Origin of the sequence: Methylobacterium platani (assembly GCF_001653715.1) — a bacterium.
GTDB lineage: Bacteria > Pseudomonadota > Alphaproteobacteria > Rhizobiales > Beijerinckiaceae > Methylobacterium > Methylobacterium platani.
In genome coordinates, this window is sequence record NZ_LWHQ01000083.1 from 1 (window position 1) to 54,775 (window position 54,775).

Here is a 54,775-nt window from a genome sequence, read left to right on the forward strand (position 1 = left end):
TCGCCTCCATCACCGAGTAAGCGTTCCGGCGCTTCCACGAGCGGACAGGTGACGGGGCGGGCCTCGTGCCCGCCCCATCCCGTCGCGAGGTAGACATCACATGAACGGCCAGAACATCCGCATTCGCCTCAAGGCGTTCGATCATCGCATCCTGGATTCGTCGACCCGCGAGATCGTCTCGACGGCGAAGCGGACCGGGGCCCAGGTGCGCGGGCCGATCCCGCTGCCCACCCGGATCGAGCGCTTCACCGTCAACCGCTCGCCCCACATCGACAAGAAGTCGCGCGAGCAGTTCGAGATGCGCACCCATAAGCGCGTGCTCGACATCGTCGATCCGACGCCCCAGACCGTGGACGCGCTGATGAAGCTCGACCTCGCCGCCGGCGTCGACGTGGAGATCAAGCTCTGAGGACCCGCGGGTTCTTGGAGCTTCACTAGGCCGCGCGGGGGAGAACCATGCGCTCAGGAGTCATTGCACAGAAGGTCGGCATGACCCGCGTCTTCACGGACGCCGGCGAGCATGTTCCGGTCACGGTGCTCAAGGTCGATCAGTGCCAGGTGGTTGCCCACCGCACGGTCGAGAAGAACGGCTACGTCGCGCTCCAGGTGGGCGTCGGCAAGGCCAAGGTCAAGAACGTCACGAAGGCCCAGCGCGGGCACTTCGCGGTCGCGAAGGTCGAGCCGAAGCGCAAGCTGGCCGAGTTCCGCGTCACCGAGGACGCGATCATCCCGGTCGGTGCCGAGATCACCGCGGACCACTTCCTGGCCGGTCAGTTCGTCGACGTGACGGGCACGACCACCGGTAAGGGCTTCGCCGGCGGCATGAAGCGCTGGAACTTCGGCGGCCTGCGCGCCACACACGGCGTGTCGATCTCGCACCGCTCGATCGGTTCGACCGGCGGCCGTCAGGATCCGGGCAAGACCTTCAAGAACAAGAAGATGCCGGGTCACCTCGGTGTCGAGCGGGTCACGACCCAGAACCTGCGCGTCGTGCGCACCGATGTCGAGCGCGGCCTGATCCTGGTCGAGGGCTCGGTCCCGGGCGTCGACGGCGGCTGGATCTTCGTCCGCGACGCCGTGAAGCGCAAGCTGCCGGCCGACGTGCCGATGCCGGGCAAGTTCCGCGAGCAGGCTACGGCCACGTCGGACACCTCTGCCGAGGCTCAGGTCGACGCTCCCGCGGCTCCGGCCACCGAGGAGAATGCGTGATGAAGTTCGAGATCACCACGCTCGACGGCGCCGAGGCCGGCTCGGTCGAGCTCGACGAGGCCATCTTCGGTCTCGAGCCCCGCGCCGACCTGCTGCAGCGCTGCGTCCGCTGGCAGCTCGCCAAGCGTCAGGCTGGTACGCACCAGACCAAGCAGCGCGGCGAGATCGCCCGCACGACCAAGAAGCTGTACAAGCAGAAGGGCACCGGCAACGCTCGCCACGGCGCGGCCTCCGCTCCGCAATTCCGCGGCGGCGCCCGGGCCCACGGTCCGGTCACCCGCTCGCACGCCCACGACCTGCCCAAGAAGGTCCGGGCCCTGGCGCTCCGCCACGCTCTCTCGGCCAAGGTCAAGAGCGCCGAGCTGATCGTCATGGATGACGCCCGCCTCGACGAGGGCAAGACCAAGGCGCTCAAGGAGCGCTTCGGCAAGCTGTCGCTCTCGAACGCCCTGATCATCGGCGGCGCCGAGCTTGACCAGAACTTCGCCCGGGCGGCCCGCAACCTGCCCCAGATCGACGTGCTGCCGGTGCAGGGCATCAACGTCTACGACATCCTGCGCCGCGAGAAGCTCGTGCTGACGCGCGCCGCCATCGATGCGCTGGAGGCGCGTTTCAAATGAGCGCTGATCCGCGCCACTACGACGTGATCGTCTCCCCGGTCATCACCGAGAAGGCGACGAACCTTTCGGAGCTCAACAAGGTTGTGTTCCGGGTGGCCCCGAAGGCGACCAAGCCGCAGATCAAGGAAGCGGTGGAGAAGCTGTTCGAGGTCAAGGTGAAGAGCGTCAACACGCTCACCACCAAGGGCAAGAGCAAGATTTTCCGCGGTCAGCGCGGCCAGCGTTCGGACGTGAAGAAGGCGATCGTCACCCTCGAAGAGGGCCAGACCATCGACGTCACGACCGGGCTCTGAGGGGAACGGCGTAAGGGAACAAGCCAATGGCTTTGAAGACATTCAAGCCGGTCACGCCGAGCCTTCGCCAGCTCGTGATCGTGGACCGTTCGGAGCTCTACAAGGGCAAGCCGGTCAAGTCGCTCACGGTGGGCAAGTCGTCCACCGGCGGCCGCAACAACCTCGGCCGCATCACGGTGCGGTTCCGCGGCGGCGGCCACAAGCGGACTTTGCGCAACATCGACTTCAAGCGGCGTGAGCACGCCGGCAAGGTCGGCACCGTCGAGCGGATCGAGTACGATCCGAACCGCACGGCGTTCATCGCCCTAGTGTCGTACGAGGGTGGGGCGCAGAGCTACATCCTGGCGCCGCAGCGCGTGAAGGCCGGCGACAAGGTGGTGTCGGGCGAGCAGGTCGACATCAAGCCGGGCAACGCCATGCCGCTCGGCAACATGCCGGTCGGCACGATCGTGCACAACGTCGAGCTGAAGATCGGCAAGGGCGGGGCGATCGCCCGGTCCGCGGGCAACTACGCCCAGATCGTCGGCCGCGACCAGGGCTACGTCACGCTGCGCCTCAACTCGGGCGAGCAGCGCCTGGTGCACGGCCAGTGCTACGCCACGGTGGGCGCGGTCTCGAACCCCGACCACATGAACATCTCGCTCGGCAAGGCGGGCCGCAACCGCTGGCTCGGCAAGCGCCCGCACAACCGCGGCGTCGCGATGAACCCGATCGACCACCCGCACGGCGGCGGCGAGGGTCGCACCTCGGGCGGTCGTCATCCGGTCACGCCGTGGGGTATCCCCACGAAGGGCAAGAAGACCCGCTCGAACAAGCGCACCGACACGTTCATCGTGTCGAGCCGCCACAACCGCAAGAAGTAAGGGCTTCGTCCCATGGCACGTTCAATCTGGAAGGGGCCGTTCATCGACGGCTACCTCCTCAAGAAGGCGGACGCCGCGCGCGGCGCGAGCCGTAACGAGGTGATCAAGATCTGGAGCCGTCGCTCCACGATCCTTCCGCATTTCGTTGGTCTGACCTTCGGGGTCTACAACGGGCAGAAGCACATCCCGGTCTACGTCTCCGAGGAGATGGTGGGGCACAAGTTCGGCGAGTTCTCGCCGACCCGCACCTTCCACGGTCACGCGGCCGACAAGAAGGCGAAGAGGCGCTAAGATGGGCAAGGCAGCAGCACCCCGCGCGCTCCCCGAGAACGAGGCCAAGGCCGTGGCGCGCATGCTGCGCGTCAGCCCGCAGAAGCTGAACCTCGTGGCTCAGCTCATCCGCGGCAAGAAGGTCTCGACCGCGCTCGCCGACCTGCAGTTCTCGCGCAAGCGGATCGCGGTCGACGTGCGCAAGTGCCTCGAGAGCGCGATCGCCAACGCCGAGAACAACCACGACCTGGACGTGGACGATCTCGTCGTGAAGGAGGCCTATGTCGGCAAGGCGCTCGTCCTGAAGCGCTTCCACGCCCGCGCCCGCGGCCGTGGCGCCCGCATCCTGAAGCCGTTCGCGAACCTCACCATCGTGGTGCGCGAAGTCCCGGCCGAAGCCGCCTGAGGAGGGATCGATGGGTCAGAAAGTCAATCCGATCGGTCTGCGTCTCGGCATCAACCGGACCTGGGACTCGCGCTGGTACGCCAACAAGGGCGAGTACGCTCGCCTGATGCACGAGGACGTCGCGATCCGCAAAGCGCTGCTCAAGCAGCTCAAGCAGGCCGCGGTCTCCAAGATCGTCATCGAGCGTCCGCACAAGAAGTGCCGCGTCACCATCCACTCGGGTCGTCCGGGCGTGGTGATCGGCAAGAAGGGCGCCGACATCGAGAAGCTGCGCAAGCTCGTCAACTCGATGACCAAGGCCGACGTGACGATCAACATCGTCGAGGTGCGCAAGCCCGAGATCGACGCCACCCTGGTGGCCGACTCGATCGCCCAGCAGCTCGAGCGCCGCGTCGCCTTCCGTCGTGCCATGAAGCGCGCCGTGCAGTCGGCGATGCGTCTCGGCGCCGAGGGCATCCGCATCAACTGCTCCGGTCGCCTCGGCGGCGCCGAGATCGCCCGGCTCGAGTGGTACCGCGAGGGCCGCGTGCCCCTGCACACCCTGCGCGCCGACGTCGATTACGGCACGGCCACGGCGTTCACCACCTACGGCACCTGCGGCATCAAGGTGTGGGTGTTCAAGGGCGAGATCCTCGAGCACGACCCGATGGCCCAGGACAAGCGCGCGCACGAGGAGGGCGGCCGTTCCGGCGGACGTCGTGACCGCGAGCGCGGCGAGCGCGGCGGACGGGACGCGGCCTAAGGGCCGCGCTTCCCCCGCCCTTCAGTTTTGAGAGGCTGCCATGCTGCAACCCAAGAAGACGAAGTTCCGCAAGCAGTTCAAGGGCCGCATCCACGGCGCCGCGAAGGGCGGGACCGATCTGAACTTCGGCTCCTACGGCCTCAAGGCCATGGAGCCGGAGCGGATCACCGCGCGTCAGATCGAGGCGGCCCGCCGCGCGATCACCCGCGAGATGAAGCGTCAGGGCCGGGTCTGGATCCGGATCTTCCCCGACGTCCCCGTGACCGCGAAGCCGACCGAAGTCCGCATGGGCTCCGGTAAGGGCGCGCCCGAGTACTGGGCCGCCCGCGTGCATCCGGGCCGCATCATGTTCGAGATCGACGGCGTGGCCGAGGACATCGCCCGCGAGGCTTTGCGCCTGGGTGCCGCCAAGCTGCCGGTCCGCACGCGCTTCATCCAGCGCATCGCCGACTGAGGAGAATATTCGAGATGAAGTCGAGCCAGAGGCTGTCTGACCTGAGCGCGCTGTCGCCGGATCAGCTCGGCGAAGAGCTCCTGAACCTGAAGAAGGAGCAGTTCAACCTGCGCTTCCAGCGGGCCACGGGTCAGCTCGAGAACGTCGCCCGGGTGCGCGAAGTGCGCCGCGACATCGCCCGCGTCCGCACCCTGCAGCGCCAGAAGACGCTGCAGGCGGCGCAGGGCTAAGGGAGTTCAAGGACCATGCCGAAGCGCGTGCTGCAGGGCGTCGTCGTCAGCGACAAGCAGGACAAGACCGTCGTCGTGAAGGTGGAGCGTCGCTTCACCCACCCGGTGATGAAGAAGACCATCCGCCGGTCGAAGAACTACCACGCCCACGACGAGAACAACGTCGCCAAGGTCGGCCAGACGGTGTTCATCGAGGAGTCGCGGCCCTATTCCAAGCTCAAGACCTGGAAGCTGGTCGAGGGTGAGGCCGTCGCGACCGCCGAGGCGTGAGGGGGCGCCGAAAGGCGCTCCCCCCGTCTTGTCAACGAGGCCGAACCGCGATATAGCGCCGGCCTCCACCGAAACATGAAGGGCGCCACGCGCCTCTCATCGCGTTCGTTGACCGCGCCAGAGCGAGCGATCGCCCTGCTGCGCGGTCTTTTAATGGACGGGGACGCGAGATCCCCATCAGGCTGCCGTCCGCCGGGCAATCCTGCCCTGCGGAGACCTGTCTGAAACAAGGAAAGGGCGTTAGGCCGTGATCCAGATGCAGACGAATCTGGACGTCGCCGACAATTCCGGCGCACGTCGCGTGATGTGCATCAAGGTGCTCGGCGGTTCCAAGCGCAAGTACGCCGGCGTCGGCGACATCATCGTGGTGTCGGTGAAGGAGGCGATTCCGCGGGGCCGCGTGAAGAAGGGCGACGTCATGAAGGCGGTCGTCGTGCGCACTGCCAAGGACGTCCGCCGGGCCGACGGTTCGGTGATCCGCTTCGACCGCAACGCGGCGGTGCTGATCAACAACCAGAAGGAGCCGGTCGGAACCCGTATCTTCGGGCCCGTCCCGCGCGAGCTGCGCGCTCGCAACCACATGAAGATCATCTCGCTGGCGCCGGAGGTGCTGTAATGGCTGCGAAGGTGAAGAAGGGCGACAAGGTCGTCGTTCTGACCGGGCGCGACAAGGGTCGCACCGGCGAGGTCATCCAGGTGATGCCGAAGGAAGATCGGGCCCTGGTGCGGGGGATCAACTTGGTGAAGCGCCACACGCGCCAGACCCAGACCTCCGAGGGCGGGATCATCTCCAAGGAGGCGGCGATCCACCTGTCGAACCTGGCGGTCGCCGACCCGAAGGACGGCAAGCCCACCCGGGTCGGTTTTCGCATTCTGGAAGACGGGCGCAAGGTTCGCTTCGCGAAGCGCTCGGGAGATCTGATCGATGGCTGAGGCGCTGAAGGACGGGTACACCCCGCGGCTCAAGAAGCACTACGAGGAAGTGGTGCGTCCGAAGCTGATCGAGGAGTTCGGCTACACGAACCCGATGCAGGTGCCGACGATCGAGAAGATCGTCGTCAACATGGGCGTCGGCGAGTCGACCCAGGACTCCAAGAAGGCGACCGTGGCGGCCGAGGATCTCGGCCTGATCGTCGGTCAGAAGCCGGTGATCACCCGGGCCCGCAAGGCGATCGCGACCTTCAAGGTCCGCGAGAACATGCCGATCGGCTGCAAGGTCACGCTGCGCAAGCAGCGGATGTACGAGTTCATGGATCGCCTGATCACCATCGCGCTGCCGCGCGTGCGTGACTTCCGCGGCCTGAACCCGAAGTCGTTCGACGGGCGCGGCAACTACGCCCTCGGGATCAAGGAGCACCTGGTGTTCCCCGAGATCAACTACGACAAGGCCCAGAACACCTGGGGCATGGACATCGTCGTGGCGACCACCGCCAAGACCGATGCCGAGGCCCGGGCGCTCCTGAAGCACTTCAACTTCCCGTTCCGGCAGTGAGGGCTGACCGCCCCCATACGCGGACACCGGAGAGCTTAAGCAATGGCTAAGACGAGCAAGATCGAGAAGAACAAGCAGCGGCGGGAGCTCGTGAAGCGCTTCGCGCCGAAGCGGGAAGCGCTGCTGGCGACCGCGAACGACGAGTCGCTGTCGATGGAGGAGCGCTTCGAGGCGCGCCTCAAGCTGGCGGAGCTGCCCCGCAACTCCAGCGCGACCCGCATCCGCAACCGCTGCGAGATGACCGGCCGTCCCCGGGCTTACTACCGCAAGCTCGGCATCTCCCGCGTCGCGCTCCGCGACCTGGGATCCCGGGGTCTGATCCCGGGCCTGGTCAAGTCCAGCTGGTAAGGGGAGGGCGCCACAGATGATCAACGATCCCGTGGGCGATATGCTCACCCGCATCCGCAACGGCCAGCAGCGTCGTCGCAACGTCGTGCAGACCCCCGGCTCCAAGCTGCGGGCCCGCGTCCTCGACGTGCTGAAGTCCGAGGGCTACATCCGCGACTACGCCACGACCGATTACGGCAACGGGCGGACCGAGTTCGCGATCGAGCTCAAGTACTTCGACGGCCAGCCGGTGATCCGCTCGATCGAGCGCGTCTCCAAGCCGGGCCGCCGCGTCTACTCGTCGGTCGATACCCTGCCGCGCGTCGCCGACGGCCTGGGCATCACCATCGTCTCCACCCCTCAGGGCGTCATGGCCGACCACGAGGCGCGCGAGCGCAACGTCGGCGGCGAGGTGCTCTGCAAGGTCTTCTGACCTGCAGACCCTGACAGCCGCATAGGAGAGACGAGCATGTCCCGCGTAGGCAAGAAGCCCGTGACCGTCCCGGCCGGCGTGACCGCCACCGTCGACGGCCAGAACGTGAAGATCAAGGGCCAGAAGGGCGAGCTGCAGTTCCGGGTGCCCGACCAGGTGTCGGTCGCACACGAGAACGGCGCCATCTCGGTCCAGCCCCGGTCCCAGAGCAAGGAGGCCCGCGCGATGTGGGGCCTCTCCCGCGCCCAGGTCTCGAACCTGGTCGAGGGGGTGACCAAGGGCTACGAGAAGAAGCTGGAGATCAACGGCGTCGGTTACCGCGCCGCGGTCGCCGGCAAGGTTCTCAAGCTGTCGCTCGGCTACAGCCACGACATCGAGTACGCGATCCCGGAGGGGATCACGATCGCCACGCCCCGGCCGGTCGAGATCATCGTCACCGGGATCGACAAGCAGCGCGTCGGCCAGGTCGCGGCGGAGATCCGCGATTATCGCGGCCCCGAGCCCTACAAGGGCAAGGGTGTCAAGTACGCCGGCGAGTTCATCTTCCGCAAGGAAGGCAAGAAGAAGTAAGGACCGCCGATGTCTCGCAAAATCGAACTGCTCGATCGGCGCCGCGCGCGCGTCCGGCGGGCGATCCGCAAGGCGGCCAACGGCCGTCCGCGGCTCTCGGTGTTCCGCTCCTCCAAGCAGATCTACGTCCAGGTCATCGACGACGCGACCGGCCGCACGCTGGCCGCCGCCTCGAGCCTCGACAAGGACCTGCGCGCCCGCCTCAAGACCGGTGCCGACAAGGCCGCCGCGACCGAGGTCGGCAAGCTGGTGGCGGAGCGGGCCAAGGCGGCCGGCGTGAGCCAGGTCATCTTCGACCGCTCGGGCTACCTCTATCACGGCCGGGTCAAGGCCCTGGCCGACGCGGCCCGCGAGGGCGGCCTGGACTTCTGATCCATCGGCAGGGGAGGGCGCCCGCGCGGCGCCGCCCCGCCGGGATCGCGACGATGTCCCATGGGCTGAGGGGGCCGCGAGGCTCCCTCGTCCATTCCGGCGGATCGAACACCAGCGAGCGGGACCGCCGCCCGCGTCAGTCGAACGGACACACAACATGGCACGTGAGCGTGAAGGTCGTCGCCGCGACGACCGCGAGGAGCGCGACAGCGAGTTCGTGGACAAGCTCGTCCACATCAACCGCGTCGCCAAGGTGGTGAAGGGCGGCCGTCGCTTCGGCTTCGCGGCCCTCGTCGTCGTCGGCGACCAGAAGGGTCGCGTCGGTTTCGGTCACGGCAAGGCCCGTGAGGTTCCCGAGGCCATCCGCAAGGCGACGGAAGCCGCCAAGCGCGGTCTCGTCCGCGTCGCGCTCCGCGAGGGCCGCACGCTGCACCACGACGTGCAGGGCCGTCACGGCGCCGGCAAGGTCATCCTGCGCGCCGCGCCTGCCGGTACCGGCATCATCGCCGGCGGCCCGATGCGCGCCGTCTTCGAGACCCTGGGCATGCAGGACGTCGTGGCGAAGTCGCTCGGCTCCTCGAACCCCTACAACCTCGTGCGCGCCACCTTCGACGCGCTCAAGAACGAGGATTCGCCCCGTTCGGTCGCGGCCCGGCGCGGTCTCAAGGTCTCGGCCCTGCAGGCCCGCCGTCGCGACGCCGACTCGGCCGCCTCGGCCGATTCCGCCGACGCAGCGTAAGGGAGGCACGAGATGGCTGAGAAGACCGTCCGCGTGCAGCAGATCGGCTCGCCGATCCGCCGCGAGGCCAGCCAGCGTCAGACGCTGATCGGCCTGAAGCTGAACAAGATGCACCGCATCGCCACGCTCGAGGACACCCCGTCTGTCCGCGGCATGATCGCGAAGGTGCATCACCTCGTGCGTGTTCTCGACGACGCGGCGTGAGGAGGGCACGATGAAGCTCAACGAAATCCGTGACAACGAAGGCGCAACCAAGAAGCGGATGCGCGTCGGCCGTGGTATCGGCTCCGGCAAGGGCAAGACCGGTGGCCGCGGCGTGAAGGGCCAGAAGGCGCGCTCCGGTGTCGCCATCAAGGGCTTCGAGGGCGGCCAGATGCCGCTCCATCGCCGCCTGCCGAAGCGCGGGTTCAACAACCCGGGCGCGATCCACCTCAACGAGGTGAATATCGGGCGCATCCAGCAGGCGGTCGATGCCGGCCGGCTCGATGCCGCGGCTCCGGTGACCCTCGAGGCGCTGATCGCCGCCGGCGTGGTCTCCAAGGCCCGCGACGGCGTCAAGATCCTCGGCGTCGGCGAGCTCACCGCCAAGCTGACCTTCGAGGTCTCCCGCGCGTCCAAGTCGGCCGTCGAGGCGATCGAGAAGGCCGGCGGCTCTGTGACCCAGTCGCTCGCGACCGCCGACGAGGCTGTTGCGTCGGCCTGAGGCACACTTTAAGTCACCGATCATCGGCGGCGGCCCGTGCGACCAGCGCGAGGCCGCCGCTCGTGTTTTGGGGGACGCTCGCGCGTCCCTGACCGCTACGCCGCGGATCCCGACCCCGAGGACACTCACCCATGGCCTCTGCAGCCGAGCAGCTCGCCTCCAACCTCAACTTCGGCGCCATCGCCAAGGCCGAAGAGCTCAAGAAGCGGATCTGGTTCACCCTGGGTGCCCTGATCGTGTACCGGCTCGGGACATACATCCCGCTGCCCGGCATCGATCCCGACGCCCTGCGCCAGAGCTTCGCGAACGCGCAGGGAGGCGTGCTCGGCCTGTTCAACATGTTCTCCGGCGGTGCCGTCGAGCGCATGGCGATCTTCGCCCTCAACATCATGCCGTACATCTCGGCGTCGATCATCGTGCAGCTGCTCACCTCGGTGGTGCCGTCGCTCGAGGCGCTGAAGAAGGAGGGCGAGTCGGGCCGCAAGGTCCTCAACCAGTACACCCGCTACCTCACGGTGGTGCTGGCGATCTTCCAGGCCTGGGGCATCGCCGTCGGCCTGCAGAGCTCCGGCGGCATCGTGCAGGATCCGGGGCCGTTCTTCCTGGTCTCGACCGTCATCACGCTCACCGGCGGCACGCTGTTCCTGATGTGGATCGGCGAGCAGATCACCTCGCGCGGCATCGGCAACGGCTCCTCGCTCATCATCTTCGCGGGCATCGTCGCGCACCTGCCGCAGGCGATCGCCGGCACCCTCGAGCTCGGCCGCCAGGGCGCGCTCTCGACCGTGGTGATCCTCGGCGTCGTGGTGATGGCGGCGGCGGTGGTCTACTTCATCGTGTTCATGGAGCGCGCCCAGCGCCGCCTCCTGATCAACTACCCCAAGCGCCAAGTCGGCAACCGGATGTACGAGGGCCAGACCTCGTTCCTGCCGCTCAAGCTCAACACCTCGGGCGTGATCCCGCCGATCTTCGCCTCGTCGCTGCTGCTGCTGCCGGCCACCGCCGCCAGCTTCCAGACCGATCCGAACGGTACCGGCATCATCGCCACCATGGCGACCTATCTCGGTCACGGCCGGCCGCTCTACATGCTGCTCTACGCAGCGCTGATCATCTTCTTCGCCTTCTTCTACACCGCGGTGGTATTCAACCCGCAGGAGACGGCGGACAACCTGAAGAAGCATGGCGGCTTCATCCCGGGCATCCGGCCGGGCGAGCGCACCGCCGAGTTCATCGACAAGGTGCTGTCGCGGATCACGGTGATCGGCGCGGCCTACCTGACGGTGATCTGCCTCATCCCGGAGATCCTGGTCTCCTACGCCTCGCTGCCGTTCTACTTCGGCGGCACCTCCCTCCTCATCGTGGTCTCGGTGACCATGGATACGGTGGCGCAGGTCCACGGCCACCTGCTGGCGCACCAGTACGAGGGCCTGGTGAAGAAGGCGAAGCTGCGCGGCGCCCGCCGGCGCTGAACCGCGCGGGCCGGACCGGATGCAACCGGTCCGGCCCCGACCCTTGCGCCGGGGCTCGGGCTTGGCGCATGGTCGGATTTCGGCCGTCGGGGTCCCAGGCTAGAACAAGCAGAGAGGCCGCGCCCCGGGAGGAAGGATCCCGTGTGGAGGCGGCGGAGGGGAGAGACAGGTTATGCGGATCATTCTGCTCGGCCCGCCCGGCGCCGGGAAAGGCACGCAGTCGGCGCGGATCGTCGAGCGGTTCGGAATCCCGCAGCTCTCGACCGGCGACATGCTGCGCGCCGCCGTCGCCGCCGGCACCCCGGTCGGCCTCAAGGCCAAGGCCCTGATGGAGAGCGGCGCGCTGGTGTCCGACGACATCGTGATCGGGATCGTCGCCGACCGGATCGAGGAGGCGGATGCCCGCACCGGCTTCATCCTCGACGGGTTCCCGCGCACGGTGGCCCAGGCGGTCGCCCTCGAGACCATGCTGGCCGAGAAGGGGCTGCGCCTCGACGCGGTGGTCGAGTTCAAGGTCGACGAGGACGCCCTGGTCGGCCGCATCGCCAAGCGCGCCGCCGAGACCGAGGCCCGCGGCGAGCCGGTGCGCAAGGACGACACGCCGGAGGTCTTCAAGACCCGGCTCGAGGCCTACCGCAAGCAGACCGCGCCGCTCTCGGCCCATTACGCCGGCACCGGCCTCCTGCGGCAGGTCGACGGCATGGCGCCGATCGACGAGGTGACCAAGCAGCTCGAGGGGGTCCTCGCCCCCTACCAGGCCGTGTCGGTCTGAGCCTCGCGCTCGGTTGACAAGCGGACGCGCCCGCGCTAGTGGGCGCTCCTTCGTTCAGACCTGGACGGCCCGGCGTGCTTCTTGCGAAGCCGCTCCGGGCCGATTTGCCGTCGGGACGGCGCGCAGGGGCCGGGCTCCACCGGACGCGCGTGACACCGTGAAGAACATCCGTCCGGGCTCGTCCGAGCCGCGGACGCGATTGGAGATCAGGAACACCATGGCCCGTATCGCCGGCGTCAACATCCCGACCAACAAGCGCGTCGTCATCGCGCTGCAGTACATCCACGGCATCGGCGCCAAGAAGGCCGAGGAGATCACCGAGAAGGTCGGCATCGCCGCCGAGCGTCGCGTGAACCAGCTCACCGACGCCGAGGTGCTGCAGATCCGCGAGACGATCGACCGCGACTACATCGTCGAGGGCGACCTGCGCCGCGAAGTCTCGATGAACATCAAGCGGCTGATGGATCTCGGCTGCTACCGCGGCCTGCGTCACCGCCGCAACCTGCCGGTCCGCGGCCAGCGCACCCACACCAACGCCCGCACCCGCAAGGGCAAGGCGAAGCCGATCGCCGGCAAGAAGAAGTAAGCCGCGATCAGTCACGTGTTCGGCGGGGCCGGCCTCCCGGTTCCGCCCGATACCGGCGGCGCGCGAGCGCCGTTACCGCACACAGTGAGACACGTCCCGAGCGCCTGGCACCACGGGCGCGCCTGAAGGATCGAAAGACAGTATGGCCAAGGAAGCAACCCGCGTCCGTCGTCGCGAACGCAAGAACATCGTGTCGGGCGTCGCCCACGTGAACGCCTCGTTCAACAACACGATGATCACCATCACGGACGCCCAGGGCAACACGATCTCGTGGTCGTCCGCCGGCGCCATGGGCTTCAAGGGCTCCCGCAAGTCGACCCCCTATGCCGCGCAGGTCGCGGCCGAGGATGCCGGCCGCAAGGCCGCCGAGCACGGCATGCGCACCCTCGAGGTCGAGGTCTCGGGCCCCGGTTCGGGCCGCGAGTCCGCCCTGCGGGCGCTCCAGGCGGCGGGCTTCACGGTGACGTCGATCCGCGACGTGACCCCGATCCCGCATAACGGCTGCCGCCCGCGCAAGCGCCGCCGCGTCTGATCGTCACTCGTCCCGGGGGGCTCCTCGGAGCTCCCCGGCCGACGGCCCGCGAAGAGGATTGCGTGTCGACATCCCGCACAGCCGAGATCGCCCGGCCCGGCGTCCTGCCCTGGACGCTGGGCGATCGCGTTGTCGTCGCCCTCAATGACGGCTTCCTCGCGGCGTCGCTCGGGCTGGTGCAGGGCATTCCGGTCGACGAGGCGGCTTGCCTGCAGCGCGACGGCTTCCGCAGCGCCGAGACGCCGCGGATCACCGTCAACGCCTTCCTGATCCTCGGCGGCCGGGCGCCGGTCCTCGTCGATGCCGGCATGGGATCGGGCGGGCCCGCGACCCTCGGGCATCTGCCGTCGGCGCTTCGCGCCTGCGGGCTGGCGCCGGAGGATATCGGCACCGTTCTGGTCACCCACCTGCATTCCGACCATATCGGCGGTCTCGTGGGTCCGGACGGCGCCGCATCGTTTCCGAACGCCGAGGTGGTGATCCCGGAGGCCGAGGCGGCCTACTGGCTCGCCGACGGCGCCGAGGCGCGGGCGCCGGACGCCGCGAAGGCGGGGTTCCGCCGGGCCGTCGCGCTCGCGGCGACCTACGGCGACCGGCTCCGCCGGGCCGGCGCGGGCGAGGTCCTGCCGGGCATCGAGGCGGTCCCGGCGCCCGGGCACACCCCGGGCCACACCGCCTACCGGGTCCAGTCGGGCGACCGCTCGCTGCTGATCTGGGGCGACGTGGTGCACCTGCCGGCGATCCAGTTCGCCCGGCCCGAGGTCGGGCTGACCTTCGACGTCGACGGCGCGGTGGCGGCCGCCACCCGCAAGCGCATCCTCGACCGGGCCGCCGCCGAGCGCAGCCTGGTCGCCGGGATGCATCTCGATTTTCCGGCCCTCGGCTACGTCCGGCGCGATGGCGCCGGCTTCGCCTGGGTCCCGGAGCAGTGGAGCGTGGCGTCCTGACCGCCCCTGCTTCGACCGTGTGAGAGATCAGGACGGCGGTGTCTCCCGGGCGCGGGAGGGACCGCGAGGGGAGGGTCCTTCGGGGCCGCCCCGGTGTAAGTTGGCGAGAGGTGCGAACGTGGTCATTCAGAAGAACTGGCAAGAGCTGATCAAGCCGAACAAGCTCGAGGTCACCCCCGGGCACGACCCGAAGCGGATCGCCACCGTGGTGGCCGAGCCGCTCGAGCGCGGCTTCGGCACCACCCTCGGCAACGCCCTGCGCCGGGTGCTCCTCTCGTCGCTCCAGGGCGCGGCCGTCACCTCGGTCCACATCGACGGCGTGCTGCACGAGTTCTCGTCGATCCCGGGCGTGCGCGAGGACGTCACCGACATCGTCCTCAACATCAAGACGATCGCGATCCGCTCGTCGAGCGACACGCCCAAGCGCATGACCCTGCGCAAGACCGGCCCGGGCCTCGTCACCGCCGGCGACATCGCCACGATCGGCGACGTGCAGATCCTCAACCCCGACCTCGTGCTCTGCACCCTCGACGATGGCGCCGAGATCCGCATGGAGTTCACGGTGTCGGCCGGCAAGGGCTACGTCCCGGCCGAGCGCAACCGGCCCGAGGACGCGCCGATCGGCCTGATCCCGGTCGACGCGCTGTTCTCGCCGGTCACCAAGGTGTCCTACCGCATCGAGAACACCCGCGAGGGCCAGGATCTCGACAAGGACAAGCTGACCATGACGGTCGAGACCAACGGCGCGGTCTCGCCCGAGGATGCGCTGGCCTACGCCGCCCGCATCATCCAGGACCAGCTCCAGATCTTCGTCAACTTCGAGGAGCCCCGCAAAGAAGAGGCCGCGCCTCTCGCGCCGCAGCTGCCCTTCAACCCGGCGCTGCTCAAGAAGGTCGACGAGCTCGAGCTGTCGGTCCGCTCGGCCAACTGCCTCAAGAACGACAACATCGTCTATATCGGCGACCTCATCCAGAAGACCGAAGCCGAGATGCTGCGCACGCCGAACTTCGGCCGCAAGTCTCTCAACGAGATCAAGGAAGTGCTGGCGGCGATGGGCCTGCACCTCGGCATGGACGTGCCCGGCTGGCCGCCGGAGAACATCGAGGACCTGGCCAAGCGCTTCGAAGAGCACTACTGAGCCGGTCTCGCGGCGCGGGACTCCCCCGCGCCGCCACTCCGGATGCGCCCGCGACGGGGGGCGCATCCGGAGTGGCGGTTCTCCGCCCTCGCACCACAAAGGACGGCCGACCCGTGGCACGGCGGCCGAGAACCAAAGGAGAGAGCCATGCGTCACGGTTTCCGGGGTCGCCGTTTCAACCGCACCGTCGAGCATCGCAAGGCGATGTTCTCGAACATGTCGGCCGCGCTGATCAAGCACGAGCAGATCATCACCACCCTGCCGAAGGCGAAGGACCTGCGTCCGGTCGTCGAGAAGCTGATCACGCTGGGCAAGCGCGGCGACCTGCACGCCCGCCGCCAGGCGATCGCGGCCCTGCGCGGCGACGAGGTGATGGTCAAGAAGCTGTTCGACGTGCTTGGGCCCCGCTACGCCGGCCGCCCGGGCGGCTATTGCCGCATCATGAAGGCCGGCTTCCGCTACGGCGACAACGCTGCGATGGCGGTGATCGAGTTCGTCGACCGCGACGTCGACGCCCGCGGCAAGGATTCCGGCCCGGTCCAGGTGTCGGACGAGACCCCCGCCGAGTAATCGGCGTCCCGGTTTCGACGATCGCGAAGGCGGCCCGCGAGGGCCGCCTTTCTTTTTGCGCCGGAACCGCGCGGGCCGGCTCTGCGATCTCCCGACGGCATCCGCCGCACGCCAGTGGAGACGCGATCCTCATGACCAAGACGACCATCCCGGCCCTCGCCGCCCTGTTCCTCGCCGGCAGCAGCGCCGGCGCCCTCGCCGACAAGGTCGGGGCCGACTGGATGCCGATCGGCCAGGTGATCCAGAAGGTCGAGGCTGCCGGCTACACCCAAATCTCCGAGATCGAGGCCGATGACGGGCACTGGGAAGGCGAGGGGCTGAAGGACGGCAAGCCGATGAAGTTCAAGGCCGATCCGCGGACCGGGGCCATCCTGTCGGAGAAGGCCGGCAAGTAGCGGGCGCCAAAGCCAGGACCGGCCAGGAGAGGCCGGGGGGATCCGGCGGCAAAACGCTGGATTCCCGCGGGCGGGTGGCGCAAAGGTGACGCGCCTTCCGTCCACCAGCGAACCTCCCATGACTGCCATTCCTGCGCTTGCCGACCTCCAGGCCCGTTACGCCGCCCTGCAGGGTCGCGGCCTCAAGCTCGACATGACCCGGGGCAAGCCGGCGCCCGAGCAGCTCGACCTGTCCGAGGGCCTGTTCACCCTTCCGGGCAACCGCGACCACCGCACCGAGAGCGGCGAGGATGCCCGCAACTACGGCGGCATCCAGGGCCTGGCCGAGGTGCGGGCGCTGTTCGCCCCCGTGCTGGGGGCGTCGCCGGAACGGATCGCGATCGGCAACAATTCGAGCCTCGCGCTCATGCACGACTGCATCGCTTACGCGCTGCTGAAGGGCGTGCCCGGCGGTGCCCGGCCGTGGGCGAAGGAGGAGGAGATCCGCTTCCTCTGCCCGGTGCCGGGCTACGACCGTCACTTCGCCCTGTGCGAGACCTACGGCATCGGGATGATCCCGGTGCCGATGACCGTCGACGGCCCGGACATGGACGTGGTCGAGCGCGAGGTCCGCGATCCCCGGGTGAAGGGGATGTGGGCGGTGCCGCAATATTCCAACCCCGGCGGCGAGACCTATTCCGACGCCACCGTCGAGCGCTTGGCCCGGATGGAGACCGGGGCGCCGGACTTCCGGCTGTTCTGGGACAACGCCTACGCGCTGCACCACCTGACCGAGCGCCGGCCCACACTGCGCAACGTCCTGGAGGCCTACGCCGGGGCCGGTCACCCGGACCGGGCGATCGTCTTCGCCTCGACCTCGAAGGTGACGCTGGCCGGCGCCGGCCTGGCGATGCTGGCCTCGTCGGAGGCGAACATCCGCTGGTACCTCGCCCAGGCCGGCAAGCGCAGCATCGGGCCGGACAAGCTCAACCAGCTGCGCCACGTCCGCTTCCTGCGCGACCGGGGCGGGCTCGACGCGCTGATGGACGGCCACCGCCGCCTCCTGGCGCCGAAGTTCCAGGCGGTGATCGACACGCTGTCCCGCCACCTCGGCGGCACCGGGGTGGCGCGCTGGAGCGACCCGGAGGGCGGCTACTTCATCCTGCTCGAAGTGCCCGAGGGCTGCGCCACCCGCGTGGTCAAGCTCGCGGCGGCCTGCGGCCTCGCGCTGACGCCGGCCGGCGCGACCCACCCCTACGGCCGCGACCCGCAGGACCGCTTGCTGCGCCTCGCCCCGTCCTATCCGAGCGTCGCCGAGGTCGAGGCGGCGGCCGAGGTGGTGGCGACCTGCGTGCTGCTGGCGGCGGCGGAGAGCCGCGAGGCCGGCGGGAGCGGGCAGGTGGCCGCCTGACGGCCCAGGGAGAGCCGGCTGCAGCCTTCGCCGGCTGGCACAGCGCCTTGTGCCGCCTTCGCGCTGACGGACGATCCCGGGGCCGCGCAGCGGCATCCGGGGTCCCGTTCGTCGCCGATGCGTCAGGAGAACGGGGCGGGCGCTTCGGCGGCGCCCGTCGCCTCATCGACGGTGGACGGTCGCCCGGTAGTCGCGCGGGCTCAGGCCATAGGCCTGCCGGAACGCACGGCTGAGGAGCGGGCCGCTGCCGAAGCCGTAGGCCTCCGCGATCGCGCCGATGGACCGCCGCTCGAGCGGGTCGTCGAGCGTCGACCGGATCGCCGCGAGGCGCAGACGCATGTGTGCCCGCGCAACCCCGCCCTCCGGCTCGAACAGGCGATAGAGCTGCGTGCGCGACAGGCCGAGGGCCTTCGCCATCGCGTCGATCCGGAGCGGCGTGGAGAGGTGGCCGCGAAGGAACCGCTTCGCGGTCCTGAGGCGGGCGGCATCGAGCGGTCGGGTCGCGCAGGCCGCCGTCGCCAGGCTCGGACGCGCGCAGGCCGCGACCATGTGGAGCGTCGCCTGCGCGATATGGGCCGCGTCCACCGTCGCGATCGCGTGGCTGGTCGCGGCCAGGCTCCGGATATGGTCGGCCAGGAGGCGGCCGGCGCCGCCGTGCAGGATCAGCCCGTGGAGCGCCTCCTCGTCGGGCAGCACGGATGCGACCGAGGCACGCGGCAGCGCCAGGATCAGCGAGCCGGTCTCCGGGACCCGGCTGCGGCGATAGGGCTGCGACAGGTCGTTGAGGGTGACCGCGCCGGCCGGAACCTCCGCGACGCCGCGGTCGGTCTCGACGCTGTAGGCGTGCTGGCTCAGATGCAGGACGAAGCCGTCCTGGCCGTCGCGCCGGATCTGGGATCGGGACCGGGCGGGGCCCTGGGCGGCGGCGTTCATGACCCGCAGCGCCATCGCGCCGACCAGCGTGGTCTCGATGCTGCCCGAGAACCCGACCGGGTCGGCGTCGAGGGAATGGGCGGAGAACAGGCTGCGCCAGGCCTCGAAACGGTCGCGCTCGGGCAGGCCATCCGTCGTGAAGAGGGAACGGGGGACGGCGCCCGCGGCAGAATCTGTCGGGAGCAAGTCTGGCACGGTCAAGTCCGCGGATTGCGATCCTGGGCTATGTTAGCGCCTGACGCGCCCCTGGCCAGCGCCATTCGCGACACGATCGTCGATCGCGCCTCGCCCGGGCGCGATCGCCTCGTCGGTCATCCGGCCGGGCCGCGCGCCCTCCCGCTCACGGCATCGCCGCCCCGGCCGGCGCCGGTGCCGCCGGCTCCGCCGGGACGTGCGACGCTGCCGGACGCCGCCGCGAGAACAGCAGGATCAGCACCGGCAGGATGATGAGGATCAGGACCGGCGCGAGGCTCATGCCGCCGACCACCACCAGGGCGAGGGGCTTCTGCACCTGCGAGCCGACGCCCTGCGAGAAGGCGGCCGGGAGCAGGCCGACGCCGGCGACGACGCAGGTCATCACCACCGGGCGCATCTGGGTATAGCAGGTCTTCAGCATCGCCTCGGCCCGCGCCTCGCCGCGGGCGATGAGCGCGTTGTAGTGGGTGAGCACGATGATGCCGTCCATCACGGCGATGCCGAGAAGGGCGATGAAGCCGATCGCCGCCGAGACCGAGAACGGCGTCTCGGTGACGGCGAGGGCCACGATGCCGCCGGCCACCGCCATCGGGATCACGCTGAGCGCCAGCAGCGTGTCGACGAGCGAGCCGAAATTGACGAAGAGCAGCACCGCGATCAGCAGGATCGCCAGCGGCACGGTGACCGACAGGCGGGCGAGCGCGCCCTGCATGTTGTTGAACTCGCCGACGAGCTCGAGCCGGTAGTCCGGCGGCAGCTTGACCTCCTGGGCGACGCGCTCTCGGGCCTCGATGATGGTGCTGCCGAGGTCGCGGTCGCGCACGCTGAACTTCACCGGCAGGTAGCGCTCCTGGCCCTCGCGGTAGATGTAGGCCGGGCCCGACACCACCTCGACGTCGGCGACGGCGCTCAACGGGATCTGGACCATCGCGCCGTTCTGGGTCTGGCCGGCGATGCGCAGCTCGCGGATGGCCCGGACGCTCTGGCGGTACTGCGAGGCGAGGCGCACGATGATCGGGTAGTGGCGCTCGCTGCCGGTGTCGTAGAGCTCGCCCGCCGCGTCGCCGCCGATCGCGGTGCGCACGGTGGTGTTGATGTCGCCCGGCGTCAGGCCGTAGCGGGCGGCCCGCACCCGGTCGACGTTGATCTGCACCGTCGGCTGGCCGAGCGAGGTGAAGACGCCGAGATCGGTGACGCCGGGCACGCGCTTCAGCACCGCCTCGACTTGGCGCGCCACGTCGGTGAGGGTCTGCAGGTCGGGCCCGAACACCTTGAACGAGTTCTCGCCCTTGATGCCGGAGACGGCCTCCGCGACGTTGTCCTGCAGGTACTGCGACAGGTTGAACTCGACGCCGGGGAACTCGGTGCGCAGCCGCTCCAGCAGCGCCCCGGTCATCGCGTCCTTCGTCATCCCCTCGCGCCACTGCTCGGCGGGCTTCAGGGGGGCGAAGAACTCGCCGTTGAAGAAGCCGGCGGCGTCGGTGCCGTCGTCGGGCCGTCCGTGCTGCGAGACCACCCGCTCGACCTCCGGCACCGCGGCGATCACCCGGCGGATGCGGTTGACGTAGGTGTTGCCTTCTTCCAGCGAGATCGTCGCCGGCATGGTGGCGCGGATCCAGAGGTTGCCCTCCTCGAGCTTGGGCAGGAACTCGAGGCCGAGGTTGCGCCCTTCCACCGCCACGCCGAGAACGATCAGGCCGGCGAGACCGAGCGTCAGGGTGCGGTGGGCGAGCGCCGCCCGGATCACCGGCCGGTAGGCCCGGTCGAGGGCGCGGACGAGCAGCGTCTCGACCTCGTGGATGTGGTCGGGCAGCAGGTAGGCCGAGAGGACCGGCGTGACCGTGAAGGTGGCGATGAGGCCGCCTGCCAGCGCGTAGGCGTAGGTCTGGGCCATCGGCCCGAAGATGTTGCCCTCGACGCCCGACAGCGTGAACAGCGGCAGGAAGCCGGTGACGATGATGATGGCGGCAAAGACGATCGAGCGGCTGACGTCCGAGGAGGCCAGCGAGATCAGCCCGAGCTTCCTCGGCATCCCCCTGGCGCCGGCGAGCCCCTGCGGCAGCGCCGGGCCGTGGCCCGAGAGCCGGCGGAAGATCGCCTCGACCATGATGACGGTGCCGTCGACGATCAGGCCGAAATCGAGCGCGCCGACCGAGAGCAGGTTGGCGGATTCACCGCGCGCCACCAGGATGATGACGGCGAAGAACAACGCGAAGGGAATCGTCGCCACGACGATGATCGCGCTGCGCAGGTTGCCGAGAAACAGCCACTGCACCACCAGGATCAGCAGGATCCCGACCATCATGTTGTGCAGGACGGTGTGGGTGGTGACGGCGATGAGGTCGGCGCGGTCGTAGATGCGCTCGATCCTGACGCCCGGCGGCAGGATGCCGGAGGCCTCGATCCGGGCGACCTCGGCCTTCACCGCCTCGATCGACGGGGTCGAGCGCTCGCCCCGGCGCATCAGCACGATGCCCTGGACGATGTCGTCGTCCTCGTTCATCCCGGCGATGCCGAGGCGCGGCTGGTGGCCGATGGTGATGGTGGCGACGTCCTTCACCAGGACCGGGGCGCCGCCCGACTGCGACAGGACCGTCTCGCCGATGTCGTCGACCGAGCGGATCAGGCCGACGCCGCGCACCACCGCCGACTGGCTGCCCAGGGTGATCCGGTTGCCGCCGACGTTGAGGTTGCTGTCGTTGAGGGTCTTGACCACGCCCGACAGGGTCAGGCCGTGGGCCATCAGCCGGTCGAGGTCGACGCCGATCTCGAAGGTCTTGGTCTTGCCGCCCCAGCCGATCACGTCGATGACGCCCGGCACCGCCCGGAAGCGCTTGCGCAGCACCCAGTCCTGCAGGGTCTTGAGGTCGAGGACGCTGTAGCCGTCCGGCGCGACGAGCTTGTAGCGGAAGATCTCGCCGATCGGGCTCACCGGCGAGATGGTGGGCTTGGCGCCGTTCGGCAGCGCATCGAGCTGGCCGAGGCGGTTGAGCACCTGCTGCTCGGCCTCGCGGTAGCTGTTGGCGAAGCCGAATTGCAGCTTCACGTCGGACAGGCCGTAGAGCGAGACGGTGCGGACCTGCTTGAGGTCGGGCAGCCCCGAGGTGATCACCTCGATCGGCACGCTGATGTAGCGCTCGATCTCCTCGCCCGAGAGGCCCGGCGCCTGGGTGATGACGTTCACCATCGGCGGCGTCGGATCGGGATAGGCCTCGATGTTGAGGCTCTGGAACGCCGCGAGGCCGCCGACGATCAGGGCCACGAAGGCCAGGACGACGAGGGCGCGCTGGCGCAGCGCGAGGCCGACGAGGCCGGTCATGGCGATTGTCCGAAGAGAGCGGGATCGAAGGGGAGGGGGCGTCGTCAGCTCTGGGTCGACATGCGGTCGATGAAGAGCGAGCCGCGGGAGATCACCCGCTCGCCCTCCCTCACACCGTCTAGGATCTCGACGGTGGCGCCGTCGACGATCCCGGGCTTCACCGGCCGGCTCTCGACCGTGTTGTCGGCTTTCAGCACCCAGACGCTGGCCTTGTTGCCCTCCAGGATCACCGCGGCGCGGGGCACCGCGCGGGACAGGCTCTCGCGCTCGTTGATGATGCGGACGCTGGCATACATCTCGGGCTTGAGCAGGCCCTGGCGGTTGTCGATCTCGGCCCGCACCGTGATGCGCCGGGTCGTCGGGTCGACCGAGGTGCCGATGAAGTTGATCCGCCCCTGGAAGTCGCGCTCGGGATGGGCCGGCACCCGGAAGGCGATCTTCTCGTCCATCTCGACCTTGGCGGCGTCGGTCTCGCGCAGCTGCGCCACGAGCCAGACCTTCGACAGGTCGCCGATGATGTAGGACGGCTCGCCCCCCGAGCCGACATACTGGCCCGGGCCGATCTTGCGCTGGATGATGGTGCCGCTGAGCGGCGCGTTGATCGGGGTGTCGGGGTTGATCGCCGAGCCCTTCTGCAACGCCGCCATGTCCTCGTCGCGAAGCCCGAGGATGCGCAGGCGGTTGCGCGACGCCTCGAGCCCGACCTCGGCGGTGCGGTTGTCGTTGGTCGCCGTCGAGAGGTCGTTCTGCGCGCTCTGGAGCTCGCGCAGGGTGGTGGTGCGGGTCTCGAACAGGTCGCGCTGCCGCTTCTCGGCGGCCTGGGCGAAGGTGAGCTGCGAGCGGCTCTTGTTCAGCACGTTGAGGGCGGCGAGGTAGTCGTTCTGGGCCTGCACCATCTCGTTGGCCTGGACCGAGAACAGCGGCTGGCCGCGCTTCACCTGCTCGCCGGTGCGGGCGAAGATCGCGATCACCCGGCCCGGATAGGGCGAGAAGACCGGCGTCGCCTGGTACTCGTCGACCCCGATCTTGCCCTCGGTGGCGATCTCCTCGACGAACCGGCGCTCGACCACCGGTTCGCTCGTCACCGTGGCGAGCTGGGACGGGGTGAGCGTGAACGACCGCGCCCCGCCCCGCGGCGTGTCCGCGAAGGCGACGATCGGCTCCGGCCGATGGCCCGGGCGCAGGGTGGAATAGGCCAGGACCGCGCCCGCGGCCACGACGGCCAGGACGACGATCTGGCGGCTCGGTCTCAGCGTCCGGGGCATGTCGTGTCACACTTCTTCGGCAGGCGCGCCGCTGCCATACGACCGGGACGACCGTTCGGCAATCGAGAGGCAACATTGGGCAAAACTTGTTGACGCAAGCGTGAACAAGTCCCCGGGGCCGGACGATTTTTGCGCCGTCCGTGCCGTCGGCGGGACACGGGGCGGGGTCTGGCGATCTCCACGTGGTCGCGCCGCGCCATCGCGGTGTCGATGGCGCGGCGCTCGGCGCGGACTCGTTCGGGCTTGGCCGGTATCGCCGGACGATTCCCGCCCGGACCGTCCGGCGGACGGTGTGTTAGCGCATCGCGTTGCTCAGCATGGCCGGCGGCATCGCGAACGCATCGACCGGATCCGGCTTCAGGACGTTCTGGCCGATGCTGAAGCTGAAGTCGCGGCCGGTCCCGGCCGAGTAGGCGTGGCAGCCCGCGCAGCCTCCCATCCGTATCGGTTGCCGCAAGAATCCCAGCCCGTTCGACTGGAACGGCATCAGCAGCGTATTGTAGTACTCGGCCGTCTTGGGGTCGGCCGTCTTGGCGTCGGCCGTCGCACCCGCCTTCGCCGATGCGGCCTTCGTCGCAGCGCCGGTGGACGTCTGAACCACGTTGCTCGGAACGCCCTTCACCAGATCGCCGGTGAAGTTGCCGAGGGAGTAGTCGGTTTCGATCACCGAGTTCGACAGATAATACGAGGCGGGCGTGCTGACGGCGCTCGGACCGATGCCCGTGATGTCGATCGGTGTCGGCTGCACGTTGATGAGCTTGTAATATTGCCAGACCGAAGACGGATTGGCGTTGGTGATCGCCGCATGGGCGGTTTTGTTCGCAGCGACCATATTGTCCGGCAGGGCATGCCAGCGGCTATCGAGGCAGATGTTGCCGCCGGAGGGCAAGCCGGGAAAGTTCGGGTTCTCGCGGAAGAAGAGGCGTGAGCCCGGCGACGTGCAATACGGGCCCTGCGCCGTGACGACGGGTGCGAGCTGGGTCGGGTCGGAGGTGAGCGCCGGCGTCGTGGCCGCCGTCGGTGCCGGAACCAGGGGGGTGCCGTTCGTGTCCTCCGTCGGCTTGCCGTCGCTCGTCAGGATGTTGTCGGCCTGCTCGAACGTCGACCAGATCACCCACGGCACACCCCTCGTGTAGGTGATGACGTGCATGCCGACCAGGCCCCACACGTCCTCCCGGTAGCAGGGCTGCTTGGTACCGGCGGTCTGCTCGTAGTAGCGAACCGTCGTCGTGCGGAACCGGCCCGACGTCATCTCCGTCGCGGAGAGCGGCCGCCAGGCGGACTTCGTGAGAACGGCCGTGTCGTCGTTCTGCGGGGCGAGATTGACGAAGGGCGTCGCGGGATTGCTCGGCAGCTGCCCTGCCTGGCGCGCGGCCTGCACGGCGGCCGTCCCGTTCGCCACCGCGATGTCGATCGGCGCCGTCCCCGTGCCGATATCGCGCGTCATGTCCCGGTACCAGAACCGGTTCGCGACGATGTTCTGGTAGGCGGTCTTGTTCATCTTGACGGCGTAGCGGATCAGCTGGGGCTGCGAGTTGAAGCCCTTCGGATCCGTCGCGGGCGCGGCGCCGGCGAAGGTCTGGTTGTTGCCGATCTGCGTCGTCTCGTCGAGCGGCAGCCAGGCCGGGCCGCTCACGCTGGCCTGGTTGGGGCAGGCCGGGATCAGCCCGTCCTTGGTCTGGGTCGCGGCCGGCTGGTAGACGTAGAGCGGCGCGTCGTCGAAGCCGAAATCGGGCCCGTTCGTCGGATTGTTCTTCGCATCGAGCGTCACGCCGTGCGGCGCTTGGCCGGCGGCGCCGTTGCCCGGATAGGTCTCCACCTTCGCGCGCAGGGTCTCCCAGACCAGTGGGCGGTCGACCTCGCCGAAGGATGCGTTGGCGTCCGGGGTCCCGCGGCCCGTGCCGCTCGCCGGCCAGTTCAGGGCGATGAACGTCTGCCAGGCATAGGCGGCGGTCGGCGCCAGATCGAGCCCGCCGGTCGCTCCGTCGATGCACGGCATCGGCGGGGACGACGAGACGATAACGTTCGTCGGACAGCCTTTTCCTTCCTGCGCCGCCGAGCTCGCCGCGAACGCGGATGCCAGGCATGCCGGGATGATCGTATATTTAATAATATTCATTGGCATGATTCGGGCTTTCGAAGGGCCTATATCGGGGTTGTTCGTGGCATTCGTCGTTGCGGTCGACTGGCGCAAAGCGCGTCGAAAAACAGATTTTTCTGTCTGAGGAACGCTGTATTGCGCAGATGGAAGATCACGTCTGCGTCGTGACCTCATCGATATCGATCGTAAATGGTTAATATCTTGTTAAAATCAAGCTATAACGCCAACGCCCCACAATTGTCAGATCATCGCAGGGGTTTAAATAATCGGTCGCAGGATCGATGTAATCCACGTGACGGTCTCATGACTGCCGTCGTGGTCGAAAATGGGCGCGACACTGTATTGGCACGATGTCTTGAACTGTACGCTGTCCATCGCGCGCACGGGGCGCCCGTCGCTCGGCCGGCCCGGCCCCACGACGTCCGGCAGAGGGCCCGGGGGATCCGGCGCCCCCCGTTCCCTCATCCCGCCGGGCCGAGCAGGGCCGCGACCCGGGCCGCCAGGTCGGCGGAGGGGAAGGGCTTCTCCAGCACGGTGAACTCCGCCGGGATGCGCGCCGCCTCGGCATGGCCGGTCACGAGCAGGAAGGGCAGGGCCGGCCAGCGCCGGCGCACCGCCTCGGCGAGGTCGAGGCCGCTCATCCCGGGCATCGCCAGGTCGGCGACGACGAGATCGAACCGCTCGGCGTCGAGCCGCTCCAGCGCCGCCTCGCCGCTCGCCACCGCGACCTCGTCGTAGCCGAAGCCGTTGAGGAACGAGGCGGTGACGTGGCGGACCTGGGGATCGTCGTCGACCACCAGGATGCGGGCACGGCGCGGCGCCGGCGTCGGGGCGGCCGGCGCGGTGGGCACCGCCTCGACCGGCTCGCGCGAGCGCGGCAGGTAGAGCAGCACCGTGGTGCCGTGCCCGACCGTGCTGTCGATCCGGATCGTGCCGCCGGATTGCTGGACGAGGCCGAACACCATGGCGAGGCCGAGGCCGGTGCCCTGGCCGACGCCCTTGGTGGTGAAGAACGGCTCGAACACCCGGCCGAGGATCTCCGGCGGGATGCCGGTGCCGGTGTCGCGGATCGCGATCACCGCGTAGTCGCCGTCCTTGAGGTTCGGGTCCCGCAGGTTCGCGTCCGGCAGGGCCCGGCCCTTCGGGCTCGCGCCTTGCGGGTTCGGGCCTTGCGGGTTCTGGCCTTGCGGGTTCCGGCCTTGGCTGCCCCGGACCGTCTCGTTGCGGGTGGAGAGGACCACGACGCCCCCCTCCGGCATCGCGTCGCGGCCGTTGATGCAGAGGTTGAGGATCGCGAGCTCGAGCTGGTCCGGGTCGACCTTGACCGGCCAGAGGTCGTCGCGCAGGTCGTGCTCGACCTGCACGAAGCCGCCCAGGCTGCGCCCGAGCAGGTCGTCCATGCCGCGGATCACCGCGTTGAGGTCGACGACGCGGGCCTGGAGGTCGCGGCGGTGGCTGAAGGTGAGGAGGCGCTTGGTCAGCGCCGCGCCGCGCTGCGCCGCCTGGGCGGCGTTGGTCATCAGCCGCGTCAGGCGGGCGTCGCCCGCCACCTTCGGCAGGGCGAGCTCCAGGCTGCCGAGGATCGCGGTGAGCAGGTTGTTGAAGTCGTGCGCGACGCCGCCCGCGAGCGTGCCGAGGGCCTGCATCTTGTCGGCCTGGCGCAGGCGCAGCTCGAGCTGGCGCTGCTCGGTGATGTCGCGGGCAATCACCGCGAGGTGGACGACGGCGCCGGCGGCGTCGCGGATCGGCACCCGGGTGACCTGGCGCCAGGTCTGCGCCGCCTCGCTCGCGCCCTCGGTCATCGTCGTCTCGGTCGGCGCCCCGGACTCGATCGCCGCCCGGTCGGCGGCCGCGACGTCGGCGGCGAGGTCCGACCTCAGGAAATCCGCCTCGCTGCGGCCGAGGCAGGCCTCGACCGACGGGGCGCCCAGGCGCTCCGCCATGCGGGCGTTGAGGCGCAGGAAGCGGCCCTGCCCGTCCTTGAAGGCGATCGCGTCGGAGGAATGGTCGAGGAGGCCGCGCAGCAGGGCGCGCTCGGTGGCCAGTTCGCGGGCGAGGCGGTGGCGCTCGTAGGCGCTGCGCACCGCGTTGCGCAGGAGCGACGGGTCCCACGGCTTGGTGACGTAGCCGGTGATGCCGCCGCGGTTGAGGGCCGAGACCACCGCCGAGATGTCGGCATAGCCGGTGAGCAGGATCGCCTGCGCGTCCGAGATCTCCCGGGCCCGGGCCAGCAGGGCATCGCCGGTGAGGCCCGGCATGCGCTGGTCGGAGAGGATGACGTCGATGTCGGGCTCGGCCGCGATCAGCTCCAGGGCCTCGGCCGGCCGGCTGGTGGTGAGCACCCGGTACTCGTCCTCGAGCAGATCCTCGAGGGCGACCAGAATATCCGGCTCGTCGTCCACCGCCAGGATCGTGCCGCGCACGGCCGGAATCATCGCCTCGCTCGTCACGCCCACGGTCATGCGGCCCGCCGCGGAATGCTGATCACGAAGCAGGCTCCCCCTTCGGGTGCGGATTCAACGGAGATCTGTCCGCTATGCGCCTGCACGACGCTGTAGGCAATGGCGAGACCGAGCCCGGTGCCGGATCCGACCGGCTTCGTCGTGAAGAACGGCTCGAAGATCCGCTCGCGCAACTCCTCGGGCACGCCCGGGCCGGAATCGCAGATCCGGATGACGTCGTGGCCATCGCGGATCGCGGTCTCGATCGTGATGCTGCCGTCGCCGGGAATCGCGTCGGCGGCGTTGCCGAGGATGTTCATCACCACCTGGTTGAGCAGGGCCGGCGAGCAGCGGATCTCGGCCGCGCCGGCAAAGTCCCTGCGCACCGCGATGCGGGTGCCGAGCTTGTGCTGGATCAGCGCCAGCACGTTCTCGATCGCGTCGGGCACGTTCACGGTCTGCATCTCGCCCTCGTCGAGGCGCGAGAACTTCCGCAGGTTGACGACGAGGTCCTGGATGCGGGACAGCCCGAGGCGCATCGACCCGACCCGGTCGCGGGCCTTGTCGAGGGCGCGGCGGGAGGGATCGCCCTCCGGGACCGCCCCGGCGACCTCGCCGATCAGCCGCTCGACCGTGCCCTGATGGGCGAGGATGAAGGCGAGCGGGTTGTTGATCTCGTGGGCGATGCCGGCGACGAGCTCGCCGAGCGAGGCCATCTTGGCGGCCTGGACGAGCTTGGCCTGGGTGTCCTTGAGGCGGTGGTTGGCCTGTTCGAGATCGTGGTTGGCCTGGGCGAGCGCTCCGGCGAGCGCCGCCTTCGCCTCCGCCGCGGTGGCCTCGGCCTTGGCGCGCTCGGCGGCGAGCGCGTGGCGGCGCACCTCGTCGGCGACGCGCCGGTCGTCCTCCTCCAGGAGCTTGCGGCGCACCAGCGTGCGCACCCGGATCGCCAGCAGGTCGGCGTCGGCGCCCTTGGCCACCACGTCGTCGGCCCCGGCCGAGAACGCCTCGACCAGGAGGTCCTTGCTCGACGCCGCGGCGCTGCCGATGCCGACGAGGTAGAAGCCCGGGGCCCCGGCGCCGGTGGCCGCGCCCCGGAAGGCATCGATCCGGCGGCAGAGCGCGATCGCGTCGAAGCCGCTGCCCAGGAGATCGACCGTGACGCAGTCGAAGCCTTCTCCCGGCCCGTCGAGGGCGGCCATCGCCTGGTCGGGCCCGTCGGCGGTGACGACCTCGTGCCCCTCCTGGCCGAGGAGCGCCGACAGGTAGGCCCGGAAGGTGGCCGAGCCGTCGACGACGAGGATGCGGGCGCGGCGGAAGCTCGCCGCCCGGCCCGGCTCGTCCGCCGGCACCGCGGCGCGCTCGCGCAGGAGCGCCCGGATGCGCAGGAGCAGGAGGTCGCGGTCGGCGGATTTCGGCACGTAGGCGTCGGCGCCGCTCTCCAGGCCCTGGCGCTCGATGTCGCGGCCGCTCGCCTCGGTCAGCATCAGGACCGGCGTCGCCCGGGTGCGCATGGCGAGGCGCATCTGCCGGGTCAGCTCGTCGCCGTTCATCCCGGGCAGGTGGTAATCGGCCACCACGAGGTCGGGCAGGCCGTGGTTCATCGCCTCGAGGGCGGCCTCCGCGGTGGCGTGGCGCACTACCGAGAAGCCGCTGCGCTCCAGGAAGAGGCGCAGCTGCAGCGCCTGGGTCTCGGAATCCTCGACCAGCAGGATGCGCGGCAGGCTCGCGGGCGACGCCGCCGGCATGGGGGCGGCAGCGGCTGCCGCCGTCACGGGATGAGGCTCGGCTGCCGCCGTCACGGGATGAGGATCGGCTGCCGCCGTCATGGCGACAGGCCCGGCTGCGCCGCCCGCAGGATGCGCGGGGCGATCAGGTCGAGGGGCAGCACGCTGCCGGCCGCCTTGAGGCGCACCGCCGCCGCCGGCATCCCGTAGACGACGGCCGAGCTCTCGTGCTCGGCGATGGTGGCGGCCCCGGCGAGGTGCATGTCGAGGAGGCCGGCCGCGCCGTCCTCGCCCATGCCGGTGAGCAGCACCCCGAGCCCCCGCGGCCCGGCCGAGCGGGCGACGGAGCGGAACAGCACCGTGGCGGAGGGGCGCTGCCCGCCGACCGGCGGGTCGTCGAGGAGCGTGATGAGCCCGCCGGGGCCGAGGGCGAGGTGGCGGTCGCCGGGCGCGACGTAGACCTGGCCCGCCACCGGCCGCACGCCCTCGCGGGCGACGCCGACGCCGAGCGGCACGACGCCGTTCAGCCAGTCGGCGAAGCCCTCCATGAAGGCCGCGCCCATGTGCTGGACGAGGAGCACGGGCAGCGGGAAATCCGCCGGCAGGGCGCCGAGCAGCTTGGCGAAGGCCGGCGGGCCGCCGGTGGAGGCCGCCACCGCCACGACGCTCGGGGCTTGGGTCGCCGGAATTTGGGTTGGCGGGATCGTCCCGCGAAGCTCGTCCCGGGCCAAGTCGGTGCGGGCCAGCCGCTCCGCGCCGATCGGCCGGCGCCGGATCACCGGCACCTGGCTCATGATGCGCAGCTGGGTGCAGATCTGGTCGGCGATCGCCTCGTAGGCGCGGTGCCCGGTGCCGACCGGCTTCTCGACCACGCTCAAGGCCCCGGCCCGCAGGGCGTTCATCGAGATCCGGAGCGAGGAATCCTCGATCGCGTCGGCCACGACCACGATCGGGGTCGGGCGCTCGGCCATGATCCGCCGGGTGGTCTCGAGCCCGTCGATGCCCGGCAGGCGGATGTCCATGGAGATCACGTCGGGTTGGACCCGGTGGATCTCCCGCAGGGCCTCCTCGCCGGAATCGACCGCGGCGACGAGGGCGAGCCGCGGGTCGCGGCTGACGATGTGGGCGAGGAGCTGGCGCACCACCAGCGAATCCTCCACCAGCATGACGCGGATTGGCTGGCTCACAGCAGCTGACCGATCGTGTCGAGAAGCTCGCGCTGGTCGAACTTCTGCTTGGTGATGTAGGCGTCGGCGCCGAGGTCGAGGCCGCGGCGGATGTCGGCGGGATCGCCGCGGGAGGTCATCAGGATCACCGGCAGCCGCGTCAAGCCCGGATCGGCCTTGATCGCCTGGAGCAGCCCGAACCCGTCGAGGCGCGGCATCTCGACGTCGGCGACCACGAGGTCGACGTCGCCGCCGTCCCGCCGCAGCCGGTCGAGGGCGTCCTGGCCGTCGACGCAGACGAAGACCCGGTAGCCGTGCGCCTCCAGGATGCTCTTCTCCAGGGTCCGGGTGGTGATCGAATCGTCGACCACCAGCACGGTCGGCACCCGCCGCGCCCGGCGCTCGGGCAGGCTCGCGGGCGCGGCCGCCACCAGCCCGCCGGCGCGGGCGCGCTCGCACAGGCCCTCGGGGTCGAGCACCAGGGCCGGGGTCTCGTCGGCGAGCATGACGGTGCCCGACATCAGCCCGGGATCGCCGCCGAAGGGCGGGGCCGGGCCGACGAGGAGCACGCGCATGTCGAGCAGGCGGTCGACGGCGACGGCGCAATGGCCGGCGCCGCAGCGCAGCAGGACGGCGCGCACCTGGCCGTCACGGAGGGGAAGGGGAGCGACACCGGATCCGAGAAGCGACGCGAGAGGAACGAGCGGCACGACAACGTCCCGTCCCCCCTGATTGATCCGTGCCGCCGGCTCGCCCGCCACCGAGGCGAGGTCGCGCTCGGTGAGGCGCAGCAATCCCGCCACGGCGCCGCTCGGGAGGCCGAAGGTCTGCGGCGGCTCGCCGGGCCGCAAGGACGCCTCGACCAGCAGCACCGGCTGGCGGGCGGCGGAGAGCGGCACCGCGATGGTCACCTCGGTGCCGAAGGGCGCGGCCGGCCGCAACGACGCCCGGCCGCGCAAGGACCGTGCGGCCTCCGCCACCACCGACAGGCCCATGCCGCGCCCGGCGATCCGGTCGACGGCGGTCGCGGTCGAGAAGCCCGGCGCGAAGACGAGGTCGAGGATCGCGTCCGGGTCGGGATCGGCGCCCGGGGCCACCAGCCCCTGGCGTCGGCCGGTCTCCAGGATGCGGGCGCGGTCCGGGCCGCGGCCGTCGTCGCGGACCGTCACGACGAGCTGGCTGCCGCGGGAGGCGACCGACAGGGTGACGGCGAGCGCCTCCGGCTTGCCGGCCGCGCGGCGCGCCTCGGCCGGCTCGGCGCCGTGGCTGATCGTGTTGCGCAGGGCGTGCAGCACCGGGTCCTTGAGCGCCTGAAGCAGGCCGCGATCGACCTGAAGGTCGAGGCCGTTGAGCCGCACCTCGACCGCGAGGCCGGCCTCGCGGGCGATCTCCCGGACCATCCGGCCGTAGCCGCCGAACACCGTCTCGGCCGGCACCAGCAGCAGCCGGTCGGCGTCGTCGCGCAGGCGGCGCAGCGCGCCGTCGACCGCGCCGGTGCTGCGGCTCTGCACCCGGGCGAGGCCCGAGATGCCCCGGATCACCCCGCGCAGGTCGTCGTCGAGGCGGCGCACCCGGTCGACGAAGCCGTCGAGGGCGGCGCCCGCCGGGTCGCCGGCCTCGCGCAGGCGGCGGGCGAGCGCCACCATCTCGCCGGCGCGCCCCTGCACCGTGTCGACGCTGCGGCGCAGGGCGCGGGCGCCGGATTCGAGGCTCGCCACCGCGGCCCCGATCGCCTCCTGGCCCTGCAGCGTCGCGGTCAGGTCGTGCACCGCCTTCGACAGGTCCTCGACCTGGGCGCTGGCGATGCGCAGGTAGGAGAGGGCGCCGTCCTGCGCGGGGGCGGCCGGGGCGGGCTCGGAGGACCGGTCGGCCCTCGGCTCCGACCTCGCGGCCGTCTCCGGGACCGCTTCGGGTACGGTCACGGGCTCGGCCGCGGGAGCCGGCGCCCCGGACAGGCAGGCGTCGAGGGCCGCGATGGCGTCGGCGGGGGCCTCGGGCTCCGGCGTCTCGGGCAGGGACGCGACCAGCCCCTCGATGCGGTCGAGGGCGAGGTCGACCACCCCGGCGGTCGCCCGGTCGAGGCCGGTGCGGCCCTGCACCACCCGGTCGAACAGCGCCTCCAGCCGGTGGGCCACCTCCTCCACCGCCGGCAGGTCGACGGCCCGGGCCGCTCCCTTCAGGCTGTGGGCCCGGCGGAAGACGTCGTTCCAGTCCGCCGGCCGGCCCGCCTCGGCCTCGGCGAGGGCCGCCCGGATCGCCGCGAGATGCTCGCGGTGCTCGGCGTCGAAGGCTGCGAGGAGGAGCTGGCGGATGTCGTCCATCGGTGCGGATCGGCGTCCGGTCCGGTCAGAGCCGGTAGCGCTCGGCGAGCGCCAGGAGGGCGCTCGCCAGCTCGCTCAGGTTGGCGGCGGCGGCCTCGACCTGGCGGGTGCCGGCGGCGGTCTGCTGGCTCGCCTGGCGGATGTTCTGGAGCGCGCCCATCACCTGCTCGATGCCGAGCTGCTGCTGGTTGGTCGAGGCGACGATCTGCTGGAAGGTCTGCACGCTCTCCTGCACCCGGGCGGTGATCTCCTCGATCGTCGCGTGGGTGGTGTCGGTGCGCTCCTTGCCCACCGCCACGCGCTTGACCGCCTCTTCCGTCAGCATCACCGAGGCGTTGATGCCGCGCTGGATGTCGCCGAGGATCGCCCGCACCTGGCCGGTCGCCTCCTTGGCCTGGTCGGCGAGCGCCTTCATCTCCGAGGCCACCACCGCGAAGCTGCGCCCGCTCTCGCCGGCCGCCGCCGCCTCGATGGCGGCGTTGAGGGCGAGCAGGTGGGTGCGCTCCGAGACGTCGTTGACCGTGGCGATGATCTCGCCGATGGCCTGCGTCTTCTCGCTCAAGGCGACGATGTTCTCGGCGACCGCCTCGCTCTGCTCGCGGATCGCGTCCATGGCGCGCGCCGTCTCGTCGACGGCGCGCAAGCCCGCGCTCGAGGTCTGGGCGGTGGCCTGGGCGGTGGCGATCACCTCCTGCGCCCGCTTGCCGATCTGGGCGCCGGCATGGGTGATCTCGTCGACGGTGGCGGCGGTCTCCTGCACGGCGGCGAACTGCTCCTCGACGCTCGCGGCCTGCTCCTGGGCGGAGGCGCGGATCTCGGCGGCGGCGGCGTTGAGGTTCGAGGTCGAGGCGCGGTTCTGGCTCGCGAGCTGGCGCAGGCCCTCGACCATCTGGTTGAGCACCCCGCCGAGGCGGCCGAGCTCGTCGCGGCGGCTGTCGGCGATGCGGCCGGTGAGGTCGCCGCCGCCGACCTTGCCGACGAAGGCCATCACCGCGTCGAGGGGCTGCACCACCGAGCGCCGGATCAGCACGGTGATGACGAGGGCCATCACGACGCAGATCGCGAGCGCCGCGAGCGTCGACAGCCGGCTCTCCTCGTAGATGGCGCCGACCCGGCGCTGGCCGGCGGTGATCGCCCCGTCGAGGGCGTCCCGCGCCGCCCCCATGGTGCGCACGAAGTTCTCGCCGGACTGGTCGAGGGCGGTCTCGGCCGCCTGGATGCCCGGCACGTCGTTCGCCGCGATCGCCTCGAACTGGCGCTCGGTGGCGGTGCGGGTGGTGCGCAATTCGGCGCCGGCCGCGACCAGCAGCTCGGCGATGCGCTGCCAGGCGGCCGCGCGATCGGCCGAGAGCGACTGGGCCCGGTAATCGTTGGCGGTGGTGATGGCGCCGGCGAGCGCCGTCTCGGCATTCACCGCGTTGCGCCGCCAGGTCACCGCTGGCTCCTCCTTGGCCGCCGGCTCGCGGCCGAGCGCCCGCAGGTAGTAGCGGGTGGTCGCCTCGTCGCGCAGGTCGCTCATCCGGCGCTGCGCCTCGCGGATGTTCTCGAGCTGGTGCATCACCGTCAGGTCGCGGGTGACGATGATGTCGGTGGCGTTGCGCACCTCGCCGATCTGGCCGACCGCGTAGACGCCGAGCGCCACGATCACCAGGACGACGGCGGAGAAGCCGAGGAGGATGCGGTTCCCGATCGAGAGCGACACGCGGGGGTCCCTTTGGCTGGATGGCGGGGAGCGGGTCAGGCCGAGGCGGCGCGGCCGGAGGCGAGGAGCGGGGCCAGCAGCGCCGGGACGTCGATCACCGCGAAGCCGGCTTCGGCGATGTCGTTCGTCCGGCGGGACCCCGGCGATGCGGCGCGGGCATAGCCCGCCACCGCCCGCCTGCCCAGTCCCTCGGGCCCCGCCGCGACCTCGGCTTCCACCACCGAGAGGACCCGGTCGACCTTGAGGCCGATGCGCGGCCCGTCGCGGCGCAGGGTCACGACGTGGCCGGGGCCCCGGTCCGAATCCTGGCCTTGCGCGGCCCCGAGGGCCGCCGCGAGATCGACGACGCTGACCAGGATCCCGCCCCGCCCGGTCAGGCCGACGAGCGCCGCCGGCGCCCCCGGCACCGGGGTGCAGGGCCGGAACGGGAACACCTCGGCGACCTCGTCGAGCCTGAGGCCGACGGCCTCGGCGCCGGCGCGGCACAACAGCAGGGCCTGCGTCGCCCGGGCCTCCGGTGCCGCGCCGCGGGCCGCGAGGCTGAGGGTGCGGGCATCGAGGATCTCCTCGATCCGCGCGATGCCCAGGGCGGCCTCGCCCGGCATCTGCGGCCCGGCGGCGGGAGCGGAGCCCGGCATCAGGCGCCCGCGCCGTCGAGGAACGGCCGGGCGGCGCCGGACAGATCGGCGGCGGTGAGCCCGTCGCCTTCCGGCAGGACCGCGTCGGCGGGCAGGCTCGCGGCGAGCCGGACCGCGTTGGCCACGGCGCGGCGGCCGGCCTCGGCGCGGCCGGCGGCGATCAGGGTCAACCCGAGGTGGTAGTGAGCCATGACGAACCCTTTATCGAGGTAGACCGCGCCGCGGAAGGCGCGTTCCGCCTCGTCGGGCCGGGCCCGGGCACGGGCGAGCAGCCCCTCGTAGTAGCGCAGGCGCGGGTCGGTCGGGTCCTCGCCGAGGGCCGCCCGGCAGGCGCGCCAGCTCGCGTCGAGATCGCCCGCATCGGCGAGCGCCCGCACGCTCGCGAGCGGGCCCGGCGGCACGTCGGCACCGGGCTCCACTCGTGGCACGAGGCCGTCCGCGGATGTCGAAGGGCGCGGGCCTTCTCGCCCGGCGGGCACGGAGAGGAGGTCCGCGCCATTCCTTGCCCCGGGCAGCTCTGCCTGCGGCGGGAGCAGCGGCGCCCAGGCCGGCTCCGGCGGGACCGGAGGCAGGAGGGGATTCGTCGGCGGCCGCGTCGCCGCCCCGTCTTCCGTTGCCCCGTCCTCCGGGCGGCGATAGGCGGCGGTGCCCGGCAGGGACACGACCTGCAGGAAATCCGCGAAGGCGGGGTTCGGCTCGGCATGGCCGAGCAGCAGCCAGCCCCCGGGCCGCAGGCGCTGGGCCAGCGCCCGCACCAGGGCCTGCACCGTGTCGGGGTGGAAGTAGATCAGGACGTTGCGGCACAGGATGAGGTCGTAATCCGTCAGCGCCAGGGAGGCGGTGCCGTCGATGAGGCTCATCAGGTTCTGCGGCTCGAACCGGGCGAGCCCGCGATAGTCCGGCCGCAGCGCGAAGGTGCCCGCCCGCGGCCCCGGCCGGAAGTAGCGCTCGCGCTCCTCCGCCCCCAGGGTGCGCAACGCCCAGGTGCCGTAGACCCCGCGCCGCGCGACCGCCAGCACGTCGCGGTTGATGTCGGTGCCGGTGAGCCCGATCCGCCACTCGGGCAGGCGCTCCCCCAGGAGCTCGTGCAGCACGATGGCGACCGAGTGGGTCTCCGGGCCGGTGGAGCAGCCCGCGCTCCAGATCCGCAGGCGCCGCTCGTCGCTGCGCGCCGCGATGCGCTCGGGCAGGATCGTACCGCGCAGGGCCGCGAACTGCTCGGCGTAGCGGAAGAAGAACGTCTCCCCGATGGTGATCTCGGCCTCGAGCGCCGCCCACTCGGCCTCCGATCCCTCGAGCAGCGCGAGGTAGCCGGCGGGCTCGCCGACGCCCCGGACGCGCATGCGCCGGCCGATCCGCTCCCACAGGAGGTCGTCCTTGTCGGCGTAGTAATGGTGGCCGGTGCGGGCGACGAGGCGGCTCTTGAGCGCCGCGAAGGCCGGATCGCCGAGCGGGGCGGAGCCCCGCTCCATCTTGAGGCCTGGGGCGGAGCCCCGCTCCATCTTGAGGCCTGGGGCGGAGCCCCGCTCCATCTTGAGGCCTGGGGCGGAGCCCCGCTCCATCTTGAGGCCTGGGGCGGAGCCCCGCGGGATGGTCATGTCCCGGCTCAGGCGGCCCATTCGGCGAGGCGCGCCTGGGCGTCGCGGGTCTGCGCCGCGAGGCGGGCCTGCTCCTCGGCGAGCAGGATGCGGTCGACCGCGAGCCCGTGCACCAGGCGCTCGGCGATCCGGATCTCGGCGGCGACGCAGCCGTTCAGCGTCGCCGCGTCGGCCACCGGGCGGACCTGATCCGGCGCGACCCGCGCGAAATCCCTGACCCGGTCCACCATCAGCGCCAGCGGCGACTCGCCGTGCAGGAGGACGAGGTGGCGATAGAGCGCGATCCTCGCCGTCGCTCCGGCCGCCGGCCGCACGAGGCCGAACAGGATCGCGAGGTCGAGGACCGGCACGGCGCTGCCGGCGAGGTTGAGGAAGCCCGCGAGCGGCGCCGGCGCCGCCGGCGGCCGCCACAGCCGGGGGAGCGGCAGGATCTCCCGCACCGCCCGGCGCGGCAGGGCGCAGTCCGTCCCGGCGACATCGACCAGCAGGTAGGCGGTCCCGGTCGTCATCGCGTCTGAACCCCGGTGCAGGAGAGCCCGCGCGACACCCGGCCCCGAACCCTGGCCCCGCGGATCGCCGGACAGATAGGGGAGGGGCGCCGAGTTTCCAAACCCTCCGGCCGCGAAGTTGCCCCTCGCGATCCTGCCCCTCCCAATCCTGCCCTGCGGCCTGTCGCACCGCGCCGGAGGTGCTATGAGGCGCCGCCCGGGCGACAGGAGCGGCCTTCGATGCAGGAGCGGCCTTGATGATCGAGATCCGGCAGGTCGGCCATGCCTTCGGCGAGCGCGTGGTCCTGCGCGACCTCACCCTCGACCTGACGGAGCGGCGGATCGCCGTGGTGGGCGGCAACGGCAGCGGCAAGAGCACCTTCGCGCGCCTCCTCAACGGCCTCCTGGTGCCGACGCGAGGGGAGGTGCGGGTCGACGGGCTCGACACGCGCCGCGACGGCAAGGCGGTGCGGCGCAAGGTCGGCTTCGTGTTCCAGAACCCCGACAACCAGATCGTGCTGCCGGTGGTCGCCGAGGACCTCGCCTTCGGGCTGAAGAATCTCGGGCTCCCGAAGGACGAGATCGCCCGGCGCACGGACGAGGCCCTGCGCCGCTACGACCTCCATGCCCTGCGCGACCACCCGGCCCATCTCCTCAGCGGCGGGCAGAAGCAGCTGCTGGCCATCGCCGGCGTGCTGGCGATGGCACCCGAGGTGATCGTGTTCGACGAGCCGACGACGCTGCTCGACCTGCGCAACAAGCGCCGGGTCGCCGAGGCCATCGACGGGCTGCCCCAGCGCGCGGTCGTGGTCTCGCACGACCTCGCTTTCCTGGAGCATTTCGACCGGGTGCTGGTCTTCGAGGACGGCCGCGTCGCGATCGATGATCGCCCGTCCGTGGCGCTCCCGGCCTACGTCGCGATGATGTCGTGACCCCTTACGTCCCGGGGGACAGCCCCGTCCATCGCTGCCCGCCGGGACGCAAGATCCTCGCGCTGGTCGCCGCCGGCACCCTCCTGTTCGCGTGGCCGCGGCTCGATCTCGCGCTCGCGGCGCTCGCTGCCGCGGCCCTGCTCTCGCGGCTCGCCGGCATCCCGGTCCGGCTGATGCTGGCGCAGCTGCGGCCGCTCGCCTGGATCCTCGCCGTGCTGGTCCTGGTCCAGCTCGCCCTCGACGGCTGGCAGGCCGGCCTGCTGGTGGCCGCCCGCCTCGCCGCGCTCGTGCTGCTCGCCGGCCTCGTGACGCTCACCACGCGCAGCGCCGACCTGATCGAGGCGCTGCAGGGCGGCCTTTCCTGGCTCCGGCCCCTGGGCGTCAATCCCGCCAAGGTCGGGCTCGCCATCGCGCTCACCCTGCGCTTCATCCCGGTGCTCGCCGCCATCGCCGCGGAGGTGCGCGAGGCCCAGCGGGCCCGGGGCCTGGAGCGCAGCCTCGTGGCGCTGACCGTCCCGGTCGTCGTGCGGATGCTGAAGATGAGCGACGACATCGCGGCGGCGATCGACGCGCGGTCCTACGACCCGGATCGCGACAGCCGCTGACACACGGACCCCCTATAACGGACATCGCAAAGGACATCGCATGTCGACCCGGGACATCGTCTTCGTCGCGCTCTTCGCCGCCCTCACCGCCGCGCTCGGCCTATTCCCGCCCGTGACCCTGCCGATGGTCGGCGTGCCGATCACCGCGCAGTCGATGGGGCCGATGCTCGCCGGTACCATCGCGGGGTCGAGGCGCGGCGGGGCGGCGCTCGCGCTGTTCGTCCTTCTCGTCTGCGCCGGGCTGCCGCTGATGGCCGGGGGGCGCGGCGGGCTCGGCATCGTCATGGGGCCGGGGGGCGGCTTCGTGCTGATGTGGCCGGTCGCCGCCTTCGTCATCGGGGTCCTGGTCGAGCGCAGCCTCCGGTCCCTGAGCGCCTGGAAGGAGGCGCTGATCCTCGTCCTCGGCGGCGTCGTGCTCACCTACGCGGTCGGCATCCCGTGGATCGCCGCGGTCGCCCGGATCGACCTCGCGAAGGCGGCCCTCGGCTCGGCCTGGTTCCTGCCGGGCGATGCCGCGAAGGTCGTCCTCGTGGTGCTGATCGCCCGGGCGGTGCGCCGGGCCTATCCGACGCTCCAGGCCCGCTAGGTCCGATCGTTGACGCAGGTCCCGAAACCGGTTGACCCTGCCGGGCGACGCGCGTAGGGTCCCCGCCACTCTCTCAAGGGCAGGCTTTTCAGCGGCATGCGTACGGTCCTTATTGTAGCGGAGGCGCCACCGAAGGGGCGGGCTTGAACAGCCCGGCATCCCATGGGTGGCGCATGCAGGGTCCTTCGGGGCCCTTTTTTGTTGCGTAAAACGGACCCGAGAGCGCGGACGAGACCAAGGAACGGAGCGCGGCGATGAGTGCGGGCGAGGTCATGACGGGCGCCGAGATGGTGATCCGGGCGTTTCAGGATCAGGGCGTCGACACCCTGTTCGGCTATCCGGGCGGTGCGGTGCTGCCGATCTACGACGCGCTCTTCCACCAGGACTCGGTGAAGCACATCCTGGTCCGGCACGAGCAGGGCGCGGTGCATGCCGCCGAGGGCTATGCCCGCTCGTCGGGCAAGGTCGGCTGCGTGCTCGTCACCTCGGGGCCGGGTGCCACCAACATCGTCACCGGCCTGACCGACGCGCTGCTCGATTCGATCCCGCTCGTCTGCATCACCGGCCAGGTGCCGACCCACCTGATCGGCTCCGACGCCTTCCAGGAATGCGACACGGTCGGCATCACTCGCAGCTGCACCAAGCACAACTACCTCGTCAAATCGATCGAGGACCTGCCGCGGATCCTGCACGAGGCGTTCTACGTCGCGTCGCACGGCCGGCCCGGCCCGGTCGTCATCGACCTGCCGAAGGACATCCAGTTCGCCAGCGGCGTCTACCGCCGCCCGGTCGACAACAGCCACAAGACCTACAACCCGCAGACTCAAGGAGACCCGGAGAAGATCCGCGCCGCGGTGGCGCTGATGGCGGGTGCCCGCCGGCCGGTCTTCTATACCGGCGGCGGCGTGATCAATGCCGGTCCCGAGGCCTCGGCGCTGATGCGCGAGCTCGCCCGCGCCACCGGCTTCCCGGTCACCTCGACGCTGATGGGCTTAGGTGCCTTTCCGGGCTCCGATCCGCAGTTCCTCGGCATGCTCGGCATGCACGGGACCTACGAGGCGAACCTGGCGATGCACGAATGCGACGTCATGGTCTGCATCGGCGCGCGCTTCGACGACCGCATCACCGGCCGGCTCGACGCCTTCTCGCCCTTCTCCAAGAAGATCCACGTCGACATCGACGCCTCGTCGATCAACAAGACCGTCAAGGCCGATATCGGCATCGTCGGCGATTGCGGCTCGGTGCTCCGCGACATGCTGCGCGAGTGGCGGGCGGTGACGCCGGAGCCCGACCAGGGTCGCCTGACCGAGTGGCTGTCGAAGATCCGCGGCTGGAAGGCGCGCGAATGCCTCGGCTACTGGCCGTCGGGCACCACCATCAAGCCGCAATACGCGGTCCAGCGCCTCTACGAGGCGACCAAGGACCGTGAGACCTACGTCACCACGGAGGTCGGCCAGCACCAGATGTGGGCGGCGCAGTACTATAAGTTCGACGAGCCGAACCGCTGGATGACCTCGGGGGGCTTGGGCACGATGGGCTACGGCCTGCCGGCGGCGATCGGCGCCCAGCTCGCCCATCGCGGCGCCCTGGTGATCGACATCGCCGGCGAGGCCTCGATCCAGATGAACATCCAGGAGATGTCGACCGCCGTGCAGTACCGCCTGCCGGTCAAGATCTTCATCCTGAACAACGAGTACATGGGCATGGTGCGCCAGTGGCAGCAGCTGCTGCACGGCTCGCGCTACTCCGAGAGCTATTCCGAGAGCCTGCCCGACTTCGTGAAGCTGGCCGAAGCCTACGGCGCCAAGGGCATCCGCTGCTCGGATCCCGGCAGCCTCGACGCCGCGATCGCCGAGATGCTGGACTATGACGGCCCGGTCATCTTCGACTGCATCGTCGACAAGACCGAGAACTGCTTCCCGATGATCCCGTCGGGCAAGGCGCACAACGAGATGCTGCTCTCGGACTACCTCGGCGAGACCGGGGCGGACTTAGGCGACGTGATCTCCGACGAAGGCAAGATGCTGGTCTGATCGGGCGAGGGTTTGAGGACGATGAACGCCATGAACACCCATTACCCCGATCCGGTCCGCGTCGAGCCGGTGAACCGCCACACGCTCGCGGTCATCGTCGACAACGAGCCCGGCGTGCTCGCCCGCATCGCCGGCCTGTTCTCCGGCCGCGGCTACAACATCGAGAGCCTGACCGTGTCGGAGACCGAGCAGGCCCGGCACATCTCCCGCATCACCATCGTGACCGCGGGCACCAACGCGGTGATCGAGCAGATCAAGGCCCAGCTCGACCGCCTCGTGCCGGTGCACCGGGTGGTCGACCTCACGCTCCAGGGCGACTCGCTCGAGCGGGAGCTGGCTCTCGTGAAGGTGGCCGGCAAGGGCGAGCACCGGGTCGAGGCGATGCGGCTCGCCGCCGCCTTCGGCGCCCGCACCCTCGACGCGACGCTGAGCTCGTTCGTGTTCGAGCTGACCGGCACGACCGACGAGATCGACCGCTTCGTCAAGCTGATGGCGTCGGTGGGCCTCGTCGAGGTGTCGCGCACCGGCGTCGCCGCGATGGGACGCGGTGCGGAGGCGATGTAGCGCTCGAGCTACTCGGCGGGCGGGGTGCCGGTGCGCCCCGCCTGGCCGTATTTCCGTTCGAAGCGGTAGACGGCGAAACTCAGGGTGGCGAGACTCGTCACAGAGATGAATAGGGCGAAACTGAGCATCGCGACGGTGGCGTCCCAGGGCATCGTCACTCCTCCTGGCGCAAGAGTCGGATTACTGCGTGACCGATACAATGTAAGGCGAGAGAGGCCGCAAACCAAGAGAGGTGCGACCGACCCAGGGTCGCATTCGGATTGCTGACCAACGGTACGATGATCGCCGCTCCGGCGACGGCGATTGCCATGGCGTTCACGTAGGCTGCCGACAGCTTGACATGCTCGTTCAGGCGCTTCGCCGCGTGCTTGCGACGCGCAGCAATCTCAGCCGCCTCAGGCGCTGCCTCGGTCACACGGGCTGCCTCACTGGTTCATGACCCAGCGTAACCGATCGATCTTCCGCCGTCGATATCCATCTGGACGTACAAAAAATGCCTCCCCGATGGACGGGAAGGCAAAACGCCCTTTCGTTTTTCCAGCGCGAGCGGAAGGGCGAGGAAATTCAAAGTCGGGGCCGGCTCAAACGCCAGCCCCGAACACCCTCTCGCCTCAGCGCGCGCCCTTGCCGTCGCCGTCGCGCATCGCGCCGGTCGGCTCCTGGACGTGGGCCTCGAGGAACCACAGCTGCTTGTCGACGGCGCGGGAGACCTCGGTGAACAGGTCGGCGGTTCCGGCGTCGCCGGCCTCGTCGGTCTGGTCGATGTTCTCGCGCACGGCGTTGGCGTAGGCCGCGTAGCGGTCGATCAGGGCCGAGAGGTGGTCGGCGATGGCGTAGACGTCGGTTGGGTAGGGGGTCAGCTTCGAGGACGCGGCGACCACCGAGGCGGTGCCGAGCGCCGTGGCGCCGAGCTGCACGGCCCGCTCCGCGACCTTGTCGTTGAGGTCGTCGAGCTCGGTGCGGAAGCCGTCGAGCATCTCGTGGATGCCGATGAATTGCGGGCCCTTCAGGTTCCAGTGCGCCTGCTTGACGGCCAGCGCCAGGTCGATGCCGTCGGCGAGGCGCGCGTTCAGGGTCTGGATCGAGACGCTCTTGGCGTTCGAATCGGTGCCGTTGCGGGTGCGGTGGCTGTGCGGCTGGCCGGCCTTGCCCTTGGTATCCGTCATGTCGGTCAACTCCGTGGATTTGCCGCAACAACGGGACCGGGAGGCGGCCGTTCCGATGCTGCGGCGGGGTTTTGTGGACCGTCCCGGGCTTTTCGGCTGCCCGGTCACGGCGGTCCGGCATCGTGCCGAAGGGGTTAGGGCGGGGTATCCTGGCGAACACCCCGCCGGGCGACAGCCTGACCTTCCGTCAGAGCATCGGCTGACCGCCGGTCACCGGCACGAGCGCGCCGGTCATGTAGCTGCCCTCCCGCGAGGCGAGGAGGACGTAGGCCGGGGCCAGCTCGGCCGGCTGGCCGGCGCGGCCGAGCGGCGTGTCGGCGCCGAGCTGCTCGATCTGCTCGGGCTTCTTCACGATCGGCTGGATCGGCGTCCAGACCGGGCCGGGGGCGACGCAGTTCACCCGGATGCCCTTCGGGGCGAGCAGGTTCGACAGCCCGACCGTGAGGGTGCTGATCGCCCCCTTGGTGGCGGCGTAGACCAGCATGCTCGCATCGGCGACCTTCGCCTGCTGGCTCGTCGAGTTCACGATCGCCGAGCCCGGCCGCATGTGCTTCACCGCTTCCTGCGCCAAGTAGATCATCGCGAAGACGTTGGCGCGGAACGAGCCCTCGACGTCGTGGGCGGTGACGTCGTCGAGCCCTTCGTTCACCACCTGGGCGGCGGCGTTGTTGACGAGCACGTCGATGCGGCCGAACTCGGCCGCGGTTTTCGCGACGATCGCCCGGCAATGCGCCTCGTCGCGCAGGTCGCCCGGGAGCAGCAGGCAGCGCCGCCCGGCCTTCTCGACCCAGGCCTTCGTGCCTTGCGCGTCCTCCTCCTCGGACTCGAGGTAGGAGATCGCCACGTCGGCGCCCTCGCGGGCGTAGGCGATGGCGACCGCCCGGCCGATGCCGGAATCGCCCCCGGTGATCAGCGCGATCCGGTCGGTGAGCAGGCCCTTGCCGACGTAAGACTCCTCGCCGTGGTCCGGGGCAGGATCCATCGGGCCGGTGAGGCCGGGGCGCGGCTGCTGCTGCGCGCCGGGGAAGGGCGGCCGGGGATAGGCCGCGCGGGGATCGTCGCTCATCGGGTGCCTTTCAGGAACGCGCCGGCGGTGCGCAAGGACAACGCCATGATGGTGAGGGCCGGATTGGCCGCGAGCGAGCTCGGGAAGACCGAGCCGTCGCAGATCCAGAGATTCTCGACCTCGTGGCTGCGCCCCAGGGGATCGACCACGGAGCTGTCCGGGTTCCGTCCCATCCGGCAGGTGCCGAGCGTGTGGGCGACCCGCTCCAGCACCCAGACGTCGGAGGCGCCGGCCGCCTCCCAGATCTCGCGCATCACCTTCGTGGCGTGGGCGTTCAGCGCGCGCTCGTTCGGCCCGTAGCCGAAGCTGACATGGGCCTTGCGCATCCCGAGCGCGTCGATCTCGTCCGACAGGGTCAGGACGTTCTCGTCGCAAGGCAGCGTCTCGCCGTTGATGCCGATGCCGGCGACGCGGTTGTACTGCCTGAGGTAGTCGGTCAGCGCCGGACCCCACAGGCCGCGGCCGCGGGCGACGGAATTCGCCCAGGTCAGCGGCTCGACGCCGAGGCTCTGCACCAGGTAGCCGCCGGCGAAATCGGCGCCTTTCGGCCGGGTGAAGTCCTCGGTGATGAGCGAGGACGGGTAGCCGCGGTTCATCCCGACCTCGTCGGCGAAGGTGCCCCAGACCTGCGTGGCGACGTGGCCGATGTAGTTCCGCCCGACCTGGCCGCTGCCGGTGGCGAGGTCGAGATGCAGCAGGAGCCGCGGCGTCTCGACGGCGCCGGCGCACAGGATCAGGTGGGCGCAACGCTGGCGATGGTCGCGGCCGCCGCTGCGGTAGATGACCGCCGTGATCCGCCCGGCCCTGTCGCGCTCGATCCCGTGCATCCGGGCGTCGGCCCGGATCTCGGCTCCGCGGGCGACGGCCAGCGGCAGGTAGGTCACGTCCATGCTGGCCTTGGCACGGGTGCGGCAGCCCTGGTGGCAGAAGCCGCAATTGATGCAGGCCTTGCGCTCCGGCACGGCGGGATCGACGGTGAAGTCGCGCGAGACGACCGCGGCCGGGGCGTCGGTCGCCGCGATGCCGAGCCGGTCGCAGGCCGCCGCCATCAGCTGGGCCGGGCCGTTGCGCGGGACCGGCGGCAGCGGGAAGCGCCGCGCCTCGTCCCACGGATAGGGCGTGGGGCCCGACGTGCCGATGAAGGCTTCGACCCGGTCGTAGAACGGCTTGAGCTCGGCGTGGTCGATCGGCCAGTCGCAGCCCTCGCCGCTCTCGGTGTTCAGCCGGAAGTCGCGCGGATCGGCCCGGGGCACGAAGGCGCCCCAGTGCAGGGTCGAGCCGCCGATCCCGGTGCCGCTGTTGTTGGCGCCGAAGGCCTCCGGGGTCGAGCCGCCGCTCAGCCGCTCCTCGGTCCAGTAGATCTCGTCGGCCAGCGTCTCGTCGAAGCCGTAGCCGGCGGGATCGAAGTTCGGCCCGGCCTCCAGGGCCACGACCTTGAGGCCCGCTGCCGCCAGCTCGGCGAGGAGCGGCGCGCCCCCCGCCCCGGTCCCGACCACGACCACGTCGACGACCTCGTCGGTGCCGTAACGCTTCTGCCCCGAGAGGTTCATCGGGCGTCTCCCACGGTGTCGAGGACGGGCTGTTCCCAGGGCTCGCGGTCGTTCAGGCCGGTCAGGCGGTAGCCCGGCAGCGCGTCGGCGTCGTCGCCGCCCGCGCCGATCCCGGTGAAGCCGATCGCCGCGAGGCCGGCCGGATGGGCGAGGAAGGTCCGCACCGCCTCGCCGCGCAGCTCCTCGAACCAGCACGTCATCAGCGCGGGGGCGAGGCCGCCCGGGAGTTCCGGCAGGTCGCCGGAGGTCGCGCGGGCGAGGAGGGCATCCTGCTCGGCTCCACTCAGCGCCGTGAAGGGGCGCCCGTGCGCCGCCCGTGCCGTACCGTCGAGGGTCCGCAGAGCCCGGGCATAGGCCTCCGCGTCCGGCGGCAGGGCGGCGAAGCGCCAACCGTCGCCGGTGCCGCTCGCGAGCCGTGCATCGATGCGGCGGGCGAGATCGATCTTCCCCGGGCCCGCTTGCGGCAGCACCCGGTCCAGGCAGGCGGTGAGGGTGGCGCGCTCGTCCGCGCCGAGGCAGACCGGGCCGTCGGGCTCGCGCATCCGCTCGCGCAAGGTGGTGCGCAGGCGGGTGTTGACCCGGTCCGATCCCATCAGGGCGGCGAAGGCCGGCGGCAGGGTCGGGGCTTCTGCGGATGCGGGTCGAGCGGCGACGAAATCGCGGATCAGCGCTGCCAGCATCTCCGGCCGTTCCAGCGGCAGCAGGTGGCCGGCGCCGGGGGCGACCTCGTGGCGGTGGCGGGCGAGGTGCGGCAGCATCAGCGCGGCCTGCGCCTCGGGACCGAGATCGCCGTCCTTCGCCCCGCTCACCACCAGCGCCGGGACCGACAGGGTGCCGATCCGGTCGCGCCAATCCTCGTTGGCGCCGCTCGCGAGCCAGGCCTTCCAGGCCTCCGGGTTCGCCCGCAGCACGTCCTCGACCGTGCGGGCGTGGTCCTGCGGATCGAGGGGCGCGCCGACATTCGCCGAGACGAAGCCCTCCGCCTCGCGCCGCCGGGTCTCCGGATCGGCGTCGATCCAGGCGATCATCGCCTGCCGGCGCTCCTCGTCCATCGGCTCAGGGCAGGGCGGCGAGCCCGCCAGCAGCACCAGCCCGGCGAGGCCGGCGAGCGCGGGATCGCCGTCCTCGTGGCGCCGGGCGAGCGCCAGGGCGACCTTCGCCCCCATGCTGTTGCCGGCGACGAGCCAGGGGCCGGACGGGGCCTCGGCTTTTATGCGGGCGGCGACGTGGTCGGCCATGGCGGCGACGCCGCCGCCCGGGTGCCCGGCTTCGTCGCCGAAGCCGGGCAGGTCGATGGCGACGCAAGTCACCGCGGGCCCGAGACGCTCGGCGAGGGGACGCCAGGTGCGGGCGCTGCCTCCGAGGAAGTGCAGGCAGAAGAGGACGGGTTCGTCGATCATGCCGGCGAGATGCCGCGGCGCTGCCTTGCGTCAACGCCGGCCGGCCCGCGGCGCCTTGCAGCACCCCCGGATGATGCGTCGAGTCATTGACGGACCGGAAATGCCGGCCAGTGGTCCCTCGGACGCATCTCGACCGACCGGAAGCAGGCCGAAAACTCACCTCGACCGACAACGACTTGCTTTCGACCGGACGAGATGGCGATTGTCCAGGGCCGTCGATCGGGCCGCGCTGGCAGCATCGACGGCGCTGCGGTCCAGCTTGATCTATGTTAAATCCGTCCGGTGACGAAGTGCGGATGGCGGTCTCGACCTGGGAGCGGCCGGGATGGGCCTTGCGAGCGGCCGCCATATCTCGTCGCAGCGGTCGCGGGCGCGCCGTGACCTGCATCGGCCGGCCAATTCCACTCGGCGGCGCGGCATCCACAGCAAACGCGGAACGCCGCGCGGACGAACTGTCCGCGCGGCGTTCCGACGAGGTGCCGCAGCCCGCCCGAGGCGGTCGCGGCACCGACGAACGTTAGTTCTTGGCCTTGTCGACCAGGGCCTTCTCCTTGATCCACGGCATCATGCCGCGGAGGCGCTCGCCGACCTCCTCGATCGGGTGGGCGGCGTTGCGGGCGCGGGTCGCCTTGAACGAGGTCTGGTTGACCTTGTTCTCGAGCATCCAGTTGCGGGTGAAGGTGCCGTTCTGGATGTCGGTCAGGACGCGCTTCATCTCGGCCTTGGTCTCGGGCGTGATGATGCGCGGGCCGGTCACGTACTCGCCGTACTCGGCGGTGTTCGAGATCGAGTAGTTCATGTTGGCGATGCCGCCCTCGTAGATGAGGTCAACGATCAGCTTCACCTCGTGGAGGCACTCGAAATAGGCCATCTCGGGGGCGTAGCCGCCCTCGACCAGGGTCTCGAAGCCGGCCTTGATCAGCTCGACGAGGCCGCCGCAGAGCACGACCTGCTCGCCGAACAGGTCGGTCTCGCACTCTTCCTTGAAGGTGGTCTCGATGATGCCGGCGCGGCCGCCGCCATTGGCCGAGGCGTAGGACAGGCCGAGGTCGTGGGCGTTGCCCGAGGCGTCCTGCGCGATGGCGATCAGGGTCGGCACGCCGCCGCCGCGCAGGTACTCGGAGCGCACGGTGTGGCCGGGGCCCTTCGGGGCGACCATCAGCACGTCGAGGTCGGCGCGCGGCTCGATCAGGTTGAAGTGGACGTTGAGGCCGTGGGCGAACAGCAGCGCGGCGCCCTGCTTCATGTTGGCCTGCAGCGAGTCGCGGTAGATCTCGCCCTGCAGCTCGTCCGGGGTCAGCATCATGACGACGTCGGCTTCGCGGGCGGCGTCGGCGACCTCCATGACCTTGAAGCCCTCGGCCTCGGCCTTCTTGGCGCTGGCCGAGCCCTTGCGGAGCGCGATCACCACGTCCTTGACGCCCGAATCGCGCAGGTTCAGCGCGTGGGCGTGGCCCTGGCTGCCGTAGCCGACGATGACGACCTTCTTGCCCTTGATCAGATTGATGTCGGCGTCACGATCGTAATAGACCCGCATGGCGGCTCCCCCTTGTGCAGATGGCGAGAATTTCGAACGCTCCGGGCGCTGGAGCGGCCGTGCGACGGGCGGCTTGTAGCGGCGTGATTCGCGTCAGGGAATAGGCTATGCGCGCGGAACCGCACATGGCTGCTCAGCTTGGCGTGCGCACAGGGCCCATTCAGGGGACCGAAGGGACGCGGCATGACGCAAGGGGCGAGGCCGGCCGAACTGGTCGATTTCTGGCGCGCGGCCGGATGCGACCGCTGGTTCAAGGCCGATCCGGGCTTCGACGCCGCCTGCCGGGCCTATCGCCCGCTGCACGAGGCGGCGGCCCGGGGCGCGCTGGCGGCCTGGGAGGAGAGCCCGGAGGGCGCCCTCGCCCTGGTGCTCCTCCTCGACCAGTTTCCCCGCAACCTGTTTCGCGGCACGACGCGGGCCTGGGCCACCGACGCGCAGGCGCTGGCGGCGGCCGAGCGGGCCCTCGCGCGCGGCCACGACCGGGCGATCGAGCCGGCCCTGCGCATCTTCCTGTACATGCCGCTGACGCATGCCGAGGACCTGGAGCTTCAGGAGCGCAGCGTCGCGCTGTTCACCGCCCTCGGCCTGCCGGTGCACCTCGCGGCGGCGGTCGAGCACCGCGACCTGATCCGCCGCTTCGGCCGGTTTCCCCACCGCAACGCGGTGCTCGGCCGCGCCGAGAGTGCGGCCGAGCGGGAGTACCTCGCGCGGGAGGACGCATTTCGGGGCTGACGCTCACGCCGGCAGCGGCAGGCCCTCGCGGGCGAAGGCGCGCTGCACGGCGGGGCGTTCGGCCATGCGGCGGGCGTGGTCGGTCCAGTACGGGAACTGGCGGGCCATGTCGTAGCCGAGCACCTCGCCGCGGCCCCAGTGCCAGAACACCATGAGATAGGGATCGGCGACGCTGTAATGCCGGCCGGCCGCCCAGCCGCCCCGGGACAGGCCGACCTCGATCATCGTCCACAGATCGGCGCAGGTCTCGTGGCCCCGGGCCTTCACGTCCTCGATCGCGGCCGGGTCGGCGGCGTAGCGCTCGGCCCGGCGGATATGGGCGTAGGCGGGGTGGATGGTCGAGGAGAGCCAGGCCAGCCACTCGGCGCACCGCGCCTCCTCGCGCGGGTCCTCGGGCCACAAGGCCGCGTTCGGGTGCGACCGCGCGATGTAGCGCAGGATCGCCGGGTTCTCGGTCAGCACCCAGTCGCCTTGCGCCAGCGCCGGCACCCGGCCCTTCTGGTTGATGGCGAGGTAGCGTCCGCCGCGCTGCTCGGCGGAGGCGAAATCGATCCTGACCGCCTCGAACGGCGCCCCGGTCTCCTCGAGCGCGATGTGGGGCGCCAGCGAGCAGGCGCCCGGCGAGTAGTAGAGCGTGGTGGTGTCGGACAAGGGGACCTCCCGGCGCAGCCGTCCCTTCGTCCTTACCGCGAAGCGGACCCGGGGCGGTACCGCCCCGGGCGCCGGGGTCTCAGGCCGAGACCTGCCGACGGGCGACGCCCGCGACCGGGCGCTGGCGCCGCACCACGAGCCAGACGAGCGCGCAGAGCACGATCGCGCCCTGGACGCCCAGGGCCTCCCAGCTGCCGTTGAAGCCGAGATCGGTGACGAATTCCGGCACGCCGTCATTGTGCACCGGCACGAGCACCTGCTCCTGGAACTCCTGGATCGCCGCGCCGACCATCCGCAGGCCCATCACGAACAGGAAGGCGGAGGTGAGCAGGAAGACCGGGCGCAGCGGCAGCCGCAGGGCCAGCCACTGCATCGCCACGAACACCACCGCGAGGGCGAGGGCCGCCACCGCGAGGCCGCCCAGCAGCGAAGCGTCGAAGCCGCCGACGGTGCGGGCCAGCGCGTGCAGGAACAGCACCGTCTCGGCGCCCTCGCGGAACACCGCCAGGAAGGCGATGCCGGCGAGCGACAGCACCGTGCCGGCCCCCATCGCCCGCTCGGCCATGCGGTTGATCTCGGCCTTCCAGGCCGCCGGGTCCTGGCGCAGGAACAGCCAGCCGCTCATCGTGAACATCAGGCCGGCGGCGACCAGGATCACGCCGGCCTCGATCAGGTCGTTGTGGTTGCCGTCGAAGAAGGCCTCGAACACCCAGGCCATGGCGAGGCTCGCCAGGATCGCCAGGCCGGCCCCGGCATAGATCGGGCGGATGCGCTCCGCGGCGCCCGCCCGGCGCAGGAACGCCGCCAGCGCCGCCACCACCAGGAGCGCCTCCAGCCCCTCGCGGAACAGGATGGTGAAGGCCTGCACGAAGGTGGATCCGTCGGCCATGGTGTGCTCCTCACGCTCGCGCCCGCCGGGGCGCCCCGGCGCCGCCTGACATGTCTCTGGTCGCCGTCCTCTTAGGCGAGGATGCGGAGGCATTCAAACGTCACGTTCTTGTTTCGTATGATTCCAATCTAGCTGTCTGTGCCTTCGGCCATCGTCTCTGAATCGTGTATACTTGCGAAAATCCATGAGGAAGCCGGGTCCGCCGATGTCATCCCTGCGCCGCGCGGCGGAACACGGGGTCTGCGCCGCGGCGAGCCCCGGGATGATCTTGCGGGATGACCGCGGGAATCTGGACCGGCGCGAAAGGCCGTGGGCCGCGATCCCGCAAGGTGCGCGACGTGATGAGAGCCCTCACCACCCCGCATGCGGCGTGAGCCCGCGCACCCGCGCCACCGCCGCCTCCAGCCCCGTCCAGGCCGGCGCGCCGGGCGCGTAGCGGGCGCGGGCATAGGCGACGACCTCGGCGATCTGGCCGTCGGTGAGGGTGTCGCGAAAGGCCGGCATCGCGGCGGGCGGCGCCGACGGGTCGGGCGCCGGAAAGCGCTCGGCCGCCGCCCGGACGCCGTTGAGGACGGCCTGGATCAGGTTGTCCGGGTGCGCGCTGTGGACCGACGTGACGAGGCCGAGCGGTACCAGGTCGCCGCCGGCCCCTCCCTCGTGGCAGGAGGCGCAGGCGCCCTGGAACAGGGACGAGGCCGGAAGCGCGGTCGCGGCGACGGCGACGGGCGCAGCGGCCGGGCCCGAGCCCGTGAGGCTCGCGAGGTAGACGGCCATGGCGCGGATGTCGCCGTCGGGCAGGGGCGCGAGCGAGGCGACGACGTCGGCCATCGGGCCGGCGGCGCTGCCGTGGCGGGGGGAACGGCCGGTGCGCAGGTAGGCGTAGAGATCGTCCTCGGTCCACGGCAGGGGCGAGCGCGACAGGCCGGTGAGCGCCGGCGCCTCCCAGCCGTCGGCGAAGCCGCCGGCGAGGTGCGCCGCGCCCCGCCGCTCGGCGCCGAGGGCGTTGCGCGGGCTGTGGCAGGCGCCGCAATGGCCCAGGGCCTCGACCAGGTAGGCGCCGCGGTTCCAGTCCGGCCCGCGGGCCGGATCGGCGAAGGCGGCCGGGCGATGGAACAGGGCGTTCCAGTCCGCCATCAGCGGCCGCGCTCCGAACGGAAACCGGAGCTTCGTCTCGGGCGCCGGCGCCGCCACCGGGTCCTGCGCCATCAGGAAGGCGTAGAGCGCCTGCAGGTCGCGCTCGGCCGCGTTGACGAAGCTCGTATAGGGGTGGGCCGGGTAGAGGTGGTGCCCGTCCCGCGACACGCCCTCGCGCATCGCCCGGGCGAAGGCCGGGTAGGACCAGGCACCGATGCCGGCCTGCATGTCCGGCGTGATGTTCGAGGCGTAGACCGTGCCGAACGGGGTCTCGATCCCGCGCCCGCCCGCGAAGGACCGGCCGTCCGGCCCGGCATGGCAGACGAGGCAGGCGCCGGCCGCCGCGACGAGGCGGCCCTGGGCGATCGTGGCGGCGGAATAGGCCGCCGGGTCCGGCCGCTCGATCGACGGGTAGGCCGGGCGCCAGGGCAGGAGGGTGAGGCCGAGTGCCAGCGCCCCGGTCCCGGCCCCGAAGAGCCCGGCGAGGAAGCCGCGGCGCCGGCGGGGCGGCGCGTCCGGGCCGGCGATCCGCGGCGGGTCGAGGGCGGCGCGGACGGATTCGGCGGTGAGCGGCAATTCGCGGAAGCGGATGCCGGTGGCGTCGAACAGCGCGTTGGTGATCGCCGCGGCGCTCGGCACCGAGGCCGATTCGCCGGCCCCCAGCGGCGGCTCGTTCGGGCGCGGCACCAGCAGCACGTCGATCTCGGGCACCTGCGGGAAGGCGAGGATCGGGTAGCTGCCCCATTCCCGGCTCGTCACCCCGGTGGCGTCGAAGCCGACCGATTCCTTGAGCACCCGGCTCGTCGACTGGATGACGTTGCCGTGGATCTGGTGGCGCACCCCGTCGGGGTTGATCATCAGGCCGGAATCCTGGCCCACCACCACCCGGGTCACCGCCACCTCGCCGGTGACGCGGTTGACCGCCACGTCCGCCACCCAGGCGGCCCAGGCGGCGGCCTTCCCCGGAAACGGCCCGTGGACGTAGACCGCGTAGGCGAAGCCCCGTCCGTACAGGATGTCGCCCGCGCCGCCATGCGTGCCGGGCGCCGTGTGCGGCACCCAGGCGGCCCGCTCGGCCACCGCCCGCACGAGGTCGGCGGCGCGGGGATCGTCCAGGTAGCGCAGCCGGTATTCGATCGGGTCGACGCCGGCGGCGGTGGCGAGCTCGTCGATGTAGGATTCGTGCGCGAAGGTGTTGGGCAGGGCCGAGACGCCGCGCAGCCAGGAGGCGCGGGCGATCGGCGGCATGTCGTGCACCGTCACCCGGGCATGGCCGAAGGCGTAGGGCGGCACCGCGGTGCGGTCGCCCATCGGGTAGGTCGCGGGCGGGCCCGAGACCTTGCCGGTGAGGATCAGGGCGAGCGTCGGGGCACCGTTCGAGGGATAGCGGGTCTCGAAATCGTAGGCCGCCGGTCCCCCCTCGGCGTCGAGGCCGCCGCGCACGTCCATCACCTGCGCGGCGCCCTTGGGCTCCCAGGCGTGCTCCTGCTCGCGGGTGAGCTGCACCCGCACCGGCCGGCCGACCGCCCGGGCGAGGAGCGCGGCGTCGGCCGCGACGTCGTCGGCGCAGTTGCGGCCGTAGCAGCCCGCCGCCTCGTGCCGCTCGATCGCGATGCGGTCCTCGGGCAGGTCGAGGAGGAGCGCGAGGTCGCTCTGCAGGACGTGCGGGTTCTGGGTGCCCGACCACACCACGAGGTCGCCGTCGCGGAACTCGGCGACGGCGCAGGACGGGCCGATCGAGCCGTGCATCTGGTAGGGCCAGACGTAGGTGCGGTCGAGCCGGGCCGGGGCGTGGGCGAGCGCCCGGTCGACGTCGCCGCGGTCGAGGAGCGTGCGCGCCGTCGAGGGGTTGCCGCGCAACGCCGCCTCGGGCCGGTTGAGGTCGGGCAGGCCGTCGAGGGGGTGCCAGGTCGTCCTCAGGCAGCGGGCCGCCTCGGCGGCGTTCTCCTCGCGCTCGGCCACCACGCCGACGAAGTCGCCGATCCTCACCACGGCGACGAGGCCCGGGATGTGGGCGACCGAGGCCTCGTCCACCGCCGCCAGCCGGTCGCCGAGGCCGGCATCGACCCCGGCGCCCGGCGGGCGGACCACGCGGCCATGCACCATGCCGGGCACCCGCACGTCGTGGACGTAGGTCCAGGCGCCGACGGCCTTCTCGGGGATGTCGACCCGCGGCACCGGCCGGCCGACGACGGTGTAGGCCTCGACGGGCTTCAAGGGCGCCCCGGGGTCGAGGGTGAGGGCAGT

The 54,775-nt window shown here is 70.9% G+C and carries 58 protein-coding genes (1 of these 58 cut by a window edge); 36 read left to right on the plus strand and 22 right to left on the minus strand.

The window, feature by feature from the left end:
* Window positions 1-100: 100 nt before the first annotated feature.
* From rpsJ to A5481_RS29875, 30 genes are all read left to right on the plus strand, one after another.
* Window positions 101-409 (plus strand): 30S ribosomal protein S10, encoded by a 309-nt coding sequence (gene rpsJ, locus A5481_RS29730; protein ID WP_012330343.1) that lies wholly within the window; start codon window positions 101-103, stop codon window positions 407-409.
* Window positions 410-456: 47 nt separating this feature from the next.
* A complete protein-coding gene (gene rplC, locus A5481_RS29735) occupies window positions 457-1,209 on the plus strand; it encodes a 50S ribosomal protein L3 (protein ID WP_048431912.1) in 753 nt (250 codons plus the stop codon).
* On the plus strand, window positions 1,209-1,829 hold the full coding sequence (rplD, locus tag A5481_RS29740; protein WP_048431913.1) for a 50S ribosomal protein L4: 621 nt from the start codon (window positions 1,209-1,211) through the stop codon (window positions 1,827-1,829). Before rplC ends, rplD begins: the two co-directional genes overlap by 1 nt.
* A complete protein-coding gene (locus A5481_RS29745; protein WP_048431914.1) occupies window positions 1,826-2,122 on the plus strand; it encodes a 50S ribosomal protein L23 in 297 nt (98 codons plus the stop codon). Before rplD ends, A5481_RS29745 begins: the two co-directional genes overlap by 4 nt.
* A gap of 26 nt (window positions 2,123-2,148) precedes the next feature.
* Window positions 2,149-2,985: a 50S ribosomal protein L2 gene (gene rplB / locus A5481_RS29750; protein ID WP_048431915.1), complete on the plus strand. Its 837-nt coding sequence runs from the start codon at window positions 2,149-2,151 to the stop codon at window positions 2,983-2,985.
* Window positions 2,986-2,997: 12 nt separating this feature from the next.
* On the plus strand, window positions 2,998-3,276 hold the full coding sequence (gene rpsS, locus A5481_RS29755) for a 30S ribosomal protein S19 (protein WP_048425817.1): 279 nt from the start codon (window positions 2,998-3,000) through the stop codon (window positions 3,274-3,276).
* Window position 3,277: 1 nt separating this feature from the next.
* Window positions 3,278-3,661, plus strand: coding sequence for a 50S ribosomal protein L22 (gene rplV / locus A5481_RS29760; RefSeq protein WP_048431916.1), 384 nt, complete (start codon window positions 3,278-3,280; stop codon window positions 3,659-3,661).
* A gap of 10 nt (window positions 3,662-3,671) precedes the next feature.
* Window positions 3,672-4,403 (plus strand): 30S ribosomal protein S3, encoded by a 732-nt coding sequence (rpsC, locus tag A5481_RS29765; RefSeq protein ID WP_048431917.1) that lies wholly within the window; start codon window positions 3,672-3,674, stop codon window positions 4,401-4,403.
* Window positions 4,404-4,443: 40 nt separating this feature from the next.
* Window positions 4,444-4,857, plus strand: a complete 414-nt coding sequence (gene rplP, locus A5481_RS29770) for a 50S ribosomal protein L16 (RefSeq protein ID WP_048425820.1) — start codon at window positions 4,444-4,446, stop codon at window positions 4,855-4,857.
* Window positions 4,858-4,871: 14 nt separating this feature from the next.
* Window positions 4,872-5,087, plus strand: coding sequence for a 50S ribosomal protein L29 (rpmC, locus tag A5481_RS29775; protein WP_048425821.1), 216 nt, complete (start codon window positions 4,872-4,874; stop codon window positions 5,085-5,087).
* A gap of 15 nt (window positions 5,088-5,102) precedes the next feature.
* Window positions 5,103-5,357 carry a 30S ribosomal protein S17 gene (rpsQ, locus tag A5481_RS29780; protein ID WP_048431918.1) on the plus strand — a complete coding sequence of 85 codons (255 nt, stop codon included), beginning with the start codon at window positions 5,103-5,105 and terminating at the stop codon, window positions 5,355-5,357.
* A 247-nt stretch (window positions 5,358-5,604) separates the two neighbouring features.
* Complete coding sequence (gene rplN / locus A5481_RS29785) at window positions 5,605-5,973, plus strand: 50S ribosomal protein L14 (RefSeq protein ID WP_048431919.1); 369 nt, start codon at window positions 5,605-5,607, stop codon at window positions 5,971-5,973.
* Complete coding sequence (gene rplX / locus A5481_RS29790; protein WP_048425824.1) at window positions 5,973-6,290, plus strand: 50S ribosomal protein L24; 318 nt, start codon at window positions 5,973-5,975, stop codon at window positions 6,288-6,290. Before rplN ends, rplX begins: the two co-directional genes overlap by 1 nt.
* Window positions 6,283-6,849: a 50S ribosomal protein L5 gene (rplE, locus tag A5481_RS29795; protein WP_048425825.1), complete on the plus strand. Its 567-nt coding sequence runs from the start codon at window positions 6,283-6,285 to the stop codon at window positions 6,847-6,849. Before rplX ends, rplE begins: the two co-directional genes overlap by 8 nt.
* Window positions 6,850-6,891: 42 nt before the next feature.
* Entirely contained in the window at window positions 6,892-7,197 is a 306-nt protein-coding gene (gene rpsN / locus A5481_RS29800) for a 30S ribosomal protein S14 (protein ID WP_048431920.1), read from the plus strand.
* Between the two features lie 16 nt (window positions 7,198-7,213).
* Window positions 7,214-7,609, plus strand: a complete 396-nt coding sequence (rpsH, locus tag A5481_RS29805; protein WP_048431921.1) for a 30S ribosomal protein S8 — start codon at window positions 7,214-7,216, stop codon at window positions 7,607-7,609.
* Window positions 7,610-7,645: 36 nt separating this feature from the next.
* A complete protein-coding gene (gene rplF / locus A5481_RS29810; RefSeq protein WP_048431922.1) occupies window positions 7,646-8,179 on the plus strand; it encodes a 50S ribosomal protein L6 in 534 nt (177 codons plus the stop codon).
* 9 nt (window positions 8,180-8,188) lie between these two features.
* The gene (gene rplR, locus A5481_RS29815) at window positions 8,189-8,551 is read left to right on the plus strand and encodes a 50S ribosomal protein L18 (protein ID WP_048431923.1); all 363 of its coding nucleotides are present in this window, start codon (window positions 8,189-8,191) and stop codon (window positions 8,549-8,551) included.
* Between the two features lie 157 nt (window positions 8,552-8,708).
* Window positions 8,709-9,290, plus strand: a complete 582-nt coding sequence (gene rpsE, locus A5481_RS29820) for a 30S ribosomal protein S5 (protein ID WP_048425830.1) — start codon at window positions 8,709-8,711, stop codon at window positions 9,288-9,290.
* Between the two features lie 12 nt (window positions 9,291-9,302).
* Entirely contained in the window at window positions 9,303-9,494 is a 192-nt protein-coding gene (gene rpmD, locus A5481_RS29825; RefSeq protein ID WP_048431924.1) for a 50S ribosomal protein L30, read from the plus strand.
* Window positions 9,495-9,504: 10 nt separating this feature from the next.
* Window positions 9,505-9,993 (plus strand): 50S ribosomal protein L15, encoded by a 489-nt coding sequence (gene rplO, locus A5481_RS29830; RefSeq protein ID WP_048431925.1) that lies wholly within the window; start codon window positions 9,505-9,507, stop codon window positions 9,991-9,993.
* Between the two features lie 131 nt (window positions 9,994-10,124).
* On the plus strand, window positions 10,125-11,462 hold the full coding sequence (secY, locus tag A5481_RS29835; protein ID WP_048431926.1) for a preprotein translocase subunit SecY: 1,338 nt from the start codon (window positions 10,125-10,127) through the stop codon (window positions 11,460-11,462).
* Between the two features lie 172 nt (window positions 11,463-11,634).
* Window positions 11,635-12,234: an adenylate kinase gene (locus A5481_RS29840; RefSeq protein WP_048431927.1), complete on the plus strand. Its 600-nt coding sequence runs from the start codon at window positions 11,635-11,637 to the stop codon at window positions 12,232-12,234.
* Window positions 12,235-12,451: 217 nt separating this feature from the next.
* Window positions 12,452-12,820 (plus strand): 30S ribosomal protein S13, encoded by a 369-nt coding sequence (rpsM, locus tag A5481_RS29845; RefSeq protein ID WP_048431928.1) that lies wholly within the window; start codon window positions 12,452-12,454, stop codon window positions 12,818-12,820.
* A gap of 142 nt (window positions 12,821-12,962) precedes the next feature.
* Window positions 12,963-13,352, plus strand: a complete 390-nt coding sequence (rpsK, locus tag A5481_RS29850) for a 30S ribosomal protein S11 (RefSeq protein ID WP_015928609.1) — start codon at window positions 12,963-12,965, stop codon at window positions 13,350-13,352.
* Between the two features lie 62 nt (window positions 13,353-13,414).
* On the plus strand, window positions 13,415-14,299 hold the full coding sequence (locus A5481_RS29855) for an MBL fold metallo-hydrolase (RefSeq protein WP_048431929.1): 885 nt from the start codon (window positions 13,415-13,417) through the stop codon (window positions 14,297-14,299).
* Window positions 14,300-14,399: 100 nt separating this feature from the next.
* Entirely contained in the window at window positions 14,400-15,437 is a 1,038-nt protein-coding gene (locus tag A5481_RS29860) for a DNA-directed RNA polymerase subunit alpha (protein ID WP_414468138.1), read from the plus strand.
* 147 nt (window positions 15,438-15,584) lie between these two features.
* On the plus strand, window positions 15,585-16,007 hold the full coding sequence (rplQ, locus tag A5481_RS29865; protein WP_048431931.1) for a 50S ribosomal protein L17: 423 nt from the start codon (window positions 15,585-15,587) through the stop codon (window positions 16,005-16,007).
* 131 nt (window positions 16,008-16,138) lie between these two features.
* Window positions 16,139-16,402: a PepSY domain-containing protein gene (locus A5481_RS29870; protein ID WP_048431932.1), complete on the plus strand. Its 264-nt coding sequence runs from the start codon at window positions 16,139-16,141 to the stop codon at window positions 16,400-16,402.
* A 118-nt stretch (window positions 16,403-16,520) separates the two neighbouring features.
* Window positions 16,521-17,792 carry an aspartate aminotransferase type Ic gene (locus A5481_RS29875; protein WP_048431933.1) on the plus strand — a complete coding sequence of 424 codons (1,272 nt, stop codon included), beginning with the start codon at window positions 16,521-16,523 and terminating at the stop codon, window positions 17,790-17,792.
* Window positions 17,793-17,954: 162 nt separating this feature from the next.
* Here A5481_RS29875 and A5481_RS29880 read toward each other — a convergent pair whose 3' ends face one another.
* The 12 genes from A5481_RS29880 to A5481_RS29935 form a co-directional block, all read right to left on the minus strand.
* Complete coding sequence (locus A5481_RS29880) at window positions 17,955-18,920, minus strand: AraC family transcriptional regulator (protein WP_245238601.1); 966 nt, start codon at window positions 18,918-18,920, stop codon at window positions 17,955-17,957.
* Window positions 18,921-19,065: 145 nt separating this feature from the next.
* Window positions 19,066-22,239, minus strand: coding sequence for an efflux RND transporter permease subunit (locus A5481_RS29885; RefSeq protein ID WP_048431935.1), 3,174 nt, complete (start codon window positions 22,237-22,239; stop codon window positions 19,066-19,068).
* A gap of 44 nt (window positions 22,240-22,283) precedes the next feature.
* On the minus strand, window positions 22,284-23,504 hold the full coding sequence (locus tag A5481_RS29890) for an efflux RND transporter periplasmic adaptor subunit (RefSeq protein ID WP_048431936.1): 1,221 nt from the start codon (window positions 23,502-23,504) through the stop codon (window positions 22,284-22,286).
* A 295-nt stretch (window positions 23,505-23,799) separates the two neighbouring features.
* Window positions 23,800-25,629 (minus strand): hypothetical protein, encoded by a 1,830-nt coding sequence (locus A5481_RS29895; RefSeq protein WP_156311692.1) that lies wholly within the window; start codon window positions 25,627-25,629, stop codon window positions 23,800-23,802.
* A 437-nt stretch (window positions 25,630-26,066) separates the two neighbouring features.
* Entirely contained in the window at window positions 26,067-28,067 is a 2,001-nt protein-coding gene (locus tag A5481_RS29900) for a response regulator (protein ID WP_048431938.1), read from the minus strand.
* Window positions 28,064-29,791 carry a response regulator gene (locus A5481_RS29905; protein WP_048431939.1) on the minus strand — a complete coding sequence of 576 codons (1,728 nt, stop codon included), beginning with the start codon at window positions 29,789-29,791 and terminating at the stop codon, window positions 28,064-28,066. Before A5481_RS29905 ends, A5481_RS29900 begins: the two co-directional genes overlap by 4 nt.
* A 77-nt stretch (window positions 29,792-29,868) precedes the next feature.
* Entirely contained in the window at window positions 29,869-30,936 is a 1,068-nt protein-coding gene (gene cheB / locus A5481_RS29910; RefSeq protein ID WP_048431940.1) for a chemotaxis-specific protein-glutamate methyltransferase CheB, read from the minus strand.
* A 17-nt stretch (window positions 30,937-30,953) separates the two neighbouring features.
* Window positions 30,954-33,257, minus strand: a complete 2,304-nt coding sequence (locus tag A5481_RS29915; RefSeq protein ID WP_048431941.1) for a hybrid sensor histidine kinase/response regulator — start codon at window positions 33,255-33,257, stop codon at window positions 30,954-30,956.
* 25 nt (window positions 33,258-33,282) lie between these two features.
* Entirely contained in the window at window positions 33,283-34,959 is a 1,677-nt protein-coding gene (locus tag A5481_RS29920) for a methyl-accepting chemotaxis protein (protein ID WP_048431942.1), read from the minus strand.
* Between the two features lie 35 nt (window positions 34,960-34,994).
* Window positions 34,995-35,597 (minus strand): chemotaxis protein CheW, encoded by a 603-nt coding sequence (locus tag A5481_RS29925; protein ID WP_053082215.1) that lies wholly within the window; start codon window positions 35,595-35,597, stop codon window positions 34,995-34,997.
* Window positions 35,597-37,069 carry a CheR family methyltransferase gene (locus A5481_RS29930; protein ID WP_048431959.1) on the minus strand — a complete coding sequence of 491 codons (1,473 nt, stop codon included), beginning with the start codon at window positions 37,067-37,069 and terminating at the stop codon, window positions 35,597-35,599. Before A5481_RS29930 ends, A5481_RS29925 begins: the two co-directional genes overlap by 1 nt.
* Window positions 37,070-37,203: 134 nt before the next feature.
* Entirely contained in the window at window positions 37,204-37,704 is a 501-nt protein-coding gene (locus tag A5481_RS29935) for a chemotaxis protein CheW (protein WP_048431943.1), read from the minus strand.
* Window positions 37,705-37,940: 236 nt separating this feature from the next.
* Between A5481_RS29935 and A5481_RS29940 the strand changes: the two genes are divergently transcribed.
* From A5481_RS29940 to ilvN, 5 genes are all read left to right on the plus strand, one after another.
* Window positions 37,941-38,615 (plus strand): energy-coupling factor ABC transporter ATP-binding protein, encoded by a 675-nt coding sequence (locus A5481_RS29940; RefSeq protein ID WP_048431944.1) that lies wholly within the window; start codon window positions 37,941-37,943, stop codon window positions 38,613-38,615.
* Window positions 38,612-39,220, plus strand: coding sequence for an energy-coupling factor transporter transmembrane component T family protein (locus A5481_RS29945; RefSeq protein ID WP_048431945.1), 609 nt, complete (start codon window positions 38,612-38,614; stop codon window positions 39,218-39,220). Before A5481_RS29940 ends, A5481_RS29945 begins: the two co-directional genes overlap by 4 nt.
* Window positions 39,221-39,260: 40 nt before the next feature.
* The gene (locus A5481_RS29950; protein ID WP_048431946.1) at window positions 39,261-39,806 is read left to right on the plus strand and encodes a biotin transporter BioY; all 546 of its coding nucleotides are present in this window, start codon (window positions 39,261-39,263) and stop codon (window positions 39,804-39,806) included.
* 254 nt (window positions 39,807-40,060) lie between these two features.
* Window positions 40,061-41,839 carry an acetolactate synthase 3 large subunit gene (locus A5481_RS29955; protein WP_048431947.1) on the plus strand — a complete coding sequence of 593 codons (1,779 nt, stop codon included), beginning with the start codon at window positions 40,061-40,063 and terminating at the stop codon, window positions 41,837-41,839.
* Between the two features lie 21 nt (window positions 41,840-41,860).
* Window positions 41,861-42,403, plus strand: coding sequence for an acetolactate synthase small subunit (gene ilvN, locus A5481_RS29960; protein ID WP_048431948.1), 543 nt, complete (start codon window positions 41,861-41,863; stop codon window positions 42,401-42,403).
* A gap of 8 nt (window positions 42,404-42,411) precedes the next feature.
* Here ilvN and A5481_RS34340 read toward each other — a convergent pair whose 3' ends face one another.
* From A5481_RS34340 to ilvC, 7 genes are all read right to left on the minus strand, one after another.
* A complete protein-coding gene (locus A5481_RS34340) occupies window positions 42,412-42,555 on the minus strand; it encodes a hypothetical protein (protein WP_156311693.1) in 144 nt (47 codons plus the stop codon).
* 2 nt (window positions 42,556-42,557) lie between these two features.
* A complete protein-coding gene (locus A5481_RS34345) occupies window positions 42,558-42,818 on the minus strand; it encodes a hypothetical protein (RefSeq protein ID WP_156311694.1) in 261 nt (86 codons plus the stop codon).
* 196 nt (window positions 42,819-43,014) lie between these two features.
* Complete coding sequence (gene dps, locus A5481_RS29965) at window positions 43,015-43,569, minus strand: DNA starvation/stationary phase protection protein Dps (RefSeq protein WP_048431949.1); 555 nt, start codon at window positions 43,567-43,569, stop codon at window positions 43,015-43,017.
* A gap of 187 nt (window positions 43,570-43,756) precedes the next feature.
* Complete coding sequence (locus A5481_RS29970) at window positions 43,757-44,635, minus strand: SDR family oxidoreductase (RefSeq protein ID WP_048431950.1); 879 nt, start codon at window positions 44,633-44,635, stop codon at window positions 43,757-43,759.
* On the minus strand, window positions 44,632-46,185 hold the full coding sequence (locus tag A5481_RS29975) for a GMC family oxidoreductase (RefSeq protein ID WP_048431951.1): 1,554 nt from the start codon (window positions 46,183-46,185) through the stop codon (window positions 44,632-44,634). The genes A5481_RS29970 and A5481_RS29975 overlap by 4 nt, the downstream gene beginning before the upstream one ends.
* On the minus strand, window positions 46,182-47,585 hold the full coding sequence (locus A5481_RS29980; RefSeq protein ID WP_048431952.1) for an alpha/beta hydrolase: 1,404 nt from the start codon (window positions 47,583-47,585) through the stop codon (window positions 46,182-46,184). Before A5481_RS29980 ends, A5481_RS29975 begins: the two co-directional genes overlap by 4 nt.
* A 517-nt stretch (window positions 47,586-48,102) precedes the next feature.
* The gene (gene ilvC / locus A5481_RS29985; RefSeq protein ID WP_048431953.1) at window positions 48,103-49,122 is read right to left on the minus strand and encodes a ketol-acid reductoisomerase; all 1,020 of its coding nucleotides are present in this window, start codon (window positions 49,120-49,122) and stop codon (window positions 48,103-48,105) included.
* 183 nt (window positions 49,123-49,305) lie between these two features.
* Here ilvC and A5481_RS29990 point away from each other — a divergent pair, with 183 nt between their 5' ends.
* Window positions 49,306-49,854: a DUF924 family protein gene (locus A5481_RS29990; protein WP_048431954.1), complete on the plus strand. Its 549-nt coding sequence runs from the start codon at window positions 49,306-49,308 to the stop codon at window positions 49,852-49,854.
* Window positions 49,855-49,857: 3 nt separating this feature from the next.
* Here A5481_RS29990 and A5481_RS29995 read toward each other — a convergent pair whose 3' ends face one another.
* From A5481_RS29995 to A5481_RS30005, 3 genes are all read right to left on the minus strand, one after another.
* Complete coding sequence (locus A5481_RS29995; RefSeq protein ID WP_048431955.1) at window positions 49,858-50,505, minus strand: glutathione S-transferase family protein; 648 nt, start codon at window positions 50,503-50,505, stop codon at window positions 49,858-49,860.
* A 79-nt stretch (window positions 50,506-50,584) separates the two neighbouring features.
* The gene (locus A5481_RS30000; protein WP_048431956.1) at window positions 50,585-51,394 is read right to left on the minus strand and encodes an FTR1 family iron permease; all 810 of its coding nucleotides are present in this window, start codon (window positions 51,392-51,394) and stop codon (window positions 50,585-50,587) included.
* Window positions 51,395-51,745: 351 nt separating this feature from the next.
* Window positions 51,746-54,775, minus strand: the 3' portion of a protein-coding gene (locus A5481_RS30005; protein ID WP_048431957.1) for a molybdopterin cofactor-binding domain-containing protein. 525 nt of this gene lie beyond the right edge of the window; only the last 3,030 of its 3,555 coding nucleotides appear in the window; its start codon lies beyond the right edge, outside the window — the gene reads right to left on this strand; its stop codon occupies window positions 51,746-51,748.

What these genes read in the sequence shown, in the direction of transcription:
- A5481_RS29890 (WP_048431936.1), bottom strand. Translation starts at nt 23,504, where the DNA reads ATGCCCCGGACGCTGAGACCGAGCCGCCAGATCGTCGTCCTGGCCGTC.
- rplD (WP_048431913.1), top strand. Translation starts at nt 1,209, where the DNA reads ATGAAGTTCGAGATCACCACGCTCGACGGCGCCGAGGCCGGCTCGGTC.
- rpmC (WP_048425821.1), top strand. Translation starts at nt 4,872, where the DNA reads ATGAAGTCGAGCCAGAGGCTGTCTGACCTGAGCGCGCTGTCGCCGGAT.
- A5481_RS29970 (WP_048431950.1), bottom strand. Translation starts at nt 44,635, where the DNA reads ATGAGCGACGATCCCCGCGCGGCCTATCCCCGGCCGCCCTTCCCCGGC.
- A5481_RS29955 (WP_048431947.1), top strand. Translation starts at nt 40,061, where the DNA reads ATGAGTGCGGGCGAGGTCATGACGGGCGCCGAGATGGTGATCCGGGCG.
- cheB (WP_048431940.1), bottom strand. Translation starts at nt 30,936, where the DNA reads ATGCTGGTGGAGGATTCGCTGGTGGTGCGCCAGCTCCTCGCCCACATC.
- rpsH (WP_048431921.1), top strand. Translation starts at nt 7,214, where the DNA reads ATGATCAACGATCCCGTGGGCGATATGCTCACCCGCATCCGCAACGGC.
- A5481_RS29745 (WP_048431914.1), top strand. Translation starts at nt 1,826, where the DNA reads ATGAGCGCTGATCCGCGCCACTACGACGTGATCGTCTCCCCGGTCATC.
- A5481_RS29900 (WP_048431938.1), bottom strand. Translation starts at nt 28,067, where the DNA reads ATGACCGTGGGCGTGACGAGCGAGGCGATGATTCCGGCCGTGCGCGGC.
- A5481_RS29950 (WP_048431946.1), top strand. Translation starts at nt 39,261, where the DNA reads ATGTCGACCCGGGACATCGTCTTCGTCGCGCTCTTCGCCGCCCTCACC.
- rplC (WP_048431912.1), top strand. Translation starts at nt 457, where the DNA reads ATGCGCTCAGGAGTCATTGCACAGAAGGTCGGCATGACCCGCGTCTTC.
- A5481_RS29915 (WP_048431941.1), bottom strand. Translation starts at nt 33,257, where the DNA reads ATGGACGACATCCGCCAGCTCCTCCTCGCAGCCTTCGACGCCGAGCAC.
- rpsM (WP_048431928.1), top strand. Translation starts at nt 12,452, where the DNA reads ATGGCCCGTATCGCCGGCGTCAACATCCCGACCAACAAGCGCGTCGTC.
- rpsC (WP_048431917.1), top strand. Translation starts at nt 3,672, where the DNA reads ATGGGTCAGAAAGTCAATCCGATCGGTCTGCGTCTCGGCATCAACCGG.
- rplR (WP_048431923.1), top strand. Translation starts at nt 8,189, where the DNA reads ATGTCTCGCAAAATCGAACTGCTCGATCGGCGCCGCGCGCGCGTCCGG.
- A5481_RS29895 (WP_156311692.1), bottom strand. Translation starts at nt 25,629, where the DNA reads ATGCCAATGAATATTATTAAATATACGATCATCCCGGCATGCCTGGCA.
- rpsE (WP_048425830.1), top strand. Translation starts at nt 8,709, where the DNA reads ATGGCACGTGAGCGTGAAGGTCGTCGCCGCGACGACCGCGAGGAGCGC.
- rplB (WP_048431915.1), top strand. Translation starts at nt 2,149, where the DNA reads ATGGCTTTGAAGACATTCAAGCCGGTCACGCCGAGCCTTCGCCAGCTC.
- rplF (WP_048431922.1), top strand. Translation starts at nt 7,646, where the DNA reads ATGTCCCGCGTAGGCAAGAAGCCCGTGACCGTCCCGGCCGGCGTGACC.
- A5481_RS29875 (WP_048431933.1), top strand. Translation starts at nt 16,521, where the DNA reads ATGACTGCCATTCCTGCGCTTGCCGACCTCCAGGCCCGTTACGCCGCC.
- A5481_RS29935 (WP_048431943.1), bottom strand. Translation starts at nt 37,704, where the DNA reads ATGACGACCGGGACCGCCTACCTGCTGGTCGATGTCGCCGGGACGGAC.
- A5481_RS29870 (WP_048431932.1), top strand. Translation starts at nt 16,139, where the DNA reads ATGACCAAGACGACCATCCCGGCCCTCGCCGCCCTGTTCCTCGCCGGC.
- secY (WP_048431926.1), top strand. Translation starts at nt 10,125, where the DNA reads ATGGCCTCTGCAGCCGAGCAGCTCGCCTCCAACCTCAACTTCGGCGCC.
- A5481_RS29990 (WP_048431954.1), top strand. Translation starts at nt 49,306, where the DNA reads ATGACGCAAGGGGCGAGGCCGGCCGAACTGGTCGATTTCTGGCGCGCG.
- rpsS (WP_048425817.1), top strand. Translation starts at nt 2,998, where the DNA reads ATGGCACGTTCAATCTGGAAGGGGCCGTTCATCGACGGCTACCTCCTC.
- rpsQ (WP_048431918.1), top strand. Translation starts at nt 5,103, where the DNA reads ATGCCGAAGCGCGTGCTGCAGGGCGTCGTCGTCAGCGACAAGCAGGAC.
- rplQ (WP_048431931.1), top strand. Translation starts at nt 15,585, where the DNA reads ATGCGTCACGGTTTCCGGGGTCGCCGTTTCAACCGCACCGTCGAGCAT.
- rpsN (WP_048431920.1), top strand. Translation starts at nt 6,892, where the DNA reads ATGGCTAAGACGAGCAAGATCGAGAAGAACAAGCAGCGGCGGGAGCTC.
- rpmD (WP_048431924.1), top strand. Translation starts at nt 9,303, where the DNA reads ATGGCTGAGAAGACCGTCCGCGTGCAGCAGATCGGCTCGCCGATCCGC.
- A5481_RS34340 (WP_156311693.1), bottom strand. Translation starts at nt 42,555, where the DNA reads ATGCCCTGGGACGCCACCGTCGCGATGCTCAGTTTCGCCCTATTCATC.
- rplO (WP_048431925.1), top strand. Translation starts at nt 9,505, where the DNA reads ATGAAGCTCAACGAAATCCGTGACAACGAAGGCGCAACCAAGAAGCGG.
- ilvC (WP_048431953.1), bottom strand. Translation starts at nt 49,122, where the DNA reads ATGCGGGTCTATTACGATCGTGACGCCGACATCAATCTGATCAAGGGC.
- A5481_RS29930 (WP_048431959.1), bottom strand. Translation starts at nt 37,069, where the DNA reads ATGGAGCGGGGCTCCGCCCCGCTCGGCGATCCGGCCTTCGCGGCGCTC.
- A5481_RS29905 (WP_048431939.1), bottom strand. Translation starts at nt 29,791, where the DNA reads ATGCCGGCGGCGTCGCCCGCGAGCCTGCCGCGCATCCTGCTGGTCGAG.
- rplV (WP_048431916.1), top strand. Translation starts at nt 3,278, where the DNA reads ATGGGCAAGGCAGCAGCACCCCGCGCGCTCCCCGAGAACGAGGCCAAG.
- rpsK (WP_015928609.1), top strand. Translation starts at nt 12,963, where the DNA reads ATGGCCAAGGAAGCAACCCGCGTCCGTCGTCGCGAACGCAAGAACATC.
- A5481_RS29980 (WP_048431952.1), bottom strand. Translation starts at nt 47,585, where the DNA reads ATGATCGACGAACCCGTCCTCTTCTGCCTGCACTTCCTCGGAGGCAGC.
- A5481_RS30000 (WP_048431956.1), bottom strand. Translation starts at nt 51,394, where the DNA reads ATGGCCGACGGATCCACCTTCGTGCAGGCCTTCACCATCCTGTTCCGC.
- dps (WP_048431949.1), bottom strand. Translation starts at nt 43,569, where the DNA reads ATGACGGATACCAAGGGCAAGGCCGGCCAGCCGCACAGCCACCGCACC.
- rplE (WP_048425825.1), top strand. Translation starts at nt 6,283, where the DNA reads ATGGCTGAGGCGCTGAAGGACGGGTACACCCCGCGGCTCAAGAAGCAC.
- A5481_RS29885 (WP_048431935.1), bottom strand. Translation starts at nt 22,239, where the DNA reads ATGACCGGCCTCGTCGGCCTCGCGCTGCGCCAGCGCGCCCTCGTCGTC.
- A5481_RS29925 (WP_053082215.1), bottom strand. Translation starts at nt 35,597, where the DNA reads ATGCCGGGCTCCGCTCCCGCCGCCGGGCCGCAGATGCCGGGCGAGGCC.
- A5481_RS29840 (WP_048431927.1), top strand. Translation starts at nt 11,635, where the DNA reads ATGCGGATCATTCTGCTCGGCCCGCCCGGCGCCGGGAAAGGCACGCAG.
- A5481_RS29975 (WP_048431951.1), bottom strand. Translation starts at nt 46,185, where the DNA reads ATGAACCTCTCGGGGCAGAAGCGTTACGGCACCGACGAGGTCGTCGAC.
- rplP (WP_048425820.1), top strand. Translation starts at nt 4,444, where the DNA reads ATGCTGCAACCCAAGAAGACGAAGTTCCGCAAGCAGTTCAAGGGCCGC.
- rpsJ (WP_012330343.1), top strand. Translation starts at nt 101, where the DNA reads ATGAACGGCCAGAACATCCGCATTCGCCTCAAGGCGTTCGATCATCGC.
- A5481_RS29940 (WP_048431944.1), top strand. Translation starts at nt 37,941, where the DNA reads ATGATCGAGATCCGGCAGGTCGGCCATGCCTTCGGCGAGCGCGTGGTC.
- rplX (WP_048425824.1), top strand. Translation starts at nt 5,973, where the DNA reads ATGGCTGCGAAGGTGAAGAAGGGCGACAAGGTCGTCGTTCTGACCGGG.
- ilvN (WP_048431948.1), top strand. Translation starts at nt 41,861, where the DNA reads ATGAACGCCATGAACACCCATTACCCCGATCCGGTCCGCGTCGAGCCG.